Origin of the sequence: Cytobacillus eiseniae (assembly GCF_017874625.1) — a bacterium.
GTDB classification, from domain to species: Bacteria; Bacillota; Bacilli; order Bacillales; family Cytobacillaceae; genus Cytobacillus; species Cytobacillus eiseniae.
The window spans coordinates 57,672-102,624 of sequence record NZ_JAGIKZ010000013.1 but is presented as its reverse complement, the minus strand read 5'-3'; the positions used below and the strand labels follow the sequence as shown (position 1 = coordinate 102,624).

Below are 44,953 nucleotides of genomic sequence, written 5' to 3'. Positions count from 1 at the left end.
AAAAAAATAAGAAGAAATAACGGAATTCTTTAGAATTGGTGAGAGAATGTGGTGCAAAAGGGAAACCCTTTCAGTGGGCCTTTAAGGCCAAGGCCAGTAAGAGAGGCTTTCAGCCGCAGAGCAAACCACCAGTTCACACTGGTGGTTTTGATTTGCACTTATCTAAGATTGACATCATCTTGACTTAATAAATTTTTATAATAAAAGCTAGATTCAATAGACAATAACTAAATAGAAGGTTTATCATACTATCGTAGACGGGCTTTCCCTTTGTTAGGAGATGAAATGATGATTACTGTCTTAATTGTTGAAGATGAAGTTCCAATTAGTCAAGTGTTAAAGGTCTATCTACAGAAGGCGAATTTTCAGACGATACAGGCATTTAACGGAATAGAAGCGATCAATCAATTTAATGAACATATGCCTGAACTTGTATTACTGGATGTCATGCTTCCAGGCAAGGATGGGTGGACGGTATTAAAAGAAATCCGTGAAAGAAGTGATTGTCCAGTCATCATGCTTACAGCTTTAGGTGATGTTCAATATCGCTTAACTGGATTAAACGATGGGGCGGATGATTATATTTCTAAACCCTTTATTGCGGATGAAGTTGTGGCGAGAGTGAAAGCTGTTCTAAGACGGTCAAAGACAACAGAAAGTTCTTCGAAGAAATACGGTCAATTGGAAATCGATATAAAATCCCATCGAGTGAAAATAGGTGAGCAGGAAATAGAACTGACCCCACGTGATTTATCATTGCTTCTGTTCTTAGCAGAAAATCCAAATCAAACCTTTACAAGAGATCAGCTGATCGACAATGTGTGGGGCTGGGAATATGAGGGCAGTGACCGAGCAGTGGATTTAGCGATCAAACGATTAAGAAAATCGCTGAAAGCATGGCCAGTAGTTGAAGGTGAGATTAAGACTCTTCGAGGATTGGGGTATCAATTTTGTGTTTATAAAAAATAAAAAACGAATTTCATTGCTTCGTTATTGGACGAGTCGATATTTAGTTACGCTTTGTATCGGACTTGTTGTAATCGCAATCATCTCTGCTTTGTGGATCCGACATACAACACTTGAAAATCGGCTAGATATGACGAAGCTAATGGCAGAAGAAATCGCTAATCGATTTGTTGATATAAGTGAGGGAAGACCAAACAGAGAGGTGTCAGGTCTACTGACCAATCGAGGGCGTTTTATGAATATCGAAAGTGATCCATCAATTTATATTGTGGATACGATCGGTACGATCCTTTCGAGTAATCGTCCAACTGACAGGATGTTTCGGCAGTTCCCACGTGAAATATTGAGTAATGAAAAGAATGTCCAGAAGCTAACATTTGAGGAGGATGGACGTAATTTTTATGTAGTAAAGGCTCCGATTGACACACAGAACTTCTCACTTGGCTGGGTCGTCATCATAGAATTAGAAGAGAATCTTACACGGGTCAATCAAGAATATCGTCAGTTAGCGATTATGATTATAAGTCTTGCGCTTCTAGGCTGGGCTGCCATCTATTATCTATCACGCAGGCTTGCAAATCCGATTAAAGATGTAGCAAGAGCGGCGAAACAAGTGCAAGCAGGCGATTATAATATTGATTTGCCAGATGATATGAAAGAACTAGAAGTATATGAGCTTGTTCAGTCATTTAAGGAAATGTCCAATCGTTTGCAAAAATTGGAGTCCCTTCGTACAGAGTTATTAGCAGGTGTTACACATGAATTAAAAACGCCAGTGACATCGATTAGCGGACTCCTTCAGGCATTAAATGATAATGTCGTTACAGGGGAGGATGCAAAGGAATTCCTAAAGCTATCATTAAATGAAACATCAAAAATGAAAATAATGGTAGAGGATTTATTAGCCTTTAATTCATTTGCTGCGAATGCCATCCCAGTTACGATGGAAACACATGAAATTAAAAAGCTATTGTTGGATTTTATCCATCAATGGGAAATCGTTCAGGAGGACGAATCGATTGTGATGACAGTTACTCCACTTAAGGAAAGCAGGATTGTCCATGTTGATCCTATGAGACTTCAGCAAATCCTATCAAACCTTCTTAATAATGCAAAGCATGCGATTGAAGGAACAGGCAAAATTGACGTCATTTTAGCGGAAAACTCCAATCAAGTGATAATTGATATTACAGATACAGGCAGCGGCATTCCTTTAGAAGAACAAGACCTTATTTTTGAGCGTTTTTTTAGAGGGGAAGGAAAAAAATATAAAGTGAGAGGGTTAGGACTTGGTTTGCCATTTAGCAAAATGATTGCTCAGTCAATTGGAGGAGACCTTGTCCTGACAGAGAGTACAGCAGCTGGAACAACCTTTCGGATCACACTTCCGAAGTAAATAAAAACGAATCATACTAAAGTGCCTCTCTTTTCACAATCATTGAGAGGCGCTTTTTTTGTTAGTAAATAATTTTCAAAGGCATTTATAAAAATATGAAAAAAGTGATTGACCTTCACGTTGCGTTAAGGTGTATCGTTAATTTATGGAGGTGAGCGAATGGAATATACAGTGCAGAAGCTAGCTCAATTAGCGGGCGTAAGCGCCAGAACACTTCGGTATTATGATGAAATAGATATTCTTAAGCCGGCAAGAATTAATTCATCAGGGTATCAGATATACGGGCAAGCGGAAGTCGACCGTTTGCAGCAAATTTTGTTTTACAGGGAATTAGGTGTGGATTTAGAAAGTATTAAAAATATTGTAACAGCGCCTTCTTTTGATGGAGCTAAGGCACTGAGGGAGCATCGCAAGAAACTCTTAGAAAAAAAAGAACAATTAGATTTACTTATTGCAAATGTAGATAAAACAATTGCCTTAACAGAAGGGAGAATGAACATGTCGGATAAAGAAAAGTTTGAAGGCTTCAAGAAAAAAATGGTCGAAGAAAATGAGAAGAAATATGGAAAAGAAATTCGTGAAAAATATGGCGAGGATGCCGTTAATCAGTCAAATGCCAAAGTTTTGAATATGTCAGAGGAAGACTTTGAAAAAGTAACGAGCATAGATAAACAACTTCATGAAACGTTAGCTGAAGCTTTTGCAGCAGGTGATCCTGCAAGTGATATTGCTCAGAAAGCAGCAGACCTGCACAAGCAATGGCTATGCTACTATTGGAAAGAATATAGCAAGGAAGCACATGCTGGGCTGGCCCAAATGTATGTCGATGACGAAAGGTTCACAGCCTATTATGATAAGGCAAAGCCAGGAACGGCAGAATTTTTAAGAGATGCGATTTACATTTATATAGGTATGCAAAAATAATAGAATTCAAAAAAACGATTGGGTTGAGTTTCCCAGTCGTTTTTTTTATAGGTAAATCTCCCTTGACATCTTCCTGACACATTCACTGGTTAAAGTATGGTTGTAAGGCAGACAAAATGTTGAATGAAGGAATAAATATATAAACGAAAGAAGGGCTAGCCATGTATGAGAAAGATCCATTGAATGAGGGAGATCATATAGAAGTGAAGCAAGAGAAGCAGTCAAAATTAAAAGGCGTAATTTCGACAATTGTAGCTGGTGTGATTGGATCGGCTTTTACATTGACAACTATGCAATTTATCCCAAATGGGAACGAGGAGGTCCAAAGTGCAATTGTTGCCCAAGAAAATGGAGAAGCAGCTTCGGAATTAAATGTGCAGCAAGTATCTGCTCCTGCAAATAACTTAGCCGATACGATCGAGCAGGCATCAAAAGCGATTGTAGGGATTGTAAATAAACAGCAGCAAACGAACCGATTTAATCAATCAAATGAGGCAGTTGAAAGTGGAACAGGGTCAGGTGTGATTTTTAAGAAAACAGCTGATGGGGCGTATATTGTTACGAATAACCACGTAATTGAAGGGGCGAATGAAATTGAAGTATCCCTTCATGATGGTGAAAAGGCAAAGGCTGAATTAATTGGCACAGATCCATTAACAGATATTGCCGTATTAAAAATTGCAGGTGATGTGGATGTGGAAACCTTAACATTTGGAGATTCTTCCCAGCTAAGGGCGGGAGATCAAGTACTAGCAATTGGAAATCCACTTGGGCTTGATTTATCAAGAACAGTGACACAAGGAATTGTCAGTGCCATCGATCGAACAATTGCGGTTTCCACGTCTGCTGGTGAATGGGACTTGGAGGTTATTCAGACAGATGCCGCCATTAATCCTGGCAACAGTGGAGGTGCCCTGATCAATACGTCAGGAGAATTAATCGGAATTAATAGCTTAAAGATTTCTGAAAGCGGTGTAGAAGGGTTAGGGTTTGCGATTCCAAGCAATGAGGTGCAAGCGATTATTGATGCATTAATTGAAAATGGACAAGTCATTCGTCCTTACCTAGGTGTGAGTCTAGCGAGTTTGGAAGAGATCCCTCCGTTTTATTTACAAAGGATTTCGGGTGAAGTGACAAAAGGAGCAATGGTTACAAGCATTGACCCTAATTCGTCAGCAGCAAAAGCTGGCCTCCAAGTAGAGGACATCCTTATTTCTATAGGAGGCAATGAAATAGCTGATACGACAGATTTACGTAAATATTTATACGCAGAATTTTCGATTGGTGACAAGGTGGCAATCGAATTTTACAGGCAAGGTGAACGAAAGACAGTTGAAGTGGTATTAACGAGTAATCAAGCGACAAAATAACAGTGAAAAAAGGAGAAAAGATGAAGAAACTTTATTGGATGATCGGAATGGTTTTGGTGATCGGTCTTGTAATGACTGCCACTTTCATGCAAGGAAAGAATGTAGCTAGTGTGAATGGAGAGAAAATTAGTGAGGACGAATTACATGAGCTTCTCGTTTCACAATATGGATCTGAGGTGTTAGAGACATTAATTACCGAAAAAATGATTAAACAAGAAATGAAAAAGGAAAAGGTTGAAGTGAGCAAAGCTGAGCTTGAGGAAGAAATGAACGCATATATGGAATCATATGGCGGAGAAGAGGCGTTTCAGGAAATACTTGCCAACAACGGGGTCGAGATGTCCACAATTGAAAAAAATATTGAAAACTATGTCGCAACAAAAAAACTAATAGAACCAAGAATTAAGATTACTGATGACGAACTGCTAGCCTATTTTGAAGAAAATAAAGACAGCTATGCACAAGCCGAGCAAATACAGGCAAGTCATATCCTGGTTGAGGATGAGGAGACGGCAAAGGAAGTTCGTAAAAAGCTTGAAGCCGGAGAGGATTTCGGTAAGCTGGCTTCGGAATATTCAACAGATGTATCCAATAGTGAAACAGGTGGGGATCTTGGCTTTTTCGGGCGTGGTGAAATGGTTCAAACATTTGAAGAGGCTGCATTTACTTTAGAGATCGGAGAAATTAGTGCTCCCGTCAAGACGGACTATGGATACCACATTATTAAGGTAGTGGAAAAGAAAGAAGCAAAGGAAGCGGTATACGAAGAGGTGAAGCAAGAAATAAAAGAAACTTTATTTGATTCTAAGCTAGAAACGGAGTATGCAACTTGGCTTGATGAAAAGTTCGAAGAGTATGAGATTAAGAACGATCTAAAGAGTTAAGAAAACTGCATAAAGGAGGCAAACCAATGATGGCAGATAAAATATCCTCTAAAAGGCTGAACATTGCTGAAAAGTTGAGATTTTCAAGATCGATTGCAATTTTCTTCGGAAGAATGTAAGCATCCTCCTCTTAGCTGTCGTATTTATCTTTGCTCCTCGTTTTAAACGATAAACATATTCAATCCAACTAGGTTTATAGAAAAAATCCTCCTTATAATAAGGAGGATTGCTTCTTTTTATTACTCACTTTTCAATAAACGAACACTTTCGTCAAATTCTTTATCAATCGTTGGATTAGGGCGGTACGTAATTAAGCTAATAACAATGGAGAGAATTAAATTGATTGCAAAACCTGGAACAATTTCATATAATGTATCTCCAAGTCCAGCCTGTTTCCATATTATAACTGTAATTGCACCAGCAATCATCCCGATAAGTGCTCCCCAATTTGTCATCTTCTTCCAGAATAAGCTTAGAAGAATAACAGGTCCAAATGAAGCACCAAATCCTGCCCATGCGTATGCAACAAGGCTAAGGATCGTATTATCTTGTTCTAATGCTAATAACGCAGCAACAATTGAAACAGCTAAAACGGCCATTCTACCAAAGAAGACAAGTTCTTTATCAGAGGCGCTTTTCTTAAATAATGTTTTGTATAAATCCTCTGTTAAGGCACTTGAAGTAACAATGAGCTGTGAAGAAACGGTGCTCATAATAGCAGCAAGTACTGCAGCTAATAAGAATCCTGCGAATAATGGATGGAATACGATTTGTCCTAATACTAGGAAGACGGCCTCCGGATTATCTAATGTATATTGCGTATTCTGGTGGAAAAAGGCTAATCCGATTAAAGCCATAGCTACTGCACCTAGTAGCGAGAAAATCATCCAGCTCATCCCGATACGACGAGCACTCTTTGTTTCTTTAACTGTTGTGATAGCCATGAAGCGAACGATAATATGCGGCTGACCAAAATAGCCGAGTCCCCATGCCAAAGCAGAAATGATGCCTAAAGTCGTTGTTCCTTTAAAGAAATCTAATAGTGTAGGATCAATTGCTCGAATTGTTTCAAATGTTCCGCTGAATCCGCCTGTATGTGAAAGAGCAAGTGTTGGAACGAGAATTAAAGCGATTAACATCATTAATCCTTGAACGAAATCTGTATAACTAACCGCTAAAAAACCACCAAATAATGTGTAAGCGACAACAACACCAGATACAATTAGAAGGCCAAGATGATAGTTAACACCAAATGAGCTTTCAAAGAAAACAGCACCAGAAACCATACCTGATGAGACATAAAAAGTAAAGAATACTAAAATAACAATGGCAGATACGATTCTTAATAGTTTCGTTGAATCTTTGAAACGATTTTCTAAATAGCCAGGTATTGTAATTGAGTTGTTTGCAACTTGTGTATAGCTACGTAAACGTGGTGCGACAAAAAACCAGTTTGCATAGGCACCAAGTGTTAATCCGATGGCAATCCAAGCGTCTGCTAATCCACTTACATAAATTCCGCCTGGCAATCCCATTAATAACCAGCCACTCATATCTGCTGCTCCTGCGCTCAATGCAGTAACTGCTGGACCAAGTGAGCGTCCGCCTAGCATGTAATCAGTTAGATTACTTGTTTTCCGGTATGCATACCAGCCTATGATTAACATAGCAACCATGTAAATACCAATCGATATTATTTGTAGAACTGAATCTGACATGTGCATCTCCCCTTATAAAGAAATAATAATTACTAGTTCTCTAAATATTCTAACGGTATTTGTCGAAGAATACGAGAAAATTTATAAAAATACATAATTTTAATAAGTTTAACATGAAACTATTTATATTAATATATTCATTATTGAATAAGATTGGTTAATTATGTAGGATCTTTATATAGAGCTTGAAAAATAATGACAGATTTTTGGGGGATTTGAGTTCAAAATGATAAGGGTAAAAGTATTGTGAAATAACGACCTTTTCGAGTTTTTTACTCATAACACTTTTATTGATAAGATGGGTATGACATGATAAATAATAAAAAAGGTAATGGGTGAACAAATGAATAAAGTGATTAAAGTAAAGGTGAAATCAAAACATATAAAAAGCATTCAAGCAGGATATCCGCTTATAGCAGAGGGAGCTATTGAGCCGATTGCAAATGATATAGAAGAAGGCGTAATAATCGATCTTCTTGATGAAAACAATCGCTTTCTTGCTAAAGGGTATTATGGCAAGCAGAACAAGGGAAGAGGCTGGGTATTAAGTAGAAATCAACAGGAAGTAATTAATCAGCTATTTTTTGAAGAAAGATTTAATGGAGCTATTAATTATCGCAAGTCCCTTTTTGATGATGCAGAAACAACAGCATTCCGTATTTTTAATGGTGAAGGGGACGGAATTGGCGGTTTGACAATTGATTATTATGCAGGCTATTTACTACTCACTTGGTATAGCAAAGGAATTTACAAATTCAAAAATGAAATTGTCGCTGCTTTAACGAATGTTGCAGATTGGCAGGGAATATATGAGAAGAAGCGCTTTGATGTGAAGGGAACTTATATTGAGGGAGATGATTTTGTTATCGGGGAGGAAGCCCAATTTCCGTTAATTGTGAAGGAGAATGGGATACAATATGCGATTTATTTAAATGATGGTGCGATGACGGGAATCTTCTTGGATCAAAGAAATGTTCGAAAGACGATTCGTAATAAATATGCGTCAGGGAAAACGGTATTGAATACTTTTTCATATACGGGGGCTTTCTCGGTTGCGGCAGCATTAGGTGGTGCAATAAAAACAACAAGCGTAGATTTGGCCAATCGAAGCAAAAGCAAAACGATTGAACAATTTAGTGTAAATGGAATTGATTATGAATCCCAAGCAATTATTGTCGATGATGTATTCAATTATTTTAAATATGCAGTCAGGAAGAACTTATTATTTGATATGGTTATCCTTGATCCACCAAGCTTCGCACGTTCGAAAAAACATACATTTAGTGCAGGCAAAGATTACCCAGTTCTCCTAGAACAAGCCATTCAATTAACTGAAAAAAATGGAATCATCGTGGCCTCTTCAAATTGCAGCACGTTTAACATGGCTAGGTTTAAAGGATTTATAGAAAAGGCATTCAATGAGAGGGGAGAAAAATATAAAATTCTAGAGGAATATAGTCTTCCGGAGGATTTTAAAACAATCAAAGAATTTAAAGAGGGAAATTATTTGAAGGTCGTAATTATTCAAAAACGACCTTAAGAATTGAGAAATCGAGTAACGAGCAAAAGTAAAATAAGCGGAAATTTTCCGGTTAAATATAGAATAAAGCTCGTTTTGGGAGAAATAAGCGGATTTTTTCCGCTTATTCAATAAAAAAGTGCTCATTTTTGTGTTTTCTTAGTCAATAGGCGGAATTTCTCCGCTTATTTCTGCTTTTTTTATTAATAATTACGAAATAAGCGGAATATTTCCGTCTATTGATCAGCTTTGGTGCTTAACCAGATCCCCAACCGATCAGTGCGGACCTTCTTGATCCTAGATAAGAACATCAGCAACTTATCTTCTTTATCCTTGAAAATGATTATACAATTTTCACTGTTTTAGATATAGAGTGGAACTAGTTTTTGCCCACTATTAAAGCCTATGCTAAATCTGTTGTAACTTTTGATAGAAAACTAAATCATCCTTGTTATCACAATAAAAAGAAGCAAGCGGGTTTAATTCGCTTCCTTCTTAATGTTCCTTTTGCTTATACAATTCCTTGAACAATCATCGCATCAGCTACACGAATGAAGCCGGCAATATTGGCACCGAGGACGAGGTTTCCCGGATAGCCGTATTCTTCTGCGGCCTTTACGCTATTTTTGTATATATTTTTCATGATGACTTGGAGTTTTTTGTCCACCTTTTCGAAAGGCCAGGAAAGTCTGGCGCTATTTTGGGCCATTTCTAATGAGGAAACAGATACTCCGCCTGCATTTGCCGCCTTTGCAGGAGCGAAGAGGATATTATTTTTTAGGAAAATATCAATGGCTGCTAATGTAGAAGGCATGTTGGCACCTTCACCGATGGCTTTTACCCCATTTGCAACAAGGATCGTTGCAGCGCATTCGTTCAGCTCATTTTGAGTTGCACATGGCAAGGCAATATCACATGGAATGGACCATATTCCCTCACAGCCTTCAACATATTGAGCATATGGGTGGATATTGATATATTCAGCTATTCGTTTTTCTTCTACTTCTTTTAGCTGTTTCACGGTTTCTAAACAAATCCCATTTTCATCAAAAATATATCCATTGGAATCACTGCAAGCGACTACTTTTGCACCTAACTGAATGGCCTTTTCCATTGCATAGATCGATACATTCCCAGATCCTGAAACAATCACTGTGCTACCTTTAAAGCTTAGTCCTTTATCCTTTAACATTTCTTCAACAAAATAAATCGTTCCATAACCTGTTGCTTCCGTTCGTGCGAGACTTCCTCCATAGCCAATTCCTTTGCCTGTAAGTACTCCTGCCTCATATGCCCCACGAATTCGCTTATACTGGCCAAACATATACCCAATTTCTCTGGCACCGACACCGATATCACCTGCTGGCACATCAATATCTGGACCAATATATTTGCATAGCTCAGTCATAAAGCTTTGGGTGAAGCGCATGATTTCTCCATCAGATTTATGCTTTGGATCAAAATCTGCTCCGCCTTTTCCGCCTCCTATCGGCTGTCCTGTCAATGAGTTTTTAAGAATTTGTTCAAAACCTAGAAATTTAATTATGCTCGCATTGACGGTAGGATGAAAACGAATCCCGCCCTTATATGGCCCGATCGCACTATTGTACTGTACTCTGAAACCTCGATTGACTTGGACATTCCCTTTATCATCTGTCCAAGGGACACGGAATGTAATCATTCGCTCAGGCTCTACTAATCTTTCTAATATTCCATGCTTCATATAATGAGGTTTTTTGGAGAATACAGGGATAAGTGAATCGAATATTTCTTCAACAGCCTGGTGAAATTCATATTCGTGAGGATTACGGGATTTAACTACCTCAAATATGTTAGTAACATAGTCTAAGGCAGCCTGTGTTTCGTTATTTTTGATTTCTTCCATTGTGTGCATATTCACCTAAGCCTCCTTTTTAACATTACGAAAGATACACATCTTTGCCTCTTTGTAATATGATCGGTTTTAAGGCACTCGGAGCTTTTCTAATGTGTACTATATTTATTAAAATGAATGGATTTTCCCATAAGGAAATTTTATAATGAAAAAATAATCTAAACAATATGAAAAATAGATAATATTAATGCTTTAATTAGATGAATTGGTGAGGTGGAGAGTTGGAGTTAAGACAAATACACTATTTCATGGAAGTAGCTAAGCGTGAGCATGTTACAGATGCTGCCGCTGCCATGCATGTTGCACAATCCGCTGTCAGCAGGCAAATAGTTAATCTAGAAATGGAGCTTGGTGTGGATTTATTTATCCGAGAGGGAAGAAATGTACGATTAACACCGATTGGCAAAATATTTCTAAGACATATGGAAGAAGCGATGACTGTAATAGATAATGCACAGAGAGAGGTGGAAGAATATTTAGATCCGGAGAAGGGAACGATTCGGATCGGCTTTCCAAGTAGTTTGGCCGCCTATACATTGCCAACAGTTATTTCTGCCTTTCGCAGTCAGCATCCAGGAGTGAAGTTTCAGCTGCATCAAGGCTCCTATCATTCATTAATTGATGGAGTTATTAAGGGTGATATAGATATGGCATTGTTAGGCCCTGTGCCAAAAGAGGTAAAAAAGGTGCAAGGAAATATTTTATTTACCGAAAAAATGGTTGCTTTGTTGCCCAATAAACATAAATTCGCAGATAAGAAGGCATTAAAATTAAGCGAGCTAAGAGATGACTCCTTTGTTCTGTTTCCACGCGGCTATATTTTGAGAGAGATCATTTTAAATGCTTGCCAGCAATTAGGCTTTCAGCCAACGATATCATTTGAAGGGGAGGATATTGATGCCATCAAAGGCTTAGTTTCAGCTGGTCTTGGGATCACGCTCATTCCTGAAATTACATTGATTGATAGCTTACCTAGGCAAACGGTTAAAATCCCGATTACTGATCCAGAAGTGACAAGGACGGTTGGGGTGATCATCCCGACAGAAAGAGAAATGCTGCCAACAGCTAAGCTCTTTCACACCTTTATAAATGACTTCTTTGATCGACTCGGCAGCTTTCAGAAGTAAGGATCAAAAAAACACGATGATAGCTGCTGACAGCTCCATCGTGTTTTTGTTCCTTAATTTAGTCCTTCGATGACTACTTCCTTTGCAGGCAAGAAGCCTTCACCAGTATCTAAATAGGTAATATTCACTTGATCGCCCTCCTGCAAGTAGATGGCCATCGGACTGCTTTCTGAAGAAATGATATAGCTTTGCTTGTTATTTAATAAGAAAGTAATGATTGTGAAATCACCGACTCTTTCTTTATATACCCTTACAACTGTCCCACTTATTTTCTTTTCATCTGCCTTCGAACTGCCATCCACTGTGCCGCCACCGCGTTGTAAGGCAGTTTTATAAAGCTTCAGTGCTTCATTAGGTGTAGATCCATAAGAAGAGATTTCTGGGTTTGCTGCAGAAACAATAAAGTAATTTTGAAGGAAGCCATTCGCATCTAATACAGGTGTTAACCAGCTGGCTTCTCCATAGAAATTGTAAAGGACAGGCATTTCTCCATCCCATTTTTTCTCGATAAATTTCTTCTCAATTATTTGCAGTGCACCTTGTGAATCCATATACGATTCCTCGAGATTTCCTGTATAATAAGTAGCCTCACCTGTTCGTGAGTTTGTTAGGGAATAGCCGAGCATAGAGTCCACGCCTTCTTTAGGACTAGTGAAATCTGTAAAATAGAACATTTCTCCATTTTCATCAAAGATGGGGCTCACATTTGCTTCTGTTCCTTCATCAGAAGGAAGCTTCACATCTTTCTTCCCGAATTTACTATTCCAGAAACCGTGGATATAGTTGCCAAAATAGCTATTTTGCAGGCTCACCACTTCAGGCGATACTGCACCATCAATGAACGCAGGTACATCTGCTAATTTATAATTTTTTGTTTGGCCATTTTTCGGATCAACAATCACAATCCCTTTCACATCGAACCCATTTCGTGCAGTAACAAATTCTCCATACGAACGAATATAATGTGGTTTTCCTTCATCATCAATTTCTAATTGTACATCCCCATGGAAAATATACTGTGGATATTGCATTCTTATATGCCGTTCAATATTTTTACTAAAGTAGGAGGAAGGCGTATACTCCATTCCTGCTTTTATAAATTTTGGATTAGCTGAAGAATCGGTTGCACTAATTGTAAAGTAACCAGGTGTTTCATCGCCATTTATCCATTTGAAAAAGCCGGAAAACTCTACAGGTGCAATATACACATATTCCCCATTTACCTTCTGAATTTGTAAATTACCAAGCTCATAATAGCTTGTATTTGGTACTTGCCCGAATGCTTTCTTCATTTTATTGCGGGCAAATTTAGGGGGAACACTAGCTGGTGTTTCGTTTTCATCAAATGTTTCAATTTCAGTTTTTACATCCATCTTAGCTATTTCATATTTTTCATCTGCATTAAAAAGAAAAGCAAGAAGAATGAAGGCAGCGCCAGCAAGGCTTGCTAAAAAAAGACAGGCTTTAATGATTCTTTCTTTACCAGCAGAGAACAATGCACCTAAGGCTGTAATGATTACAGCAATCATCCATAATGAAGTTATGTTCCGATCAAGATTTGTAAAGTAATAGACGGAAAAAACGATAACAATTAATAGGATAATCGCAGCTAGTAGGATCCCAGTCTTTGGTTGTTTCTTTTCCTCCTTGCTTTTATTATTTGTGAAGGGAATAAGCACGAGTGCTGAAGCTAACCCCACAATAAGTGAAAATAAAATTATATTTCCCATCGAATCTCTCCTTTAAAATTAACCTTTCCTTATATACGGACGGTATTCTAGAAAGGTTTCAGAAACATAGCTGACTAAGAGCCCGTTGCCTAGTGATTTTTTTATATAATAAAAATATAAACTGTCACAAATATCGTTGATGTACGACAGATAGGTATGAAGGAGAAAAGTAGGTGAGCAGGCTTGAATACGAATGGGAAAAGGGAAATGGTGATGGAATGGTACGATTCCTATTATGATGATATTTATCGATTCATACTGTATATGTTCGGTGATCGCCAGCTTTGTGAGGATTTCGTTCATGATACATTTGTTCGAGCTTATACGGCAATGGATCGATTCGATCAACGCTCAAGTGTAAAAACATGGCTTTTTAGCATTGCGAAGCATGTAGTATTGGATGAAATTCGAAAACGAAAGCGGAGGAAGCTAGTGCCAATTGAAAAGGAGTTTCTGTCGACCTTTAATGTAGAGCAGTTGATAGAAAATAAAGAGGCGATCCAGCAACTAGTGAATCATATTCAATTGTTAAAACCGAATTATCGGATTGTCATCATCCTAAGGAAGGTTGAAGAATGTTCAATTAAAGAAATAGCTGAAGTCTTAGAATGGTCTGAAACAAAGGTTCGAAAGACATTATCAAGAGCTGTTCTTTTATTAAGAAAAATGAATCAAGTGGATGAAGGAGGTGGAAAAGGTGAGCAAACACGATGATGATCAGTGGAAGCAGCTTCAACAAGTTAAGTCCACGTCACAGGAAAAGGAGCAGATTAGGCAGAGAGTTTGGCAATCGATGCAATCAGAGATAATTAACAAGAAGCCTGAACGTTTTTTCCATTGGCAAGGCATTGCAACAGCTTGTTTAATAATTCTCATCTGTGGCAGCTTCCTTGGTTTCATTTTTCAAAATACAGGGGAGCAAAATGCAGAACATCCAACCATTGATTATAGGCAGTTTAGTTGGGAAATCGAAAATATCTATACAGAACAAGCAGAAGATAGTCTTGAAATATATAAAGAAAAACAAGATATGCCTGTCGGGACAATCAAGGAAGTGTCAGGGGAGGAAATGGAATCGATCACAACACAATCGCCAATGTTTGTAGAAAAGGAGCTAGAGAATTTCCCGTATCCTATCACGATGTATATTGAGCATGTAAAAATGATGGATACAGCATTAAGATATCATTTTTTCATTCCTAATGATGAGAAATGGATATATTTTACCTTCGATTATCCGAAGCTTGAATATGCAGAAATCTTTCATGCAATGTCCACCATTAAATTTAATGACAAGAAGCCATATATTCACAATCATCAGCTGTATGTGAACCATGGATATGGAACGATGCTGTTTCCAACAGGCTTGACGCCCTATTCAATTACTTTATATAAGGAAATTTATCATGGGTTAGCCTATTCGAATAAGGCATATTCATCCTATATAGAAGCAATAGAGGCAACAGGGCTTTGGAAAAAAGTTGCTTCAAATGGAGGAAGACATACCTTTATTTCTTTGGATGGCAATCAAGAAGTTAGTATTACATGGCATGGAAATGAAATTATTTATGAGCTTGGTTACCCAAATAGAGAGGAATAGTATGTGTATGTCAGCTGATTCTTTACGGGTCAGCTTTTTATTATGATTCAGCTTCGTTTGGATTTTATCGAATTATCATAATTTTTTGTTTCGTTCTAGAAAATTAGAATGTATAATAAAACTAGGATGAATAAAATTTTCAGAAGGGTGATTGGACAAGATGAGAAATCAAAAATATATGGATATTAATTTAGAACAACAGAAACTTATTTCTAGTCCTTTAAGGTCAAAAATCATTTATTTATTAGATGAAAAATCAATGACAGCAAAGCAGGTAGCAGATGAAATGGGGAGAACAGCAGGGAGTATTCACTACCATATTCAGCAGCTATTCAACGGTGGATTTTTAGAGATAGAAGAAACAAAGGAAAACAAAGGAATTATTGAAAAGTACTATCGGTCAAAAGCAACCCATTTTCGTTTGAAGGATGAGAATTCACCTGACCAAGGAATGAAAAAGCACTCAAGGAGAAGTTGTCTATCCTTGTCAGATGATGAATTAAAGGATTTTGAAGCAGATTTTGATGCACTGCTATTAAAATATTATAAGAAAACAGTGAAAGAAGATATTCCACGTACCCCTTACCAAATTGAATGTCAGTTTGAAATTGTACCGGAGGAGGAAGAATAGATGCCAATTGCGATAAAAAGGAATATAGGTCTTTTCCTTTTAGGAAAGATGACTGCCGTTCTCGGATCATCCATTTATGGATTTGCCATTGGGTTATATATTCTGGCAGAGACAGGATCCAGTTTAAACTTTGCCATTACACTCATTTTAAGTGTCTTGCCTCGGATTTTGCTAGCACCTGTTGCTGGTGCACTGAGTGATCGCTGGAACCGAAAGAAGATTATTATTATATCGGATTTTGCCTGTGCGATATGGCTGATCATTATATTTGTTGTCTTTACCTTTGGCTTTTCGGAAATTTGGGTTTTATATTGTGCAACAGCCGTTCTAAGTATCCTCAACACATTTTACTCTGCAGCAGTTACATCATCGATTTATAATATGGTAGGACCTGACTTTATACAAAAGGCCATGTCATTAAATCAAGCAGCAGCCTCACTATCTACGATTCTAGGACCCGTTCTTGGCGGAGTGTTCTTTGGATTCTTTCCGATTACAACATTTATGATTATTAATATTATTGCGTTTACCATTTCAGGATTGGCAAGTGTATTCATTCAATATGATTTATTTGCTGAGAAAAAAGAAAGAGAAACAGATAGCTCTATTCTTACCGATTTAAAAGTAGGCTTTACTTATGTAAAACAACAAACTTTCATTAAAAATTTAATTTTTCTAAGTGTTTTTCTGAACTTTTGGTTTGCTGTCTTTCCAGTTGCTATGCCTTATTTAATTCTTACGATAAGGAAGATGGAGTCCGTTCAGCTAGGGATTATTGAAGGGAGCTTTTCAGTGGGAATGATGATCATGGCAATCATTCTGTCTACGCGTCCTGAAATCAAGCGAAAAGATATTAGTATATTCGGTGGTTTACTTGTAATGTCTACCGTCCTAATCTTGCTTGGACTGCCTAATTTTCCAGGGATGATGGCTATTTCGAATCTCGTATTCTTTCCTTATTTAATTGTCATGGTGCTGCTCCTTTCATCATCCATTATGATTGTGAATATGCCAATCATGGTCCTTCTACAAAAAAATACACCAGATGAGTATCGAGGAAGAGTGATGTCTTTGGTTGAGACAGGGGCAAGTGCGATGGCACCATTAGGCTATATTGTTTTTGGGTTTTTACTAGAAAAGATGCCTGTTTGGATTATATTGACGATCAGTGGGGCAAGTATTATTATCCTAGTCCATTATCATATTAAACGGAAAATACTCGTCCAACATTTAAGAACAGTCGATAAACCACAAGCAGTTACGGTAGATGTATAAAGAAAAATCGACAGGACCTAGGTACCTGTCGATTTTTTAGTATTATGATCGGATTGGTCAGTGAAAACAGCTTGAATGACGTAAAGTACCATCCAAATAGTGATAACTAAAAATCCCCACCCTAATACTTTTTGCTGTGATTCGAGATAGTTATTGCAAATTTGAATGGGAGAATCAATATAAAGCCAAGCCATTAACCCGAACATTGGTAAATAGTTTAAAAAAATGAAGCTTCTTCCTAATGTTTGTATCTTGCTCCAGCTATCACGAATACATAGGCCAATGATCGGAAGACCGATAAATTTAAATAATTCAATGTACCACTCGCTCACTGCCTCGTCAATTGCACGTGGGAGCATCCAATACATCGTAATAAAGATAAATAGGATAATGCCTGGAACTCCATTTGTATTCCAATTAGCGAAAAAGTGCTGAAACTTTCTTAGGATTGGTTTACCGATGAGCCAGCCAACTAGAATAAGTAATGGGAGCTGAATGAGCATGTGAACGATCATAATGGACTCCATATAGTTTGTAAGTGGAGGGATACATAAGATACCATACAAAATGATGCCAAGTATCGCTTGTTTCATTCCTTATTCCTCCACTTCATTCTCAAGTAAATTGATCACAGTATTCACTGCTTCATCAATTTTAGTAAAATCCATAACTTCTTCTAAGTAGCCCTTTTTATTAACTAAATAAAAGGCCGAATTGTGGGTGAAGCCACCTTCTCCATCTGGAATAACAATGACCCCAAATTCCTCCAGTAACTCATTCAGTTCATTTTGGTCAGCTATTCGTGCCATTCTCCACGTATCGCCATCACTTCCAAAGGCCTTTCGGTATTTTTCTAATGTCTCAACATCATCGCGAGCAGGATCAAAGCTTATACTTAAAAAGAGAAGATCCTTTCCAATATAGGTAGCAGGTATTTGCTGATAAACCTCTGCTAAATTCATTTCTAGCTTCGGACATACATCTGAACAAGCTGTGTAAATAAAGGTAAGCATGATATTTTTGCCCTTTAACTCAGAAAATGAATAGACACGTCCTTTGCTATCTTCTAAGGTAACATTTGGAAACTCAGGTTTTTCTTTTAATAATTTATAGGTCCGGGCACTTTCTGCTGTATAGGCCCTGAACCCATCTGTACCAACATAAAAGAGCACACAGCCTAAAATAACAGTCAAAATCGTCGCTGTTAGATTACGCCAATTTCTTTTCATTCATATCGCTTCCTGTTTTACCCCTTACTTGTACGTAACGAATAAAATGGATGATAAAAATTGTGAGTGCTAGGACAGCTAACACACCACCAATTGCTCCAAATACTGCAGGTGCCATCCATTCTGGGAAATGAGTGGCCCATCTTCTAGGTGTACTAAGTGCACCAGAAATTAAGAAACCTACACTTACACTAATCATACCAAGTGCATAAATTACAAATCCAAATTTATCTAATCCGTTCGGTTTTAAATCACTATCTACTTTTGACAGATAATAAATGAAACTGAAAAGCATGACGGCTGCACCTAGACCCATGTACATATGGAAATGTCCAGGAACCCATTTCGTATTATGCATCACATGGTTAACAACAATTGTTGCATCAACAATGGCTGGAACAACGCCGACAACCCAGCCAAACATAGACATGAAGGCTAAACCAGATGCCATATCCCACTTAATACCAGACTTATAAACGATCATTAGAGCACCGTAAGCCGTTACGACTAATACAGGTAAACCATTTGCATAGGATAATACTTGTCCCATGATTAACATCCATTTTGGCATAACAGAGTCCATTAGCATATGGTGCGTATAAATCACTAATGTAAATGCAGTAGACATTGTCCATGCAATTAAGAATGGTCGATTAGACTTCCACGGGCGATTCGTATATCTTGGCAAAATTTCATAGACAACAATTACACCCATGTAAATAATCGAGTTAGCGAATATATGACCGAAAGCAAATGTTAAGTTTTTCGCTAATAGTGGGTCAAATGTAAATGCTGGGTTAATGACGTTAATAATATTCATAATTAAAACGATCGCACCAGCAGTTAAAGCAGTAGTATTTACAATTGTTACCATTGTGCTAGCAACGACTGTTGGAGATGGAGCATCTTTTTCTGCTCTTTTTCCAGAGATAACATCCCATCCTAAACCTTTTCCAAGACTTCCGTGTTTCTTAATAATGGCTCTTCCTGTATCGATGTATAGCAGTAAGAATCCTACACCGAGAATAAGCATTCCGATTAAATATAATAAAGCTCCAGTCGTTCCCCATGCACCGCCTGATAACGCTGGCAATGGATAGAGGAATGTCCAAGCGCTTGCATATTTAAAGGAAAATACGCCGATAATAACCATGACTACGCCAATGATCGATAACAATAAATTAATCTTGAATACCTTTTTTGATAACTCAACGTAATGAGATAAGAAATACCACATGACGCCTGCAGCTGCTAGAGCGGCTGCACCAACCATCCCTGTGCCATGTATGGTTAAGAACTGATAGAATGCAGCAGGAGAAAAATCTAAAACTCCACCTTGAGCTAAAAGCATTAATATCCCAAAAATCATCATAATCCCAATAATGACACCACCAACGATTAAATAAGTGGCAATAAGACCATTATTGGATGTAATTTCTTTATTATTAATAGTTGTGTTCATCTATTTACACCTCCAGCATGTTATTCCGTTACTTCGATTGTGCCAATCATTAAATGGTGGGCTAATCCACAATATTCTAAACATAGAATTTCATATGTACCAGGCTTATCAAAAGTGATAAAAACTTTATTTGTATACTCTGGCATCGCTTGAGTTTGTGCAATTAAATTCAACTCTTCATCATAAATACCAAAACCATGAGTTACATCTGCACTTGTCACGTGGAATTCAATCGGTTCTCCCACTTTAAATTCAGTATCGCTAATATTCCAGCCAAATTGAAGCGCTTCCACATCAACGATTGTTGGGTCATTACCAGCGCTATAAACGGGTTGGTTATATGGCAATTCACGAAGTGTATAAATTGTAATCACAAGAAATAATACGACTAATGTCACTCCGTAAAATGTTCGAGCCTTATACCATTTCTTCTTAATTGGCTCATAGTCTTGCTTTTCTTTTGATTTCAAAGCTACAAAGGCAAAAACGACTGTAATTACGAGCATGAAAAATAAGCTAACCATCCACGCTACTGTTTGAATCATCCCAAATACCCCCTATATTCATTCTTTTACTACTTAAGCACTACGCCTGAGTTTATTTCCTACAATAGAATACATAAAATAGACACAATTAATCGTGACAGGAGTCACAGAAAATACAAATTTAATTTATTTTATTTTGTATAGTACTAACCTTAATAACAGTGAAATGTTCGCTTAATCATACAAAAAAACGCAGACCATAAAATGATCTGCGTTTGTGTTTACTATTATTTTTTATCTGGTACTGTACAGTTTCCATCTACACAGCTAGTATCTTCTGCATCTTCTGTGGATAGGTCTTGGAATTTAGGGGGTGCAGCTGTTTCTTCTTCCCATACCTTTTGCAATGCGTTGGCAAAGGTCTCGGGAGGCTGAGCACCTGAAATGGCGTATTTTTGATTAATAATAAAATACGGTACGCCACTAATGCCATATTGCTGGGCAATGCCCTCATCGATCCGTACATCATTGGCAAATGCCGATTTGTCCTGAAGAATCGTTAATGCTTCTTGACGATCTAAGCCCACCTCTTCTGCGATAGTTGCCAAGGTCGATTGATCACTCAATTCCTTTGATTCTGTAAAATAAGCGTAAAGCAGCTTTTCGGTAAGTTCTGCTTCTTTGCCACTTGCTTTTGCAAACTTTGCTAAACGGTGTGCATCAAAAGTGTTTGTCGGCTTCATGTCTTCAAAGTTAAATGTTAGTCCGACACTAGCAGCATGCTGCCCGACTCCTTCATTCGTTTTCTTCGCCTGTTCGATGCTCATCCCATATTTTGCTGCAAGTGCTTCGTGAATATTTTTACCATTGTATGTTGGTGCATTTGGATCCAGTTCAAAGCTTTTAAATTCAATTTCAACTTGATCTCTATGTGGAAATTGCTCAAGAGCTATTTCTAATCTTCTCTTCCCAATATAGCAAAATGGACAAACAAAATCGGACCATATTTCTATTTTCATTTGAACACCACTTTCTAATTTTTCTTCCTTTAATAGTAGCATAACCATTTCCAAAATCATTGATAATTGCTCACGATTGAAACTGCTTTTTTTTCATGAAAGTGAAAAAAATGAACAATATGCTCGCTGTTGCTCAATATACTAATTGTACCAGGAGGTTTTATAATGGTGACAAATCAAAAGCATTCATTTCAAAATCTTCAAGAACAATCTTTAACTTTTGAACAGGTGTTTAATCGAATATTGAAGTTCATGAATCGGGATCCTCGAGGAAATTACCGACTAATGGTCGGAACCGATTCACAAGTCCATTGTGATCGAACGATTTTTATTACGGGGGTTGTGATTCAAAATGCAGGGAAGGGTGCATGGGCATGTATTCGAAAAAAAGTCATCCCACGAAAAATGCTTCATTTACATGAGCGGATTTCCTATGAAACTTCATTAACCGAAGAGGTAGTTTCATTGTTTACGGTTGAAAGAAAAAATGAAATGATTAATCTTGTGCTTCCCTTTATTTATCAAGGAGCAACGTTTACGATGGAAGGTCATTTAGACATTGGGTCTGGAAAAAGAAACCGAACGAGGGAGTTTGTAAACGAGATGGTAACAAGAATGGAATCCATTGGTGTAGAGCCGAAGATTAAGCCTGAAGCATTTGTAGCCTCAAGTTACGCAAATCGATATACGAAATAAGTGTGAAAAGAGCATGAAAAAAACTCCAATTAGTTGGAGTTTTTTTCTATTGTTTAGCGTACTATAAAATCGCACGTTGTGTATAACTTTATGAGTAGTTTATGTCCAGCTCCATCGCCTATCAAACTTCAGTACCGCTCCACATCGATTACGTTAACATCGGTTCGCTAACGCAAACTGTGTTTCCTTTATCGAAAGGGACGGTCCTTCCAGATTGTATGGCGAGACCTTAGGCGCCAGCGCTTTTGTTCTTGTATTATTTAGAGGAATGCATATGATAAGCCTCTTCAATTTTCGCAGTTACAGCTTCGGTCAGCTCAGCTGTAATATCAGGAAGGGAAGCATTTAAAACCGCATTGGCCATTTTAGCCATCATGCCTTCAGCTTTAATATTGAGATAGCCTGTCATGAGATTCCTCTTTTTTCCTGTAGGCTCGACGGTGAAATATCCGTTCCCCGTGAATTTTTCATTTAAACCTGTTAAATTGAAAGTTACCTTTGAAGGCTCTTGCCAGCTAGTAATATCAACCTTCAATTCAATTTTTTTCTTCATGAATCCAATATCACTTTTGAAACACCAAGTGGATTCCTTTTCGCTAATCAATTGATGCTCTATATAGCCAGGTACAAGTGGTGCCCAATGATCAATATTGCTTACAAATGCCCATACAGCACGAATAGGTACATTCACTTCCATTTGATGACTAAAACTTGGCATACTTTCCCGCTCCTTTTACTGATTTCTGAAAAGACTCTCCAAGAAAATCTATTCTAAAAAGGAAGAAAGTATGCGGAATGATCTGACTTATCTTAAGCAATCTAGAAGAAAAGTTGTGCTAAATGCGTAGATGTACAGATTCATAAAGAGCTATGATCCTGCGATTCTTTTCTTATTGTGGAGGAGGGATGACAGCTGGTATCCCTTCACCTGAGCCATTAAAATATTGTGGAACTTTCCCAGGATGAAATAAATCGCCAATTCTTACTTGATTAGAAACCTCTATCGGGCTTTCGACTAGTGGGATAATTACATTCATATGAACTTTCACATTAATGTAGACTTCTAGAAATGTATTGTTAATTCCAGATTCAGCGATTCTTGCTTCAACATCTGATGTGACATCGCCAATAATTTCTAATCTAACGGGTATTTTTGGCCCAAGATTGGAAAGTAAGGTCATTTTCGTAGCCATTCCAATCGGAATATAGTAAATGATTCCTGTTTCATTTTTTGTTTCATCAATTTCAATTTTAATATTATTTTTAAAATTTTCTAATTGATCCACTTCACCAGCCTCAACTAAGTTTAAATATGTCTGTACTCTTTTTTGTGACTCGGATATAGCTTTGTTATACACTTTTGGATTAAAGCTATAGCTTGGCTCTCCAGCATTTTCATGTTTCACAATTAATTCATTAATATCAATGCTTTCCGAGATATTCTTATCAATGGCATCATTAATTGCTTGAGCTGCAAATTGCCGAGCTCTTGATTCAGCAATTCCGATTAGAGTTGGCTCAAGATTTTTATTAATAATAATTAAACTGCCAACTGTTAATAGATTAAAAATGATAAATGAGATTAATAAAACATATTTGAATGGCAGGGGACCTTTGAGCGGTCGTCTCCGTCTTCCTTTCATTTTTTTCATGAAAATAGCACCCTCCTGTTTCATTGTTGTATAGGGAATTATAAATTTAATTGTTGTTGGATAACTTTGCGACAAGTCCGCGTCCAGCTCCAGCGCCTACCCCCTCGAGGTCACAAGCCAATCCTCCCAGAAAGGTAAAGGACACCTTTCCGTGAGGCTCGTCTTGTGCTTGTCGGGGGTGATCAAGGCGCTTGCGCTTTTGTTCTTGTACATGAACAAAATGTCATTGTCCAAAGAGGTCTTTGTACAAATATATGTTCATAATTCGAAAATAAACATGAGCTTTTTGTTCTTTTTTGTGGAGATTTGAGGAGAGCTATTTGCATTCCCTTCCTATATTTGGTATTATCTAGAGAATTATTTTTGTTCGGATTATATGCATCAATATCACCTGAGCAAGAATATAAAAAAACAATATGTGTTACATACACAAGGAGGAAGTACAAATGGCAACAGGTAAAGTGAAATGGTTTAATGCAGAAAAGGGATTTGGATTCATCGAAACATCAGAAGGACAAGATGTATTCGTTCATTTCTCAGCTATTCAAGGAGATGGATTTAAATCACTTGATGAAGGTCAAGACGTAACTTTTGATATTGAAGAGGGCGCAAGAGGACCTCAAGCAGCTAACGTTGTTAAACAATAATAAAGATAAAGCAGACTCTAGATCCATTTAGGGTCTGTTTTTTTTTTTCATTAATTAACGAAAGTTTGTTAAAATATAAATGACCAACACAATTTATGATTCAGGAAAAAGAGATGCTTCCACTTAGGTTTGAAAATTATTGAACATCTTTAAGTTCAGCTGAATAAGAATTAGAATATAATAGAAGAGACAATATAAAGTAAAAGGTAGGAAATAAAAATGATTGTGAAAACAGAAGAAGATTTAAATGGCCTAAAAGAGATTGGGAAAATAGTTGCGCTTATAAGGGATGAATTAATTGCAATGACAAAGCCCGGAGTGACGACTAAGGAACTTGATGACTATGCTGGCGAACTTTTTGAAAAGCATGGAGCAATATCTGGTCCAAAGGGAGAGTATGATTTCCCGGGATTTACATGTATAAGTGTGAATGAAGAGGTAGCCCACGGCATTCCTGGAAAAAGGGTCATTCAAGAAGGAGACCTTGTCAATATTGATGTGTCAGGCTCAAAGAATGGTTATTTTGCTGATACTGGTCTTTCCATCGTTGTCGGCAATGATGAGAAGCTTTCAGATCTTTGTGAAACAGCTAAGAAAGCATTTGAAGAGGGACTAAAAAAGATAAAAGCTGGCTCTAAGCTAAGTGCAATTGGAAAAGTAGTGAATAGAACGGCAAATGAGCATGGCTATACCGTAATTAAAAACCTGACTGGACATGGGATAGGGAAGTCTCTGCATGAAAAGCCAGACCATATTTTAAATTACTTTGAACCTTGGGATTCGCAGCTGTTAAAGGATGGGATGGTTCTTGCATTTGAACCATTTATTTCAACAGGGGCAGAAGAAGTGATCGAGCTTGATGATGGCTGGACTTTTGTTACACGTGATAAAAGCTATGTTGCCCAATGTGAACATACGTTAATTGTAACAAAGGGTGAACCAATCGTATTAACTCGTTAATGGAAAGAGCATTTAGAAAAAGAGAGTAGGCAGGCGTTTTTTTTCCTGCCTACTCTAAAGAAGTTATTTTTGTTTTAGTTTCAATTGGTTAATAATCTCTTGTAAAATTTCTCGAAGTTCTTTACCTTCCGTTGAAATACCTAAATCCTTTGCTTTTGCTTCAATTTCTTCCATACTTTTTAGTCCATTATTCAATTGATACTCCATCATATCTAATGCAATCATTTCTAAATCCTTTCCCTCTGTAGAAATGCCTGCTTTTTTTGCTTGGTCTAAGACGGATTCTTCTACACTAACATCTGAATTTGCTCTGTTTTTTCGTAAATCCTCTTTTTTAATCTTTTCCTTTTGAGTTTTTTCTTTGAGGAATGTTTCGCCCCCATGTTTTAACCCATAATCCATGATTTCAGCAATTAAAGCATCTAAATCTTTTCCCTCAGTAGAAATGCCGTATGTTTGCGCTTGCTTGATTAATATGCCTTTTAGTTTGTCAGTAGACATTGTTCGATCTTTTCTTAATGATTGAATAAGGTCATTCTCTTTGTTTTTTTGCGTTTCTTCATCCGCATTGCCTAATTGAATGATCATTATTTCACTAATGAGTGTGTTAATATCCTTTCCCTCTGTAGAAATGCCTAATTTCTTGGCTTTTTCTATAATTAGATCCTCGGCTTTTTTAACTTGTAAATTTGAAGTCTCGGTAGTTTGAGAAGAATCACCGGAATTACCAGCTGCTAAAACGGGTAAAACACCAGCAGTTCCTAGTAATAAGCCTCCTGCTAAAACATATGTGAGTGATTTTTTTATCACAATAAACAATCCTCCTTTGTATATAATAGTAATAAATATTCGTTATTAAGAACGAAAATCCCTTCTTTTTAATGAAAGTCAAAATGCATCTATATCTATATATGAACATAAAGGAAAGATCATAATCATTGTGGGTAAAAATACAATACTTAGAATTCTTCAATCAGTGGGGGATAAAAAATTCCCACTGATTGATGTTTCAAATAATGGGGGATGGACAATTGTTAAATCCATTAAACAGAGCCTCTAACTAACTTTGGATGACGATTCATCGTGGTTAAAAGAATAACTGCGCTTAAAATTAGGAGAACGCTTGTAGAAATAAATACGGCCGTGAAACCAAAATAACCAGAAATAAGTCCACCTAAGACGGGGCCAATAATATTTCCAAAGAACCGCAAGCTAGTATTGTAGCCGAGAACCTCCCCTTGCATGGCAATGGGTGCTTCTTGCCGGATATAAGCGATACGAACCGGAATGATTCCGCCAATTGTGACGCCAAGTGCAAATCGAACAAGGACGAGCTGCCACATATTAGTAACAAAGCCACCAGGTAAATAGAAGATCCCTGCCATAAATAATAAGACGATGAGAATCTTAATATATCCATAGCGATCGGCAATTTTCCCCCATTGACGAGCCATTAGTAAATTTCCAAGTCCAGCTGCCGAAAAGGCAATCCCAGCGAAAAAGGCGATGTTCTCCGGACCATGAAGTTCACTTACATACAAGGATAAAATCGGTTGTATGCTGAAATGAGCAATTTGAATGAGTGATGAAATGAGAAGAACTGTGAGCAATACTGGGTTGTGGATAATATGAAGAAGAACTTCCTTACTGGAATAGTTTATTTTTGCTCCTTCTTTGCCAGCTAATTTCTTTTCAATCGTAAATATGACAAGAATAGCAGAGACAAATATAGTGATAGACGTCCATTTAAACGTGTCCGCATAGCCAAATGTATCTGCTAATATTCCACCGAGCAATGGCCCCATTAAAGAACCAGTAATGCTTCCAGTTTGAAGGGTGCCCATCACCTTTCCTGCGATTTCTTTTGGCGTTTGTGTAGAAATGAATGCTTGAGAAATACCGATAAAACCTGTAAATACCCCCATGACCAATCTTAAGATGAAAAGCTGCCATACAGAAGTGACGTAACCCATTAAGAAAATCGATATGCCCATCCCAATACCGGAAAAAATAAGGATTTTTTTTCTTCCATGGAGATCACTAAATCTTCCCCAAATTGGAGAGAAAATAAAGGCAGTTACAAATGTAATAGCAAAAGTCCAACCTGACCAATGCTGAACATAGGAACGAGAGAATTCTCCAAACGTTTCAATGTAAAGTGATATAAAAGGCAATACCATCGTCATGCTGCCGGCAATAAAGAAATTGGCGAACCACATGATGACTAAATTGCGCTTCGAAACTTGACTCATCAAATATCCACCCTTCTTTTTTAGACAATTATTTCGATTCTCTAAATAGTATAACGAACTTTCAGAAAAATTTGAAGGGATTTACTTGGGATAAGATAAGTGATGAATAAAAAAATATTGTATTATAACAGATTGTGTATTATAATTTTAAACTATAACAGAACTTAAAAGGTTCTTATGGACAGAAGAAAAATATTTAAAAAAATAATGATTGTATTATCTCTGTGCTTGTTTTATAATTCTCAATAGGTAAAAGATTCAGAATATAATAAAAAAGGGGGAGTGTTTTTTGGAGGGTTTTGTTAATGGTCTTAATGATATTTTATGGAGTACTCCAGTAATTTACATTTGTCTAGCGATAGGACTGCTTTTTTCCATCTTAACGCGGTTCTTGCAAGTTAGACATATTAAAGACATGTTCAAATTAATGTTTCAGGGGAAAAGTTCTGACGCGGGTGTTTCATCTTTTCAGGCATTATCTATTTCTCTTTCTGGCCGTGTAGGAACTGGTAATATCGCTGGTACTGCTACAGCTATTGCGATGGGAGGTCCCGGAGCTGTTTTCTGGATGTGGGCCATTGCCTTTATCGGAGCGGGTACTTCATTTGTTGAATCGACTTTAGCACAGATTTATAAAGAGAAAAAAGACGGGGTTTATCGTGGGGGCCCGGCTTTCTATATTGAAAAAGGAATTGGGATTAAGTGGTATGCTATCCTATTTGCAATCTCAGCATTATTAGCGATGGCAATATTAATGCCTGGTATTCAAGCGAATGCAATTGCATCAGGTATGGAAAATGCATTTAATATTCCAACTAGTGTTACCGGATTCGTTATTATCTTTTTATTAGCACTGATTATTTTCGGTGGAGTTAAACGTATTGCAACTGTTGCACAGTATGCAGTACCATTTATGGCTGTTGGTTATATGCTCGTTGCGCTGATTATTATCGGGATGAATATTGGTGAATTACCTGGTGTAATTAGTTTAATTTTCAGCAGTGCTTTCGGTGCTGACGCTGCATTCGGCGGTATTATCGGTAGTGCAATTGCTTGGGGAGTAAAGCGTGGTATTTATTCAAACGAAGCAGGACAAGGTACTGGTCCGCATGCTGCAGCAGCTGCTGAAGTATCTCATCCAGCAAAACAAGGTTTAGTTCAAGCAGCAGCTGTTTATATTGATACACTTTTCGTATGTTCAGCTACAGCATTTATGATCTTGTTTACAGGTATGTTTAACACAGTTGGTGCTGACGGAACAATGATTAAAGAAGGATTGCCAGGAATTGAAGCAGGCCCAGGATATACACAGGCTGCTGTTGAAACAGTTTTACCTGGTTTTGGAGCAGGATTTGTTGCCATTTCTTTATTCTTCTTTGCCTTCACTACATTAATGGCTTATTATTACATGGCGGAAACAAACGTTGCTTACTTATTTAAAAATAGTAAAGTGCCAATGTTTATCTTGAAACTTGTTCTATTGGGAGCAACATTCTATGGGGCTGTTAAAACAGCAGGGCTTGCGTGGGCTCTAGGGGATGTTGGCTTAGGATTAATGGTATGGCTGAACTTAATAGCCATTCTCATACTCGCAAAGCCTGCTTTAATAGCCTTGAAGGACTATGAAGCACAAAAGAAACAGGGTCTTGATCCAGTTTTTAACTCAACAAAACTAGGGATTAAAAATGCAGAGTATTGGGAAAATGGGTATCAAGAAGAAAAGGAAAAAGTATCATAATAATAGAAGAGATGTTCAGCGACGCTGAGCATCTTTTTTTTTTGAATTCGCAAATACTAGACATCTTTCTTTCCATAAGATAGTATCAGTAACGATACTCAATTTGCCATTTTTGTAAATACTATTAATACAATAAAGTACATATAAAAGAGTGACAATACAAAGGAGATACGTATGACAAATTCAATTATTAATCAATTAAAGCCTTTCATACAAAATGTTTGGGAGAAGTCCGAATTCGCACAGCCAACTACAATCCAAACAAAAGCAATTCCGACGGCACTTGAAGGAAAGGACCTCATTGCCGAATCCCCAACAGGGACAGGAAAGACTCTGGCTTATTTATTGCCGCTGCTTGAGAAAATTGATTCAGAAAAAAGAGCTGTTCAGGCTGTGATTATCGCACCGTCACAGGAGCTTGTGATGCAAATATTGCAGGAAATACAAAAATGGGGAGAAGGGAGCGGCATTCGTGCGGCCTCTTTTATCGGTGGAGCAAATACGAAGAGACAGCTTGAGAAATTAAAGAAACACCCGCAAATAGCCTTAGGTACCCCAGGCCGAATGCTTGAATTAATTAAACAAAAAAAACTAAAAATGCATGAAGTCAAAACAATCATCTTAGATGAAGGGGACCAGTTATTAGTTCCAGAGCATGTAGAAACAATCAAAAACATTGTGAAATCAACATTAAGCGACCGTCAAGTAATTCTCTTTTCAGCAACACTCCCACCAGCTACAGAAAAGCTGGCAAAAGAGCTGGCGCCTCAACCAGAGATCATTCGTGTAGTTAAGGATGAAACAATTGATGCTGCTTCTGTTGAGCATTTCTATTTTATCGTTGAGCAAAGAGAAAAAATAAAGATGCTAGAAAAACTTTCTAGACTTGAGAATGCAAAAGTTCTTGTATTTGTGAGAGATATCGGAAATCTGACAGTGATGTCCGAAAAATTAGATTACAACAAGATTTCATCTAGTTCCTTGCATAGTGATTTAAATAAAATTGAACGTCAGAAATCATTACAGGATTTCCGTACAGGTAAAACGAATCTTCTCCTTGCAACAGATGTTGCAGCTAGAGGATTAGATATTAAAGGAGTAACACATGTTGTTCATTTGGACTTTCCAAAAGATATAAAGCAATACGTGCATCGCTCTGGTAGAACAGGAAGATTTGGGGCAAGCGGGACAGTGATTTCACTTGTAAACGAGAGGGAAGAAAGAGAATTAAAGAAATTTGCCCAAGAGCTTGGTGTAAAGGCCGAGATGAAGGTAATGCGCGGCGGTAAAATAATCGACCCAATGGAAGGGAAAACAAGCTACCGTTAGTAAATAAAAAGTAGCGATAACCTGTGGTTGAACTAAATGACAATCTGTAATATTCAATGAATAAGGGCCCTAATACTCGCCTATACTACCTTTACAGAAAGGAGAGGGATTATGGGTAGACAAAAACAGGGAAATGCGAATGCAGAACGTAATAAAAATGCAAAAAAAGGGAATCGCACGAGCTCCGAATTAGTTGAATTTACAACTGGGAGCGAAGATAAGCAAAAGAATCGCCGTCAAGAATAAAATAGAAAGAACAACGAACAATGGGGCTGTCCGAAAAGTCGATAATACGACTTTTTGGACAGCCCCATTCTCAATCCATGGAGTAGCTTGTAAGCTAAATCAATCGAGATTATTCCAAATCAATCTTTTTCAAAGGTTTCTTCGCTGGTCCGTTAAATACTTCTCCTGTATAGGAGAAGCGTGAACCGTGGCAAGGACAATCCCATGTTCTCTCCCCATCATTCCATTCCGTTTCACAGCCCATATGTGTACATGTCGTATCAACGACATGCAGCATACCGTCTTTATCTTTGTAGGCGCCTGCTCGTTTCCCTTTAATCATCACAACTGCACCTTCGTCATTCGTTAAATCTTTTGGATCCTTCGTAACAATTTCGAGCTTGCCTTTAATCAGATGTTTGGCTACATCCGTATTCATTGAGAATAGCTTCTTTACACTTGGATCAGTCTGAAAGCGAGAAGGACTAAACAGCTCACGATAAGGATTATCCTTTTCTAAAATAAGATCTCTTAATAGTAAGGCAGCAGTTGTTCCGTTTGTCATGCCCCATTTACGATAGCCTGTCGCAACATAGATCGTTGATTTCTTTGAAGTGATCGGGCCGATAAATGGAACTTTATCAGATGTAATTAAATCTTGAGTGGACCAGCGATAAGGGATTGATACATCTCCAAATGTCCGCTCAGCAAATGACTGAAGGGCTTCGTAATGCTTCATCATATCAATTCCTTGTCCGGTTTTGTGATTTTCACCCCCAACAAGAATTAACTTTTCTCCATTAAATGGTGTAGAGCGTATGGAACGAGTTGGACTATCTGCACTAATGTACATTCCCCCTGGAAACTCCTTCTCTGTTCGTACACCAAGTATGTAAGAACGTTCTTGATACATTCTCGCAAAATAAAATCCCATCATATCAACAAACGGAAAACTAGAGGCAGAGATGACATGTTTGCATTTTACACGATGTCCATCCCTTGTAATAACAACTGGATGATCTCCTTCTCCAATATCAACAGCTGTCGTTCCTTCATAGACGATTCCACCTGCTTCAATAAACATTTGCAGCAATTGTTCCAAATATTTTAGTGGATGAAATTGAGCCTGATTCCTCATTTGAATGGTTGATTTCGTTCGGATGTCAAAAGGAATCCCATCAAATACGCCACCATCTATTTTTATTTTTTTATAGGCATCTAATTCATTTTCAACTTTCATTGCATATTCATCTGTTGTTGCATAAATAAATGCATCTTCATCACTGAAGTCACATTCGATTTTATTTTCTTTCACCGTATGGCGGATGAAATCCAGTGAATCTATGGCTGATTGATAATATTGTGTGGCCTTTTCTAGTCCAAAATGTTGAATTAATTCATCATATATGAGCCCATGCTGTGCAGTAATTTTTGCAGTAGTATGACCTGTTGTGCCAGTTAGAATTTGTCCAGCTTCCAAAATAACTACTTTAAACCCTTCTTTTACGAGTAAATACGCAGCAGTAATGCCAGTAATTCCACCACCAACTATAACAATATCGGATGAAGTATGCTCTGTAAGCTTTGTGAAAGTGGGCAATGTTTCTTTTCGCCAATAGGATTCAGGGAATTGTGGCAATTTTGGATTAGATGTCATAAATATCCTCCTCGATTCGTTCATTGTCATCATTATTCCTTTTATTTACTGATATATTCAATGCGATATGGACGTACACTTTGGATCTCTTCGGGAATGATATTGGAAGCGCTAGGAACTTGGCGGGGCTCATAATCTATCTCATCGGATGAAAATAAACGAATCACGATTTGTCCCCCTATTGCTTTCGCACGAATAAGCATGGGCAAGCTGTACTCATTTCGAAAGCTAAAGTCTGGCCCATACCAGCTAACCGTTGCATCTCTTCCTGGTGGTACATATGGAACATTTTTTGAATGGGAATAGCGTTCGACCATTTTCAAACCAGCACGGTCTGCTGCATTAAATAAAGTGGAAGATACTTGGCAAATTCCACCACCAATATCTTCTGATAATTCTCCTCGAACAATGACAGGTGCACGCAAATAACCGCGTTCTTTCGTTCTCTTTCCGACGACTTGGTTAAAGGAAAAAAGCTCACCAGGGAATACAACATGATTATCGATTGCCTCAGCAGCAAGAGAAATATTGTGAGAACGCGCCAGATTCGATGGATTGAAGTAAGTGGCATATTGTCCGATCTGTTTGACATGTAGATGCAGGAGTAAATCCTTATCGACTCTCGGATAAATCGAAAGCATAGGTATTTCCACTCTTCTAGTATTTGCTTGATAAAAAAAAGAAAAAAACATGTCAGTGAAAGCTTTTCTATATAATTTCTTGCCTAATTCCCCTTCAATTATCTGCTCAGCATGATTGATATAAGCATTAACAGGTGGCTTATAGGTCTTTTTATCTAACTGGTCGAGGAACGAGTAATACCTTTCTAACTCTATTAATGGAATCTCTGGAAAAGGAAGTACAAATATCTCTCGATCAATCCTCTCTATCGTTTCTCCCTGATGTTCAATGATTAATTGATTGGAAGAATGATTTGGTTGGATGAGCAGGAGCAGGCCTAAGAGCACTGATGGTTTGATCACATGAATCCCTCCCAAATATAGTATGGATTTTGTTTGCTATTTTCATGTGGAAGGTTTTTGAACAAATGAAGTCTTATTCGTTATACGTCTTAGGTCTTAGTGGAAAATAAAGCTCAGGCTCGTTATAGATCAATAGGAATCAAGGTAAGATGAAATCAAGAAAGGAGGAAACGAATATGAAAAAATTTGGTTTACTGTTAGCTGGAGGAATCGCTGCACTCGTGTTGTTGACGAATCTAGGACCAATGATCGGCCTGGCAATTAGTGTAGCCATTTTGTACGTTGTATTTAAACAATTTTTAAAAGAAGATTCGATGTTAGGTAAAGTTGGCTGGGGGATTCTTGGAGGTATTGTTTTAATGGGCACTGCTTCTAATATCCCCGCAATTATCGGAATAGCAGCAGCGTATATCCTTTATCTTGTATATAAAAAATGGAATGATTCCAAAACAGTCACATTTGAAGAAAAATTTGAAGAAAATGATCCGTTTACGAATTTCGAAAAGCAATGGACAGAGCTGAATAAAAAAGAATATATTTAAGGAGAGATTATAGATGACAAACTTATTCACACGCATTAAAAATACAGTAATGGCAGATATAAATGAAGTATTAGATAAAAAGGAGAACAAAAACCCGATTGCACTCTTAAATCAATACTTAAGAGAATGTGAAGCTGAAACAGAAAAGGTTCGCAAATTACTAGAGCGCCAATATCAACTGAAGGATGAGTTCACACGGGAATACAATCATGCAAATGAGCTTGCAACTAAACGTAAGCGTCAAGCGGAAATTGCAACGAAGGCTGGCGAAACGGAATTATATGTTTTCGCTGCAAATGAGCAAGCACAATATGAGGAGCGTACAGCTCGATTAAAAGAATTAGTGAACCAAACGGTGCAGCAGCTTGGGGAATTAGAAAGAAAATATGAGGAAATGAAGCATAAGCTGAAGGATATGCACATTCGTCGTATGGAATTAATGGGTCGTGAAAATATGACACGTGCGAATAATCAAATGAATAAGGTTCTTGATCATCAATCGTATTCGGATCAATCGATCTCACGCTTTCAAGAAATTGAGTCCTATCTTGATCGCTTAGAACAACAAGTGAATCGCTCGCACTATCGTGATACAATCGATTCCCGTATTGTACAATTAGAAAAAGAGATGAAAAAAGAAGAAACCCATTCTATTTCTTAAGTAAAACATGGTATTCTAAAAAGGCGTAGAATGACTACGCCTTTTCATAGTTCGAATAGATGAGATATAAAGAGCAACATTTTAGGAGGGAGGAAACGAGATGTTAAACAAAGTGAAAAGCGAGTATGTAAGTTGGATTGTCTTAGTAGGAATCGTTGTGTTTTTTCTAGAGTTCGCCTTTTTTAACAGTGGCTTGATTTTCTCCCTTCTTATTGAAATTGGGATGATTTATATAGGGAGAAGCTGGATGCCAAAAACTTCTGGAAAATGGCTGTTTTGGTCTGGCATTATTTTATTAATCATTAGTATTTTTAGTATGATGACATTTAAATTCTTCCTGCTGGCCATTTTATTGCACTTCCTCATTCAATTTATACAATTAAAACGAAATCCTACTCATATAAAACCTGAGATTAAGGAGCAAAAACCAGTATTTGAAAAAGAAACAATGATTAAAAAAGAAACGCTCTTTTCGAATCAATTAATTGGCCAGCAAAAAACGCCAGAACATAGCTATGAATGGAGTGATATTAATATTCAAGCTGGGTTCGGTGATAAGATTATTGATTTAAGCTATACCGTATTGCCAAAAGGGGAAACGGTTATTTTTATCAGAAACTTTATTGGGAATATACATGTCTTAGTTCCATACGATGTAGAAGTGAGCGTTAATCACTCTGTTATTGCTGGTGCTACAGACATTTTTGATCATAAGGAAAAGAAAATATTTAACCGTTCCACTCAACTGCAAACACCAGGATTTATTCAAGCAGAGCAGCGTATTAAGATTGTGACGTCTTTATTCGTTGGTGATTTAGAGGTGAAGCGAGTATGAGTGCGGTTCAGCGACAAATCATTTGGGGTGTAGGACTGGCTGTATTCATATGCGCCTTGTTTACGGTTACCATTTTTATTCGTCTTCCACTAATTGATTGGCGTGTATTATGGGAAACAAATGTAATGGATATCCCATTTATTATTTTTGTTCCAAGTGTGAGCATTGTGATCGGCATTATTTTTGGTTTTATTTCTGGTTTTCATGGAAAAAAACAAATCGAATCGGTGGATAGCTGGCTTTACCAAATCGAAGAAGGCAGACAGCTTGAACTGGATGAATTACAAGCAGGAACAGAGCTACAACCAATTGTAATGAGAGTAGAGAAAATCCAAAAACAAATTACAGAGCAAGCGAAGCTGTCTCAAAAATTAGCAAATGAAAAAGCGGAGGATATCGAGAACCGAATGCAAGAAATTATCTCTCAAGAAAGAAACCGTTTAGCTAGAGAGCTTCATGATTCGGTTAGTCAACAGCTTTTTGCTGCATCCATGATGATGTCAGCTATTAATGAAGCAAAAGGGATAACGGATAATCGAGAAGCAAAACAGTTAAAGATGGTGGAAGAAATGATCCATCAATCACAGTTAGAAATGCGTGCACTCCTGCTTCATTTACGCCCAGTTGCATTAAAAGGAAAGACATTAAAAGAAGGAATTGAAGAATTGCTTATTGAATTATCACAAAAGGTAACAATGAATATTAAGTGGAAGGTTGAGGATTTCCCACTTGATAAAGGTATTGAAGATCATCTTTTTCGGATTCTTCAAGAGTCTGTGTCCAACACACTTCGTCATTCTAAATCAACAACACTTGAAGTGCTGCTCATTCAAAGAGATGAGTTTGTTATTTTGCGAGTGGTTGATGATGGAATTGGCTTTGATGTAGAGGAGGCGAAAGCAGGTTCATACGGCATGCAAAATATGTATGAACGGGCAATAGAAGTCGGGGGTTCAATGAAAATTATTAGTTTGAAAAATAACGGAACGCGTCTAGAAGTGAGAGTGCCAATAATGAATGCAGAGGGGGAGGCCAATGATTAAAGTATTGTTTGTTGATGATCATGAAATGGTAAGGATCGGTGTTTCTTCCTATTTGTCAGCTCAGCCAGATATTGAAGTAATTGGTGAAGCAGATAATGGAAGAACGGCGATCGATATGGCTCTAGAATTGCGTCCTGACATCATTTTAATGGATTTAGTGATGAAAGAGATGGATGGGATTGAATCAACAAGAAATATTATTGAACAGTGGCCAGAGGCGAAAATCATTATTGTCACAAGCTTCTTAGATGATGAGAAAGTATACCCAGCCCTTGAAGCAGGAGCAACTAGCTATATGCTTAAAACGTCAAAGGCAAGTGAAATCGCAAATGCAGTCCGTGCGACTTTTCATGGACAATCTGTTCTTGAACCTGAAGTAACAGGAAAAATGATGGTGAAAATGAGGCAGAAAAATGAGCTGCTTCCACATGAAGAGCTCACAAGCCGAGAAATGGAAATTTTATTACTAATGACTGAAGGAAAAACAAATCAAGAGATTGCTGATGAACTTTTTATTGCTTTGAAAACAGTGAAAACACATGTTAGTAATATTTTGAGTAAATTACAAGTACAAGACCGTACACAGGCAGTGATTTATGCTTTTAAGCATTCTTTGGTGGAATAAGGGAAGTTCAGTCTATTAATGGAGCTATATGTATAGCTCTTTTTATTTTGGCTCTTTGTGGGCATTGAGTCCGTTATTATCATAAATCATGCTATTTTAGGGAAATATCGGACACTGGGTACGTTATTTGTCAATAATTAGGTAGAAACAACATGTTTTTAGATAAATAACGGAATGTATGTCCGATAAAAAAGTGAAAGTGCAATTATTATTGCAAATAGCGGAACGTGAGTCCTGTTAATTACGCAAAAACCAATGAATATCGGCACTTAAATTACGATGCAAATTAGCTTGCTAATTGATATTTTATTTTGGGCTCGTATGAATGGCTCTTTTTTAAATACCTATTGATTTTGAATAGCGAAAATAATACAATTATAATAACTTATTTGAAAAGGAGGTGGAGAAGAGATGACTCAAGCTGTTTTTGCACGTGGAGAAATGAAACATTTATATCTTTGCCGTGCAATTTTTCATGATGCTGCTATTAACGGGATACGTCTGTCCTTTTTTAGCAATTGCATAATGAAAACAAAACAGTGAGAACATCTCTTTACCCACTTTAATAATAGGGCGTGTTTGAAAGGTCGTTGAAAAAACGATTCTTTGTTAACCCTCTCTATAAATGAAACGGTGAAAGGAGGGCTTCTTTTAAGCTCTCTTTTCTATTTCAATCACATTTATTTGGGCCTTAGGAGCATGCTTTCCTATGGTCTTTTTTTTTATGAACTTTTACTACTAAACGAATAATACTGGAGGAATATATATGATCGCATGCAGTGGACAGCAAGTAGGAAAAATGTACGGTGGAAATCAAGTATTTGAACAGCTTTCTTTTGAAATACATGAGAAGGATCGGGTTGGCTTAGTTGGCAGAAATGGGAGTGGGAAAACAACCTTATTTAAGCTGCTTGCTGGATTGGAAACACCTGATTCTGGTCAGATTCATTGGAAGAAGGGCTGTGAGATTGGGTACTTAGCACAAATACCAAATTATCCAAATGGGATGAAGGCAATCGATATTTTAAAGTCAGCCTTTGCCGACTTGTTGGAAATCAATAAGAAAATGAAGCAACTGGAAAAGGAAATGGGAGAAGAAACTAATGAGGGAAAATTAACGAAGCTAATTAGTGAATATGGTGAGCTTCAAGAACAGTTTTCATTGAAAGATGGCTATGAAATGGATGCAATCATTGATAAGGTTAGCAACGGCTTGAATATTGCTGGTTTACTAGAGAAGGATTTTAACGCTTTAAGTGGCGGAGAAAAAACAAAGATTTGTTTAGGGCATATGCTGCTTCAAAATCCGACCCTTCTCCTTTTAGATGAGCCGACCAATCATTTAGATATTAAAGCCGTTGAATGGCTAGCCCATTTTTTGAAAGATTATGATGGGACGGTTGTTCTCATCTCTCATGATCGCTATTTTCTCGATGAGATCGCAACGAAAATTCTTGATCTTGAGGATGGCGAGCTGACGATTTATCATACCAATTATTCTGGCTTTGTGAGGGAAAAGGAAGAGAGACTCTTAATAGAGTTTCAGCAGTATGAAGAACAGCAGAAAAAAATAAAGAAAATGAAAGAGACAATTAAGCGTTTGCGGGAATGGGCAAATCAAGCCAATCCACCAAATGCGGGGCTACATCGCCGGGCGAGCAGTATGGAAAAGGCGCTCGAACGAATCGAGAAGCTGAATCGTCCAGTATTGAATCGCAAAAAAATGAATATTGATTTAGACGCAACTGACCGTAGCGGAAAAGAAGTAATATTCATGAAGGATGTATCTAAAAGCTTTGGTCTGAAGAAGTTATTCGAAGGTGTCAATCTTCATATTCAATACAAAGACCGAATCGCCATTATTGGGGATAACGGAACAGGAAAATCAACCTTGTTAAAAATGATCCTCAATGAGGTAGAGGCCGATTCGGGAGAAGTAAAAAGGGGCAGCAATGTGAAAATTGGTTATCTTTCTCAGCATGCCTATGTTGGGATTGTAGATGAGACGGTGATTGAGACATTTCGTGATGGGGTTTCGGTAACGGAAGGGGAAGCACGCCATATTTTGGCTCGTTTCTTATTCTACGGACATTCCGTTTTTAGGAAAGTATCACAGCTAAGTGGTGGGGAGAAAATGCGGCTCCGACTTGCTCAGCTCATGTATCAGGATATTAATTTTCTTGTTCTTGATGAACCAACCAATCATTTAGATATCGAATCAAGGGAGGTATTAGAGGAAGCACTTGAAGATTACCGAGGCACTATTTTGGCTGTCTCTCATGATCGCTTCTTTATTAATCGACTGTTCCAAAAAATTTATTGGATTGATCAGAAGCACGTTCATTATTTTGGTGGGGATTATGATTGGTCTTGGAAGAAAATGAATGAGCAAAAGCAAGAAGAAAATAGAGAGCGTCCGAAAGAGAAAAGAACGGTTTCAGTTCATAAGCCCCAAGAGGAGAATCATACGAAAAAAATGTTTGAACTTGAGCAAATGATTGAAGCGGTTGAAGCCTCCTTGTTAAAGCTTGAGAAACAATTAGAACGGGAAAAAGAGCTGGCCGAACTTCAAGTTCTTTATACTGAAAAGGAAAAATTGGAGGATGAACGTGAAAAGTTATATGAGCAATTAGAAGCATGGCTTTAGAAAATGTGAGTGATTTTGATAAAGTGTAATATATTCTACGAACTTGTCTCATATCTTATATAGAATGTATACCCATACAAGCTTGGGTCTCATAGGCGAACATATAAGGAGAGACAGAATGAATACATTTTTTAAAGGGACGTTGCTGCTGGCGGTCGCAGCTTTTGCTGGTGAGTGCATTGAATTTTTGGTGAATATGGTTTTAGCAAGGGAATTAGGAGAGAGTGGGCTAGGATTGTATATGTCCATTCTCCCAACAATCTTCCTTATTGTTCTTCTCGCTAGCTTTGAACTGCCCATTTCTATTTCTAAGTTTATTGCAGAGCAGGACAAGAAGTATCACAAAAGTATGCTGAATCATGTAATAAAGTTGACGGTTTTATTTACGGCCATTCTCCTGCCACTTGCGATAATAATCATTCCATTTATTAGTGTATTTGATCAATATCATCCGTATCTAAGATGGGTTGCTATTGCCTTTATTCCGATTGTGTCCTTTTCCTCGATAACAAGAGGCTATTTTATGGGCAAGAATCAGATGGGGAAAATTGCGACATATAACTTTTTGCGAAAGCTATTTCAGCTGTTGTTTCTTGTGTTCCTGTATCAATTTTTTCAATTCGATACGAAAACAGCTGTATTTATTGCATTTTGCACCTTGATTGGCAGTGAGGTTGTCGTCTTCTTATACTTGCTGCATATGTTTATTCTTCAGCTTCAGCAAGTGAAAAAAGAGCCAAGTGCGAGCATGAGCGGAAAAACCGTGCGTAAAAGCTTAATGGCTGTTTCGATTCCAACAACTGCTATGCGAGTTTTTCATGCGATGACACATGCGATTGAGCCCTTTTTGATAAAAGCCGCTTTATTACAAGCGGGTGTTAGCGGAGTAGTTGCGACAGAACATTTTGGAATGCTTGCCGGAATCGCGATGACGATTGGCTTCTTCCCAGCATTTATTGCCCATTCTTTTTTAATTATGCTCATTCCGACGGTTTCAAAAGCTTATGCAGAAAAGGACTTCCAAAAATTGCATCGATTACTTCAGCAAGTATTTAAGGTTACGATTATTTATGGGGTTCCTGCAGTCACATTGTTTTATATTTTTGCAGAGCCATTAACAACAACTTTTTTCCATTCGCCTGATGCAGCGGTGTATGTGCAATTGCTCTGGCCATTTTTCTTGCTTCATTATTTTATAATTCCAATGCAAGCTTATTTAATTGGAATCGGTCTAGTGAAGGAAGCGCTTTATCATTTTGTTTGGTCAACACTTATTTCTTTTGCAGTGATTTATGTTCTTGGGTCGATGCATAGCTTCCAGATGGATGGTGTCATTATCGGCATGAATGTGGGTGCATTCATTATATTCAGTTTGCATTACTTAACGATTTGTAAAAAAATTGGGGTAACGATCCTGCTTGCACCTCTTAAAAGAGTTTATTAAAAAATTTTAATAAAAAAGTGTAGGGATAGAGCTTGTTGATTCCGTCTATTAATGTAAGCATAGAAATAAGGAGAAGTTAGAAATGAAATCCTGCTTAAATGTTGAATCAAAGTTGTCGCTAGAATGCTATTTTGAAGCATGTATTTTAGAGCATGGCCGGTCTTTGTTTAATTATATTTATTCGTTAGTTAGGCATAAAGAGCTTGCGGAGGATTTGTATCAGGAAGTATTAATTTCAGCCTATTTAGCTTTGCCTTCGTTTGAAGAAAGAGCGAAAGTCAAAAATTGGTTGTTTAAGATTGCAGTAAATAAATGTCGGGACTATTGGAGAAAAGAGAAATCAGCTACTCGCTTTTGGGAGGAAAAAGTCTATTTGTATGTAGACGATAAAAATCCAATGCAGCAGCCAGAGGAATCGGTTCTTCACAAATGTAGTCAAGAGGAAATGGTTGATACGCTTCAAGAATTGCCAGAAATGTATCGTGATCCATTGCTACTATTCTATTATCATCATAAAACATTAGTGGAAATTAGTGATAAGACGAATCTTCCCCTTTCAACAGTGAAAACAAGAATGAAACGAGCGAAGGATCGATTGCGTCCAAAGGTGGAGGAGTTAGTCGTAAATGGATAATGAATAAAGGAGCAGCCGTCCATTTAACTGACGGTTGCTCCTTTATGTTTTTACAAAGATGCTTCAATTCCATATGTTTTTGCACGCTGTTCGCTATCTTTTCGTCTGTTTTTCCGGATACTTGCTCTTTGCTTGGCTGAATCGAACAAGCTTTTTTCTTCTTCTGTTTCTGGTATGACAGCCGGAACTGGTGTTGGCTTTCCGTTTTCATCGATTGCAACCATTGTTAAAAAAGACAGTGCACATATGTTTTTTTCACCAGATATTAAATCCTCGGCAATAACTTTCACAAAGATCTCCATCGAAGATCTTCCTGTAAAGGTAACAAATGCTTCTAAGCAAACAGCATTCCCTTGATGAATCGGGTGAAGGAAATCAACAGAATCAGTTGAGGCAGTAACGACACTCGTTCTCGCATGACGCATCGCAGAAATTCCAGCCACATCATCAATATAAGCCATAAGCTTTCCGCCAAATAATGTACCATAAGAATTCGTATCAGGTGGTAAAACAATACTTGTCTTTACGACAAAGGATTCTTTGCAAAACTTTGATTCTTTCATGGGAAACCTCCTTTAAAAAATATGGCCATTTTCTACAAGTTTGTTGTTTAAAAACAATTGTTAGAATGAATGGTTTACCATATAGGTCGGTTGATTGGAGCGGAAGGTGCGAGACTCCTGCGGGATGAGTTGGACAGGTGAGACCCCGCAGGAGCGTTAGCGACGAGGAGGCTCAGCGCCAACCCCGCGGAAAGGGAGCAACCTGTAGTGGAAATCAACCTTTACCAATTATGTGTTAAATAGCAACAATGTTTACTAAACAGCCAAAAGTAGTCTCATTTTATTAGTATACTCAATTTTGTTTCCCATTATTGTTTTGAAGTAAAAAACAGTATAATTTGTACTAAGTGAACGGTTATTCATTTATTAGCAGGAGAAAATCGAATAGAGATTGAATAAATAAAGAGAAATATAAGCTAATTATGTTAAGGGGGAAGTTGCATGTCAGTAAAAATGGAACTAAATGAATTAGTAGATAAGATGAATGCAAATCCAGAACATATCAAAAACGAGAAGGATCGTGTGTTTCAAGTAAATTTAGCTGAGAGTGGGTCCATCCAAATTATTTTGAAAGATGGCCGTGTTGAAGTGGCAGAAGGAACGCCATATGAATCTGAAGTAACTTTAATTCTTTCCGATAAAAACTTTTCAAAGCTGTTAAAGGATGATTTGAATACAACGATGGCTTTCATGACTGGCGGACTAAATGTAGAAGGGAAAATGGGCCTTGCCTTAAAGCTGCAGGAAATAGTGAAGCAGTACCAGTAAGATGGCAGTAGCTTATAGAATAAGAACAAAAATACCAGGCGCTTGCCTGGTTTCTTGCATTAGAGCACCAATACCATATGCTCTTCATCAAAATAATTATCTCCAATTTTTAATGCGCATTTATCTTTGCCAAACACTTCAAAGCCGAACGAAGAATAAAGCTTTTTTGCAGGCTCATTTGTTGATTCAACAGCTAAATAAATTTGTTCGATGCCAGCTTGTGATTTTGCATGATCAAGTGCTGCAGCAATCAATGCCTTTCCTACTCCTTTTCTGCGTGAGTCATCGGAAACATACATGGCAACAATTAATGCACGATGCTTTAATTTAAGCTTTGTTTCTTTTAGCAATGTGACTGAACCAATCAGTTTTTCCTTCTCAAATGCACCAAAAGTATAGGATTCATCCGAGGCAAATCGTTTTGCATATATGTCAGCAGGGTTTTCCTTTTCCTCTTCAAAGCTTGAAGCAAATGCTTCAGGGTGACTTTTTAAAGCTATTAATCTCATTTCTCGGTATTCCACTGCATCACTTGGCTTCAAACGTCTTATATCCATTCAAATCACCACCCATTCATAATTAACCTCTAGTTTACACGAAAATCACTTGTATACATATTAATTTTGCGTAATTATGGAAAGGATAGGCATACAAAGAATGGTCGTTCCTCGAGGTGGAAAAAGTAAATGAAAAAGCGGCGAATCGAGTTTATTATTGCCTTTATCCTCATAGTAACCTTATATCTTATTTTATTTAGTCACACTAGTTATGCAGCAAAGGCTGGATTTGTCCTCCTCTATTTATCTGCGCTTATGGTAAGTATATACTCATTGCTTCTAGAAAATCGCTCGCCACAGCATACGCTTTTATGGTTGCATGTGCTTGTTTTTTTTCCTGTTTTCGGTTATTTATTTTATTTATTTTCAGGTCAGCTTTATTTGAAGGGCAATCTTTTTAAAAATAAGCGCAAAAATGACAGAGAAGAATGGGGAAGATTAGTAAAGCAGGAATCTACTCCAGATTTATCGTTTTTGCAAGATAGTCAGAATGCTTTTGTTAAATATGCGGATCATGCTGCAGATACGCCGATAAGTACAGCTTCACGTGCATTCATCTTGAAAAATGGCAAAGAGACATTTTCAGAAATAAAGAAAATGATTGCATCAGCAAAAAAATTCATCCATTTAGAATATTATATTTTTCGTTCGGATCGCCTAGGAAAGGAAATTATTCGCCTTCTAATCGAAAAAGCGACAAATGGGGTAGAAGTGCTCTTTATTTTTGATGCAGCCGGCAGTCGGAAAATGGCCTTAGAGGATATTCAAGCAATGGAGGAGGCAGGCATTCGGGTCCAGGTATTTTCTCCATTGAGATACGGCTTTTTTAATCAAAAATTAAATTTTCGTAACCATCGTAAAATCATTATTATTGATGGGAAAATTGGCTTTGTTGGTGGGCTAAATGTTGGAGTTGAATACCTTGGAGAAAATGAGCGAATTGGCTTTTGGAGAGATACACATATGAGGCTTGAAGGTGAGGCGGTATATTCTCTTCATACCGTCTTTTTATTAGATTGGGAATATGTAAGTGGGGAAAAGGTATTTCAAAATTATCAAAAAGAGATGGTAGAAGTAGATAATGAAATCATTGATGGCGCGATTCAGATTGTTGCAAGTGGGCCAGATACTCAGCTTGGGTTAATGAGTGATTTTTACTTTGCAATGATTGCAAGTGCAACGAAATCGATCTGGATTGCTACTCCGTATTTTATTCCAGATGAAGCGATAAGAACAGCATTGAGAGTGGCAGCTGCAAAAGGTATC

At 37.5% G+C, this 44,953-nt stretch carries 44 protein-coding genes (1 of these 44 running past the window's edge); 28 read left to right on the top strand and 16 right to left on the bottom strand.

Annotation, left to right across the window (positions count from 1 at the left end):
* The first annotated feature begins 288 nt into the window (after window positions 1-288).
* The 5 genes from J2Z40_RS12325 to J2Z40_RS12305 all read left to right on the top strand — a co-directional run bounded on the left by J2Z40_RS12325 (window position 289) and on the right by J2Z40_RS12305 (window position 5,540).
* The gene (locus J2Z40_RS12325) at window positions 289-969 is read left to right on the top strand and encodes a response regulator transcription factor (RefSeq protein ID WP_066391518.1); all 681 of its coding nucleotides are present in this window, start codon (window positions 289-291) and stop codon (window positions 967-969) included.
* Window positions 953-2,362 carry an ATP-binding protein gene (locus J2Z40_RS12320; RefSeq protein ID WP_066391519.1) on the top strand — a complete coding sequence of 470 codons (1,410 nt, stop codon included), beginning with the start codon at window positions 953-955 and terminating at the stop codon, window positions 2,360-2,362. Before J2Z40_RS12325 ends, J2Z40_RS12320 begins: the two co-directional genes overlap by 17 nt.
* Window positions 2,363-2,521: 159 nt before the next feature.
* On the top strand, window positions 2,522-3,286 hold the full coding sequence (locus J2Z40_RS12315; RefSeq protein WP_066391520.1) for a MerR family transcriptional regulator: 765 nt from the start codon (window positions 2,522-2,524) through the stop codon (window positions 3,284-3,286).
* A 161-nt stretch (window positions 3,287-3,447) separates the two neighbouring features.
* Window positions 3,448-4,656 (top strand): S1C family serine protease, encoded by a 1,209-nt coding sequence (locus J2Z40_RS12310; RefSeq protein WP_066391521.1) that lies wholly within the window; start codon window positions 3,448-3,450, stop codon window positions 4,654-4,656.
* A gap of 20 nt (window positions 4,657-4,676) precedes the next feature.
* Window positions 4,677-5,540 (top strand): foldase protein PrsA, encoded by an 864-nt coding sequence (locus tag J2Z40_RS12305; RefSeq protein WP_066391522.1) that lies wholly within the window; start codon window positions 4,677-4,679, stop codon window positions 5,538-5,540.
* Between the two features lie 239 nt (window positions 5,541-5,779).
* Here the strand turns inward: J2Z40_RS12305 and putP are convergent, their stop codons facing one another.
* Entirely contained in the window at window positions 5,780-7,258 is a 1,479-nt protein-coding gene (gene putP / locus J2Z40_RS12300; protein ID WP_066391523.1) for a sodium/proline symporter PutP, read from the bottom strand.
* 343 nt (window positions 7,259-7,601) lie between these two features.
* Here putP and J2Z40_RS12295 point away from each other — a divergent pair, with 343 nt between their 5' ends.
* On the top strand, window positions 7,602-8,798 hold the full coding sequence (locus J2Z40_RS12295) for a class I SAM-dependent rRNA methyltransferase (RefSeq protein WP_066399068.1): 1,197 nt from the start codon (window positions 7,602-7,604) through the stop codon (window positions 8,796-8,798).
* A gap of 490 nt (window positions 8,799-9,288) precedes the next feature.
* On the opposite strand, the gene gdhA is transcribed toward J2Z40_RS12295, so the two are convergent.
* Window positions 9,289-10,671 carry an NADP-specific glutamate dehydrogenase gene (gene gdhA / locus J2Z40_RS12290; protein WP_066391526.1) on the bottom strand — a complete coding sequence of 461 codons (1,383 nt, stop codon included), beginning with the start codon at window positions 10,669-10,671 and terminating at the stop codon, window positions 9,289-9,291.
* A 221-nt stretch (window positions 10,672-10,892) separates the two neighbouring features.
* On the opposite strand from gdhA, the gene gltC reads away from it, so the two are divergent.
* On the top strand, window positions 10,893-11,798 hold the full coding sequence (gltC, locus tag J2Z40_RS12285; RefSeq protein WP_066391528.1) for a glutamate biosynthesis transcriptional regulator GltC: 906 nt from the start codon (window positions 10,893-10,895) through the stop codon (window positions 11,796-11,798).
* A 53-nt stretch (window positions 11,799-11,851) separates the two neighbouring features.
* Here gltC and J2Z40_RS12280 read toward each other — a convergent pair whose 3' ends face one another.
* The gene (locus tag J2Z40_RS12280; protein WP_066391530.1) at window positions 11,852-13,528 is read right to left on the bottom strand and encodes a hypothetical protein; all 1,677 of its coding nucleotides are present in this window, start codon (window positions 13,526-13,528) and stop codon (window positions 11,852-11,854) included.
* A gap of 183 nt (window positions 13,529-13,711) precedes the next feature.
* Between J2Z40_RS12280 and J2Z40_RS12275 the strand changes: the two genes are divergently transcribed.
* The 4 genes from J2Z40_RS12275 (at window position 13,712) to J2Z40_RS12260 (ending at window position 17,034) form a co-directional block, all read left to right on the top strand.
* Complete coding sequence (locus J2Z40_RS12275) at window positions 13,712-14,242, top strand: RNA polymerase sigma factor (protein WP_245350082.1); 531 nt, start codon at window positions 13,712-13,714, stop codon at window positions 14,240-14,242.
* Window positions 14,226-15,128 (top strand): hypothetical protein, encoded by a 903-nt coding sequence (locus J2Z40_RS12270; RefSeq protein WP_066391531.1) that lies wholly within the window; start codon window positions 14,226-14,228, stop codon window positions 15,126-15,128. Before J2Z40_RS12275 ends, J2Z40_RS12270 begins: the two co-directional genes overlap by 17 nt.
* Before the next feature lie 160 nt (window positions 15,129-15,288).
* Window positions 15,289-15,759: an ArsR/SmtB family transcription factor gene (locus J2Z40_RS12265; RefSeq protein ID WP_245350081.1), complete on the top strand. Its 471-nt coding sequence runs from the start codon at window positions 15,289-15,291 to the stop codon at window positions 15,757-15,759.
* Window positions 15,760-17,034, top strand: a complete 1,275-nt coding sequence (locus tag J2Z40_RS12260) for an MFS transporter (RefSeq protein ID WP_066391532.1) — start codon at window positions 15,760-15,762, stop codon at window positions 17,032-17,034.
* Window positions 17,035-17,051: 17 nt separating this feature from the next.
* Here the strand turns inward: J2Z40_RS12260 and J2Z40_RS12255 are convergent, their stop codons facing one another.
* The 5 genes from J2Z40_RS12255 to J2Z40_RS12235 all read right to left on the bottom strand — a co-directional run bounded on the left by J2Z40_RS12255 (window position 17,052) and on the right by J2Z40_RS12235 (window position 21,229).
* Window positions 17,052-17,627: a hypothetical protein gene (locus J2Z40_RS12255; protein WP_066391533.1), complete on the bottom strand. Its 576-nt coding sequence runs from the start codon at window positions 17,625-17,627 to the stop codon at window positions 17,052-17,054.
* A gap of 3 nt (window positions 17,628-17,630) precedes the next feature.
* Complete coding sequence (locus tag J2Z40_RS12250; RefSeq protein WP_066391534.1) at window positions 17,631-18,263, bottom strand: SCO family protein; 633 nt, start codon at window positions 18,261-18,263, stop codon at window positions 17,631-17,633.
* The gene (locus J2Z40_RS12245) at window positions 18,244-19,725 is read right to left on the bottom strand and encodes a cbb3-type cytochrome c oxidase subunit I (RefSeq protein ID WP_157087785.1); all 1,482 of its coding nucleotides are present in this window, start codon (window positions 19,723-19,725) and stop codon (window positions 18,244-18,246) included. Before J2Z40_RS12245 ends, J2Z40_RS12250 begins: the two co-directional genes overlap by 20 nt.
* Before the next feature lie 20 nt (window positions 19,726-19,745).
* Window positions 19,746-20,270 (bottom strand): cupredoxin domain-containing protein, encoded by a 525-nt coding sequence (locus J2Z40_RS12240; RefSeq protein ID WP_066391535.1) that lies wholly within the window; start codon window positions 20,268-20,270, stop codon window positions 19,746-19,748.
* A 227-nt stretch (window positions 20,271-20,497) separates the two neighbouring features.
* Window positions 20,498-21,229 carry a DsbA family oxidoreductase gene (locus tag J2Z40_RS12235; RefSeq protein WP_066399075.1) on the bottom strand — a complete coding sequence of 244 codons (732 nt, stop codon included), beginning with the start codon at window positions 21,227-21,229 and terminating at the stop codon, window positions 20,498-20,500.
* 165 nt (window positions 21,230-21,394) lie between these two features.
* Here J2Z40_RS12235 and J2Z40_RS12230 point away from each other — a divergent pair, with 165 nt between their 5' ends.
* The gene (locus tag J2Z40_RS12230) at window positions 21,395-21,925 is read left to right on the top strand and encodes a ribonuclease H-like YkuK family protein (RefSeq protein ID WP_066391536.1); all 531 of its coding nucleotides are present in this window, start codon (window positions 21,395-21,397) and stop codon (window positions 21,923-21,925) included.
* Between the two features lie 256 nt (window positions 21,926-22,181).
* Here the strand turns inward: J2Z40_RS12230 and J2Z40_RS12225 are convergent, their stop codons facing one another.
* Entirely contained in the window at window positions 22,182-22,643 is a 462-nt protein-coding gene (locus J2Z40_RS12225; protein ID WP_066391540.1) for an SRPBCC family protein, read from the bottom strand.
* Between the two features lie 172 nt (window positions 22,644-22,815).
* Window positions 22,816-23,577: a sporulation protein YunB gene (gene yunB / locus J2Z40_RS12220; protein ID WP_066391541.1), complete on the bottom strand. Its 762-nt coding sequence runs from the start codon at window positions 23,575-23,577 to the stop codon at window positions 22,816-22,818.
* A gap of 446 nt (window positions 23,578-24,023) precedes the next feature.
* Here yunB and J2Z40_RS12215 point away from each other — a divergent pair, with 446 nt between their 5' ends.
* Together J2Z40_RS12215 and map are read left to right on the top strand one after the other, a co-directional pair.
* On the top strand, window positions 24,024-24,224 hold the full coding sequence (locus J2Z40_RS12215) for a cold-shock protein (protein ID WP_066391544.1): 201 nt from the start codon (window positions 24,024-24,026) through the stop codon (window positions 24,222-24,224).
* 219 nt (window positions 24,225-24,443) lie between these two features.
* Window positions 24,444-25,184, top strand: a complete 741-nt coding sequence (map, locus tag J2Z40_RS12210; RefSeq protein WP_066391547.1) for a type I methionyl aminopeptidase — start codon at window positions 24,444-24,446, stop codon at window positions 25,182-25,184.
* Between the two features lie 63 nt (window positions 25,185-25,247).
* On the opposite strand, the gene J2Z40_RS12205 is transcribed toward map, so the two are convergent.
* Window positions 25,248-25,994, bottom strand: a complete 747-nt coding sequence (locus J2Z40_RS12205; protein WP_066391550.1) for a hypothetical protein — start codon at window positions 25,992-25,994, stop codon at window positions 25,248-25,250.
* Window positions 25,995-26,227: 233 nt separating this feature from the next.
* Entirely contained in the window at window positions 26,228-27,436 is a 1,209-nt protein-coding gene (locus J2Z40_RS12200) for an MFS transporter (protein WP_066391551.1), read from the bottom strand.
* A gap of 289 nt (window positions 27,437-27,725) precedes the next feature.
* On the opposite strand from J2Z40_RS12200, the gene J2Z40_RS12195 reads away from it, so the two are divergent.
* The 3 genes from J2Z40_RS12195 (at window position 27,726) to J2Z40_RS20020 (ending at window position 30,749) form a co-directional block, all read left to right on the top strand.
* Window positions 27,726-29,174 (top strand): alanine/glycine:cation symporter family protein, encoded by a 1,449-nt coding sequence (locus J2Z40_RS12195; RefSeq protein ID WP_066391553.1) that lies wholly within the window; start codon window positions 27,726-27,728, stop codon window positions 29,172-29,174.
* 174 nt (window positions 29,175-29,348) lie between these two features.
* Window positions 29,349-30,503: a DEAD/DEAH box helicase gene (locus tag J2Z40_RS12190; protein ID WP_066391555.1), complete on the top strand. Its 1,155-nt coding sequence runs from the start codon at window positions 29,349-29,351 to the stop codon at window positions 30,501-30,503.
* Between the two features lie 111 nt (window positions 30,504-30,614).
* Window positions 30,615-30,749 (top strand): hypothetical protein, encoded by a 135-nt coding sequence (locus J2Z40_RS20020; protein WP_281064478.1) that lies wholly within the window; start codon window positions 30,615-30,617, stop codon window positions 30,747-30,749.
* Between the two features lie 109 nt (window positions 30,750-30,858).
* On the opposite strand, the gene J2Z40_RS12185 is transcribed toward J2Z40_RS20020, so the two are convergent.
* Both J2Z40_RS12185 and J2Z40_RS12180 read right to left on the bottom strand, forming a co-directional pair.
* Window positions 30,859-32,385, bottom strand: coding sequence for an FAD-dependent oxidoreductase (locus J2Z40_RS12185; protein ID WP_066391558.1), 1,527 nt, complete (start codon window positions 32,383-32,385; stop codon window positions 30,859-30,861).
* Window positions 32,386-32,426: 41 nt separating this feature from the next.
* Entirely contained in the window at window positions 32,427-33,365 is a 939-nt protein-coding gene (locus J2Z40_RS12180) for a VanW family protein (RefSeq protein WP_066399078.1), read from the bottom strand.
* A 179-nt stretch (window positions 33,366-33,544) separates the two neighbouring features.
* Between J2Z40_RS12180 and J2Z40_RS12175 the strand changes: the two genes are divergently transcribed.
* The 9 genes from J2Z40_RS12175 to J2Z40_RS12140 all read left to right on the top strand — a co-directional run bounded on the left by J2Z40_RS12175 (window position 33,545) and on the right by J2Z40_RS12140 (window position 41,799).
* Complete coding sequence (locus J2Z40_RS12175; protein ID WP_066391560.1) at window positions 33,545-33,910, top strand: lmo0954 family membrane protein; 366 nt, start codon at window positions 33,545-33,547, stop codon at window positions 33,908-33,910.
* 13 nt (window positions 33,911-33,923) lie between these two features.
* Entirely contained in the window at window positions 33,924-34,571 is a 648-nt protein-coding gene (locus J2Z40_RS12170) for a PspA/IM30 family protein (protein ID WP_066391561.1), read from the top strand.
* A gap of 100 nt (window positions 34,572-34,671) precedes the next feature.
* A complete protein-coding gene (gene liaF / locus J2Z40_RS12165; protein ID WP_066391562.1) occupies window positions 34,672-35,406 on the top strand; it encodes a cell wall-active antibiotics response protein LiaF in 735 nt (244 codons plus the stop codon).
* Entirely contained in the window at window positions 35,403-36,449 is a 1,047-nt protein-coding gene (locus J2Z40_RS12160; protein WP_066391563.1) for a sensor histidine kinase, read from the top strand. The genes liaF and J2Z40_RS12160 overlap by 4 nt, the downstream gene beginning before the upstream one ends.
* Complete coding sequence (locus J2Z40_RS12155) at window positions 36,442-37,074, top strand: response regulator transcription factor (protein ID WP_066391564.1); 633 nt, start codon at window positions 36,442-36,444, stop codon at window positions 37,072-37,074. The genes J2Z40_RS12160 and J2Z40_RS12155 overlap by 8 nt, the downstream gene beginning before the upstream one ends.
* 411 nt (window positions 37,075-37,485) lie before the next feature.
* Window positions 37,486-37,617 (top strand): RAxF-45 family protein, encoded by a 132-nt coding sequence (locus J2Z40_RS20015; protein ID WP_281064477.1) that lies wholly within the window; start codon window positions 37,486-37,488, stop codon window positions 37,615-37,617.
* Window positions 37,618-37,840: 223 nt separating this feature from the next.
* A complete protein-coding gene (abc-f, locus tag J2Z40_RS12150) occupies window positions 37,841-39,721 on the top strand; it encodes a ribosomal protection-like ABC-F family protein (RefSeq protein ID WP_066391565.1) in 1,881 nt (626 codons plus the stop codon).
* A gap of 118 nt (window positions 39,722-39,839) precedes the next feature.
* Window positions 39,840-41,165: a polysaccharide biosynthesis protein gene (locus J2Z40_RS12145; RefSeq protein WP_066391566.1), complete on the top strand. Its 1,326-nt coding sequence runs from the start codon at window positions 39,840-39,842 to the stop codon at window positions 41,163-41,165.
* 82 nt (window positions 41,166-41,247) lie between these two features.
* Window positions 41,248-41,799 (top strand): RNA polymerase sigma factor, encoded by a 552-nt coding sequence (locus J2Z40_RS12140; protein WP_066391568.1) that lies wholly within the window; start codon window positions 41,248-41,250, stop codon window positions 41,797-41,799.
* A gap of 50 nt (window positions 41,800-41,849) precedes the next feature.
* Here J2Z40_RS12140 and J2Z40_RS12135 read toward each other — a convergent pair whose 3' ends face one another.
* The gene (locus tag J2Z40_RS12135; protein ID WP_066391570.1) at window positions 41,850-42,362 is read right to left on the bottom strand and encodes an acyl-CoA thioesterase; all 513 of its coding nucleotides are present in this window, start codon (window positions 42,360-42,362) and stop codon (window positions 41,850-41,852) included.
* 441 nt (window positions 42,363-42,803) lie between these two features.
* Between J2Z40_RS12135 and J2Z40_RS12130 the strand changes: the two genes are divergently transcribed.
* Window positions 42,804-43,130, top strand: coding sequence for an SCP2 sterol-binding domain-containing protein (locus J2Z40_RS12130; protein WP_066391572.1), 327 nt, complete (start codon window positions 42,804-42,806; stop codon window positions 43,128-43,130).
* A gap of 59 nt (window positions 43,131-43,189) precedes the next feature.
* On the opposite strand, the gene J2Z40_RS12125 is transcribed toward J2Z40_RS12130, so the two are convergent.
* On the bottom strand, window positions 43,190-43,687 hold the full coding sequence (locus tag J2Z40_RS12125) for a GNAT family N-acetyltransferase (protein WP_066391573.1): 498 nt from the start codon (window positions 43,685-43,687) through the stop codon (window positions 43,190-43,192).
* 129 nt (window positions 43,688-43,816) lie between these two features.
* On the opposite strand from J2Z40_RS12125, the gene cls reads away from it, so the two are divergent.
* Window positions 43,817-44,953: the 5' portion of a cardiolipin synthase gene (gene cls / locus J2Z40_RS12120; RefSeq protein WP_066391576.1), read on the top strand. Its footprint extends 375 nt past the window's final position; the window shows 1,137 of its 1,512 coding nt (coding positions 1-1,137); its start codon is at window positions 43,817-43,819; its stop codon lies off the right edge, out of view.

Excerpts from the sequence above, each read along its gene's own strand:
- J2Z40_RS12325 (WP_066391518.1), top strand. The coding sequence starts at position 289 with ATGATTACTGTCTTAATTGTTGAAGATGAAGTTCCAATTAGTCAAGTG.
- J2Z40_RS12315 (WP_066391520.1), top strand. The coding sequence starts at position 2,522 with ATGGAATATACAGTGCAGAAGCTAGCTCAATTAGCGGGCGTAAGCGCC.
- J2Z40_RS12310 (WP_066391521.1), top strand. The coding sequence starts at position 3,448 with ATGTATGAGAAAGATCCATTGAATGAGGGAGATCATATAGAAGTGAAG.
- J2Z40_RS12305 (WP_066391522.1), top strand. The coding sequence starts at position 4,677 with ATGAAGAAACTTTATTGGATGATCGGAATGGTTTTGGTGATCGGTCTT.
- putP (WP_066391523.1), bottom strand. The coding sequence starts at position 7,258 with ATGTCAGATTCAGTTCTACAAATAATATCGATTGGTATTTACATGGTT.
- J2Z40_RS12295 (WP_066399068.1), top strand. The coding sequence starts at position 7,602 with ATGAATAAAGTGATTAAAGTAAAGGTGAAATCAAAACATATAAAAAGC.
- gdhA (WP_066391526.1), bottom strand. The coding sequence starts at position 10,671 with ATGCACACAATGGAAGAAATCAAAAATAACGAAACACAGGCTGCCTTA.
- J2Z40_RS12280 (WP_066391530.1), bottom strand. The coding sequence starts at position 13,528 with ATGGGAAATATAATTTTATTTTCACTTATTGTGGGGTTAGCTTCAGCA.
- J2Z40_RS12265 (WP_245350081.1), top strand. The coding sequence starts at position 15,289 with ATGAGAAATCAAAAATATATGGATATTAATTTAGAACAACAGAAACTT.
- J2Z40_RS12260 (WP_066391532.1), top strand. The coding sequence starts at position 15,760 with ATGCCAATTGCGATAAAAAGGAATATAGGTCTTTTCCTTTTAGGAAAG.
- J2Z40_RS12255 (WP_066391533.1), bottom strand. The coding sequence starts at position 17,627 with ATGAAACAAGCGATACTTGGCATCATTTTGTATGGTATCTTATGTATC.
- J2Z40_RS12250 (WP_066391534.1), bottom strand. The coding sequence starts at position 18,263 with ATGAAAAGAAATTGGCGTAATCTAACAGCGACGATTTTGACTGTTATT.
- J2Z40_RS12245 (WP_157087785.1), bottom strand. The coding sequence starts at position 19,725 with ATGAACACAACTATTAATAATAAAGAAATTACATCCAATAATGGTCTT.
- J2Z40_RS12240 (WP_066391535.1), bottom strand. The coding sequence starts at position 20,270 with ATGATTCAAACAGTAGCGTGGATGGTTAGCTTATTTTTCATGCTCGTA.
- J2Z40_RS12235 (WP_066399075.1), bottom strand. The coding sequence starts at position 21,229 with ATGAAAATAGAAATATGGTCCGATTTTGTTTGTCCATTTTGCTATATT.
- J2Z40_RS12230 (WP_066391536.1), top strand. The coding sequence starts at position 21,395 with ATGGTGACAAATCAAAAGCATTCATTTCAAAATCTTCAAGAACAATCT.
- J2Z40_RS12225 (WP_066391540.1), bottom strand. The coding sequence starts at position 22,643 with ATGCCAAGTTTTAGTCATCAAATGGAAGTGAATGTACCTATTCGTGCT.
- yunB (WP_066391541.1), bottom strand. The coding sequence starts at position 23,577 with ATGAAAAAAATGAAAGGAAGACGGAGACGACCGCTCAAAGGTCCCCTG.
- J2Z40_RS12215 (WP_066391544.1), top strand. The coding sequence starts at position 24,024 with ATGGCAACAGGTAAAGTGAAATGGTTTAATGCAGAAAAGGGATTTGGA.
- map (WP_066391547.1), top strand. The coding sequence starts at position 24,444 with ATGATTGTGAAAACAGAAGAAGATTTAAATGGCCTAAAAGAGATTGGG.
- J2Z40_RS12200 (WP_066391551.1), bottom strand. The coding sequence starts at position 27,436 with ATGAGTCAAGTTTCGAAGCGCAATTTAGTCATCATGTGGTTCGCCAAT.
- J2Z40_RS12190 (WP_066391555.1), top strand. The coding sequence starts at position 29,349 with ATGACAAATTCAATTATTAATCAATTAAAGCCTTTCATACAAAATGTT.
- J2Z40_RS20020 (WP_281064478.1), top strand. The coding sequence starts at position 30,615 with ATGGGTAGACAAAAACAGGGAAATGCGAATGCAGAACGTAATAAAAAT.
- J2Z40_RS12185 (WP_066391558.1), bottom strand. The coding sequence starts at position 32,385 with ATGACATCTAATCCAAAATTGCCACAATTCCCTGAATCCTATTGGCGA.
- J2Z40_RS12175 (WP_066391560.1), top strand. The coding sequence starts at position 33,545 with ATGAAAAAATTTGGTTTACTGTTAGCTGGAGGAATCGCTGCACTCGTG.
- J2Z40_RS12170 (WP_066391561.1), top strand. The coding sequence starts at position 33,924 with ATGACAAACTTATTCACACGCATTAAAAATACAGTAATGGCAGATATA.
- liaF (WP_066391562.1), top strand. The coding sequence starts at position 34,672 with ATGTTAAACAAAGTGAAAAGCGAGTATGTAAGTTGGATTGTCTTAGTA.
- J2Z40_RS12160 (WP_066391563.1), top strand. The coding sequence starts at position 35,403 with ATGAGTGCGGTTCAGCGACAAATCATTTGGGGTGTAGGACTGGCTGTA.
- J2Z40_RS12155 (WP_066391564.1), top strand. The coding sequence starts at position 36,442 with ATGATTAAAGTATTGTTTGTTGATGATCATGAAATGGTAAGGATCGGT.
- J2Z40_RS20015 (WP_281064477.1), top strand. The coding sequence starts at position 37,486 with ATGACTCAAGCTGTTTTTGCACGTGGAGAAATGAAACATTTATATCTT.
- abc-f (WP_066391565.1), top strand. The coding sequence starts at position 37,841 with ATGATCGCATGCAGTGGACAGCAAGTAGGAAAAATGTACGGTGGAAAT.
- J2Z40_RS12145 (WP_066391566.1), top strand. The coding sequence starts at position 39,840 with ATGAATACATTTTTTAAAGGGACGTTGCTGCTGGCGGTCGCAGCTTTT.
- J2Z40_RS12140 (WP_066391568.1), top strand. The coding sequence starts at position 41,248 with ATGAAATCCTGCTTAAATGTTGAATCAAAGTTGTCGCTAGAATGCTAT.
- J2Z40_RS12135 (WP_066391570.1), bottom strand. The coding sequence starts at position 42,362 with ATGAAAGAATCAAAGTTTTGCAAAGAATCCTTTGTCGTAAAGACAAGT.
- J2Z40_RS12130 (WP_066391572.1), top strand. The coding sequence starts at position 42,804 with ATGTCAGTAAAAATGGAACTAAATGAATTAGTAGATAAGATGAATGCA.
- J2Z40_RS12125 (WP_066391573.1), bottom strand. The coding sequence starts at position 43,687 with ATGGATATAAGACGTTTGAAGCCAAGTGATGCAGTGGAATACCGAGAA.